The 57,671-nt window shown below is 64.8% G+C and carries 39 protein-coding genes and 1 rRNA gene (1 of these 40 running past the window's edge); 21 read left to right on the forward strand and 19 right to left on the reverse strand.

The window, feature by feature from the left end; genetic code table 11:
- Positions 1-15 precede the first annotated feature (15 nt).
- The 12 genes from rrf to B5F90_RS09065 all read left to right on the forward strand — a co-directional run bounded on the left by rrf (position 16) and on the right by B5F90_RS09065 (position 19,191).
- Positions 16-129, forward strand: a 5S ribosomal RNA gene (gene rrf, locus B5F90_RS09010).
- 395 nt (positions 130-524) lie between these two features.
- Positions 525-1,088 carry an RNA polymerase sigma-70 factor gene (locus tag B5F90_RS09015; protein ID WP_162607769.1) on the forward strand — a complete coding sequence of 188 codons (564 nt, stop codon included), beginning with the start codon at positions 525-527 and terminating at the stop codon, positions 1,086-1,088.
- A gap of 65 nt (positions 1,089-1,153) precedes the next feature.
- The gene (locus tag B5F90_RS09020; protein ID WP_087362477.1) at positions 1,154-2,209 is read left to right on the forward strand and encodes a FecR domain-containing protein; all 1,056 of its coding nucleotides are present in this window, start codon (positions 1,154-1,156) and stop codon (positions 2,207-2,209) included.
- A gap of 501 nt (positions 2,210-2,710) precedes the next feature.
- The gene (locus B5F90_RS09025) at positions 2,711-5,998 is read left to right on the forward strand and encodes a SusC/RagA family TonB-linked outer membrane protein (RefSeq protein ID WP_239307786.1); all 3,288 of its coding nucleotides are present in this window, start codon (positions 2,711-2,713) and stop codon (positions 5,996-5,998) included.
- Between the two features lie 12 nt (positions 5,999-6,010).
- Entirely contained in the window at positions 6,011-7,582 is a 1,572-nt protein-coding gene (locus B5F90_RS09030; protein ID WP_087362526.1) for a RagB/SusD family nutrient uptake outer membrane protein, read from the forward strand.
- A 21-nt stretch (positions 7,583-7,603) separates the two neighbouring features.
- Positions 7,604-8,644: a glycoside hydrolase family 18 gene (locus B5F90_RS09035; RefSeq protein ID WP_087362479.1), complete on the forward strand. Its 1,041-nt coding sequence runs from the start codon at positions 7,604-7,606 to the stop codon at positions 8,642-8,644.
- Positions 8,645-8,650: 6 nt separating this feature from the next.
- Positions 8,651-9,880 (forward strand): DUF1735 and LamG domain-containing protein, encoded by a 1,230-nt coding sequence (locus B5F90_RS09040; RefSeq protein WP_087362480.1) that lies wholly within the window; start codon positions 8,651-8,653, stop codon positions 9,878-9,880.
- A 30-nt stretch (positions 9,881-9,910) separates the two neighbouring features.
- Positions 9,911-11,311 carry a DUF1735 domain-containing protein gene (locus B5F90_RS09045; protein ID WP_087362481.1) on the forward strand — a complete coding sequence of 467 codons (1,401 nt, stop codon included), beginning with the start codon at positions 9,911-9,913 and terminating at the stop codon, positions 11,309-11,311.
- 79 nt (positions 11,312-11,390) lie between these two features.
- Positions 11,391-12,926: a BACON domain-containing protein gene (locus B5F90_RS09050; RefSeq protein WP_162607770.1), complete on the forward strand. Its 1,536-nt coding sequence runs from the start codon at positions 11,391-11,393 to the stop codon at positions 12,924-12,926.
- 275 nt (positions 12,927-13,201) lie between these two features.
- Positions 13,202-14,995 carry a glycoside hydrolase domain-containing protein gene (locus B5F90_RS09055; RefSeq protein WP_239307781.1) on the forward strand — a complete coding sequence of 598 codons (1,794 nt, stop codon included), beginning with the start codon at positions 13,202-13,204 and terminating at the stop codon, positions 14,993-14,995.
- A 216-nt stretch (positions 14,996-15,211) separates the two neighbouring features.
- Positions 15,212-17,887, forward strand: coding sequence for a TonB-dependent receptor (locus B5F90_RS09060; RefSeq protein ID WP_087362484.1), 2,676 nt, complete (start codon positions 15,212-15,214; stop codon positions 17,885-17,887).
- A gap of 68 nt (positions 17,888-17,955) precedes the next feature.
- Entirely contained in the window at positions 17,956-19,191 is a 1,236-nt protein-coding gene (locus B5F90_RS09065; protein ID WP_106634271.1) for a hypothetical protein, read from the forward strand.
- Positions 19,192-19,571: 380 nt separating this feature from the next.
- On the opposite strand, the gene B5F90_RS09070 is transcribed toward B5F90_RS09065, so the two are convergent.
- From B5F90_RS09070 to B5F90_RS09085, 4 genes are all read right to left on the reverse strand, one after another.
- On the reverse strand, positions 19,572-20,129 hold the full coding sequence (locus tag B5F90_RS09070; RefSeq protein WP_087362485.1) for a DUF4924 family protein: 558 nt from the start codon (positions 20,127-20,129) through the stop codon (positions 19,572-19,574).
- Between the two features lie 321 nt (positions 20,130-20,450).
- Positions 20,451-22,688: an inorganic phosphate transporter gene (locus B5F90_RS09075; RefSeq protein WP_087362486.1), complete on the reverse strand. Its 2,238-nt coding sequence runs from the start codon at positions 22,686-22,688 to the stop codon at positions 20,451-20,453.
- 168 nt (positions 22,689-22,856) lie between these two features.
- A complete protein-coding gene (locus B5F90_RS09080) occupies positions 22,857-25,013 on the reverse strand; it encodes an elongation factor G (protein WP_087362487.1) in 2,157 nt (718 codons plus the stop codon).
- Positions 25,014-25,484: 471 nt separating this feature from the next.
- Positions 25,485-26,351 carry an AraC family transcriptional regulator gene (locus B5F90_RS09085; RefSeq protein WP_087362488.1) on the reverse strand — a complete coding sequence of 289 codons (867 nt, stop codon included), beginning with the start codon at positions 26,349-26,351 and terminating at the stop codon, positions 25,485-25,487.
- Positions 26,352-26,511: 160 nt separating this feature from the next.
- Here B5F90_RS09085 and B5F90_RS09090 point away from each other — a divergent pair, with 160 nt between their 5' ends.
- Entirely contained in the window at positions 26,512-27,714 is a 1,203-nt protein-coding gene (locus tag B5F90_RS09090) for a multidrug effflux MFS transporter (RefSeq protein ID WP_087362489.1), read from the forward strand.
- A 246-nt stretch (positions 27,715-27,960) separates the two neighbouring features.
- On the opposite strand, the gene B5F90_RS09095 is transcribed toward B5F90_RS09090, so the two are convergent.
- The 6 genes from B5F90_RS09095 to B5F90_RS09120 form a co-directional block, all read right to left on the reverse strand.
- Entirely contained in the window at positions 27,961-28,665 is a 705-nt protein-coding gene (locus B5F90_RS09095; RefSeq protein ID WP_087362490.1) for a hypothetical protein, read from the reverse strand.
- 30 nt (positions 28,666-28,695) lie between these two features.
- A complete protein-coding gene (locus B5F90_RS09100; RefSeq protein WP_087362491.1) occupies positions 28,696-30,087 on the reverse strand; it encodes an aminopeptidase P family protein in 1,392 nt (463 codons plus the stop codon).
- Between the two features lie 167 nt (positions 30,088-30,254).
- On the reverse strand, positions 30,255-31,619 hold the full coding sequence (locus tag B5F90_RS09105) for an MFS transporter (RefSeq protein WP_087362528.1): 1,365 nt from the start codon (positions 31,617-31,619) through the stop codon (positions 30,255-30,257).
- An 851-nt stretch (positions 31,620-32,470) separates the two neighbouring features.
- Positions 32,471-32,668, reverse strand: a complete 198-nt coding sequence (locus tag B5F90_RS09110) for a hypothetical protein (RefSeq protein WP_087362492.1) — start codon at positions 32,666-32,668, stop codon at positions 32,471-32,473.
- 678 nt (positions 32,669-33,346) lie between these two features.
- A complete protein-coding gene (locus tag B5F90_RS09115) occupies positions 33,347-34,612 on the reverse strand; it encodes a peptidase U32 family protein (RefSeq protein WP_087362493.1) in 1,266 nt (421 codons plus the stop codon).
- Positions 34,613-34,845: 233 nt separating this feature from the next.
- Positions 34,846-35,817, reverse strand: a complete 972-nt coding sequence (locus B5F90_RS09120) for a polyprenyl synthetase family protein (RefSeq protein ID WP_087362494.1) — start codon at positions 35,815-35,817, stop codon at positions 34,846-34,848.
- A gap of 112 nt (positions 35,818-35,929) precedes the next feature.
- Between B5F90_RS09120 and B5F90_RS09125 the strand changes: the two genes are divergently transcribed.
- A complete protein-coding gene (locus tag B5F90_RS09125) occupies positions 35,930-36,934 on the forward strand; it encodes an ROK family protein (RefSeq protein ID WP_087362495.1) in 1,005 nt (334 codons plus the stop codon).
- A 390-nt stretch (positions 36,935-37,324) separates the two neighbouring features.
- Here B5F90_RS09125 and B5F90_RS09130 read toward each other — a convergent pair whose 3' ends face one another.
- The 4 genes from B5F90_RS09130 to B5F90_RS09145 form a co-directional block, all read right to left on the reverse strand.
- Positions 37,325-38,266, reverse strand: coding sequence for a hypothetical protein (locus B5F90_RS09130; RefSeq protein WP_087362496.1), 942 nt, complete (start codon positions 38,264-38,266; stop codon positions 37,325-37,327).
- Between the two features lie 78 nt (positions 38,267-38,344).
- Positions 38,345-39,148 (reverse strand): DUF3108 domain-containing protein, encoded by an 804-nt coding sequence (locus tag B5F90_RS09135; protein WP_087362529.1) that lies wholly within the window; start codon positions 39,146-39,148, stop codon positions 38,345-38,347.
- A 33-nt stretch (positions 39,149-39,181) separates the two neighbouring features.
- Entirely contained in the window at positions 39,182-41,290 is a 2,109-nt protein-coding gene (recG, locus tag B5F90_RS09140) for an ATP-dependent DNA helicase RecG (protein WP_087362497.1), read from the reverse strand.
- 485 nt (positions 41,291-41,775) lie between these two features.
- On the reverse strand, positions 41,776-42,195 hold the full coding sequence (locus B5F90_RS09145) for a radical SAM-associated putative lipoprotein (RefSeq protein WP_162607771.1): 420 nt from the start codon (positions 42,193-42,195) through the stop codon (positions 41,776-41,778).
- A gap of 163 nt (positions 42,196-42,358) precedes the next feature.
- On the opposite strand from B5F90_RS09145, the gene ispG reads away from it, so the two are divergent.
- Together ispG and B5F90_RS09155 are read left to right on the forward strand one after the other, a co-directional pair.
- The gene (gene ispG, locus B5F90_RS09150; protein ID WP_087362530.1) at positions 42,359-43,846 is read left to right on the forward strand and encodes a (E)-4-hydroxy-3-methylbut-2-enyl-diphosphate synthase; all 1,488 of its coding nucleotides are present in this window, start codon (positions 42,359-42,361) and stop codon (positions 43,844-43,846) included.
- A 354-nt stretch (positions 43,847-44,200) separates the two neighbouring features.
- Entirely contained in the window at positions 44,201-44,803 is a 603-nt protein-coding gene (locus B5F90_RS09155) for a WbqC family protein (RefSeq protein WP_199792092.1), read from the forward strand.
- Here the strand turns inward: B5F90_RS09155 and B5F90_RS09160 are convergent.
- Both B5F90_RS09160 and B5F90_RS09165 read right to left on the reverse strand, forming a co-directional pair.
- Entirely contained in the window at positions 44,739-46,760 is a 2,022-nt protein-coding gene (locus B5F90_RS09160) for a glycoside hydrolase family 2 TIM barrel-domain containing protein (RefSeq protein ID WP_087362499.1), read from the reverse strand. The two genes, B5F90_RS09155 and B5F90_RS09160, sit on opposite strands and share 65 nt — an antisense overlap.
- Before the next feature lie 208 nt (positions 46,761-46,968).
- Positions 46,969-50,004 (reverse strand): hypothetical protein, encoded by a 3,036-nt coding sequence (locus B5F90_RS09165; protein ID WP_143256151.1) that lies wholly within the window; start codon positions 50,002-50,004, stop codon positions 46,969-46,971.
- Positions 50,005-50,247: 243 nt separating this feature from the next.
- On the opposite strand from B5F90_RS09165, the gene B5F90_RS09170 reads away from it, so the two are divergent.
- The 5 genes from B5F90_RS09170 to B5F90_RS09190 all read left to right on the forward strand — a co-directional run bounded on the left by B5F90_RS09170 (position 50,248) and on the right by B5F90_RS09190 (position 54,187).
- Entirely contained in the window at positions 50,248-50,466 is a 219-nt protein-coding gene (locus B5F90_RS09170; protein ID WP_087362501.1) for a helix-turn-helix transcriptional regulator, read from the forward strand.
- Between the two features lie 415 nt (positions 50,467-50,881).
- Positions 50,882-51,406, forward strand: coding sequence for a CvpA family protein (locus B5F90_RS09175; protein ID WP_087362502.1), 525 nt, complete (start codon positions 50,882-50,884; stop codon positions 51,404-51,406).
- Positions 51,384-52,316, forward strand: coding sequence for a ribosome small subunit-dependent GTPase A (gene rsgA / locus B5F90_RS09180; RefSeq protein WP_239307783.1), 933 nt, complete (start codon positions 51,384-51,386; stop codon positions 52,314-52,316). Before B5F90_RS09175 ends, rsgA begins: the two co-directional genes overlap by 23 nt.
- Positions 52,297-52,983: an RNA methyltransferase gene (locus B5F90_RS09185; RefSeq protein ID WP_087362503.1), complete on the forward strand. Its 687-nt coding sequence runs from the start codon at positions 52,297-52,299 to the stop codon at positions 52,981-52,983. Before rsgA ends, B5F90_RS09185 begins: the two co-directional genes overlap by 20 nt.
- Before the next feature lie 4 nt (positions 52,984-52,987).
- Positions 52,988-54,187 carry an aspartate aminotransferase family protein gene (locus B5F90_RS09190; RefSeq protein WP_087362504.1) on the forward strand — a complete coding sequence of 400 codons (1,200 nt, stop codon included), beginning with the start codon at positions 52,988-52,990 and terminating at the stop codon, positions 54,185-54,187.
- A gap of 323 nt (positions 54,188-54,510) precedes the next feature.
- Here B5F90_RS09190 and B5F90_RS09195 read toward each other — a convergent pair whose 3' ends face one another.
- The 3 genes from B5F90_RS09195 to B5F90_RS09205 all read right to left on the reverse strand — a co-directional run.
- Positions 54,511-55,254 carry an MIP/aquaporin family protein gene (locus tag B5F90_RS09195; RefSeq protein WP_087362505.1) on the reverse strand — a complete coding sequence of 248 codons (744 nt, stop codon included), beginning with the start codon at positions 55,252-55,254 and terminating at the stop codon, positions 54,511-54,513.
- 3 nt (positions 55,255-55,257) lie between these two features.
- Positions 55,258-56,763 (reverse strand): glycerol kinase GlpK, encoded by a 1,506-nt coding sequence (gene glpK / locus B5F90_RS09200; RefSeq protein WP_087362506.1) that lies wholly within the window; start codon positions 56,761-56,763, stop codon positions 55,258-55,260.
- 307 nt (positions 56,764-57,070) lie between these two features.
- Positions 57,071-57,671, reverse strand: partial view of a DUF1349 domain-containing protein gene (locus B5F90_RS09205; protein WP_087362507.1) — the 3' portion only. Its footprint extends 53 nt past the window's final position; the window shows 601 of its 654 coding nt (coding positions 54-654); its start codon lies off the right edge, out of view; it ends in the stop codon at positions 57,071-57,073.

Consider the following 57,671-nt stretch of genomic DNA (forward strand, 5'->3'; position numbering starts at 1 on the left):
CGTAAAAACGTTCTTTTAGGTGGCTATAGCAGTGAGGTTCCACCTCTTCCCATTCCGAACAGAGAAGTTAAGCTCACTTACGCCGATGGTACTGCGGTTATCCCGTGGGAGAGTAGGTAGCCGCCTCTTCAAGGTCAGACTCACAAGGTCTGACCTTTTTTTGTGCCCGTATGCGAGCGGGGCGCGGCTCTGGGGAGCGAGCAGAAGGAGCGGAAGTACTGCGAAGCAACCGGATGATGGCTGCAGGTTGGCCGATGAGTGGATGAAAGGAGTGGAGGCATGTATTGGCTGGTTTCATTTGGGGCTGTCAGATGCCGAAAGTTGTGGCGGGACGGCCTGGAGCGGATGGTAGAGGGCCCTCGCGGGGCCGGAAGGCTTGCCGGTGCGGGGCGCTGCTCCGCCCGGGTTCCCGTCAAGTCGTGACCGAATCAGTTTCTTTTTCGTATCTTTTCACTATCTTTGTCTTTTGCCCCGTGTGCGTTTCTTTTCGGCATACGGTCGGCCCGGATGAAGGTATGACGACTTTGACTTCGCGAGAAACGAACGATTTCGACCGTTTCGACCGCATCTACAAGGAGTATGCGGCCCGGATGGTCGTTTTTGCCCGCCGTTTTGTCTCCGACGAGTTCGCCGAGGACATCGTCCAGGATGTCTTTGTCCGCATCTGGCAGCAGGAGCGCTTCCTCATGCCCACGTCCGAGCTCCGCTCCTACCTCTACCGCAGCGTGCTGAACGGCTGCCGCAATGCAATTCGCCACGAGATGGTGGCCGACCGCTTTGCCCGGAATTCGCTCGCCGAACTGCGGCTGGGCGAGGTGGAGTATGAGCTGCGCGTGCTCGACGAGCCGCGCGATGAGCGCACCGAGCGGCTGCTCCGCTCCATCGAGGAGCTGCCGGACCGCTGCCGCGAGGTCTTCCGCCTCTCGTGGTACGACGAACTGCGGAGCGACGAAATCGCCGCGCGCCTCGGCATCTCGCGCCGCACGGTCGACGCCCAGCTCTACAAGGCGCTCCGGTTCCTGCGCGAACGGATGCGCGTGCTGCTCCTTTCGGCCCTCGCCCTCTCCCTTTTCTGCACGTTTCGATGAATTTTTTGTTGCCGGCGTAGGTAATTCGGCCGCACGGAGTGTTCTATGGGTAAAAACTGCAACCGATGAAGGAACTCTCCCCCGAGCTGGAATCCGCTCTTGTCGCCTATCTTGAAGGCGATTGCACGCCGCATGAGGCCGACCTGCTGAAGGCATGGCTCGCCGAGGATGCGGCGCATGCCGAGTTCCTCTACGGTATGAAGCACCTCTACGCCGAACGCAGCGCCGCGTCGGAGGCCGCCCGCGTCGATGTCGACGCCCTGCGGCGCAGGCTGCTCGAGCGTCACGAATTTGCCGGTGCGACCGCTTCGGCTCCCTCCATTAAATCGATGAAAACCAATCGTCCGCGCAGAGTGTGGCTCCGCGCCGCAGGCTATGCCGCAGCCGCTGCGGCGATGCTGGTCGTGGGGCTGGTCGTCGGGCGCGGATTCGACGCGCAGCGTTCGGCCGACACCTACAACACCATCCGTGTCGATGCCGGCAGCAAGTCGCAGCTGGTGCTCGCCGACGGTACCCACGTGACGATGAAGGCCTCGTCGAGCCTGCGCTATCCCGCCTCGTTCGGCTCGGGTGCGCGCGAGGTGTGGCTCGACGGCGAGGCCTATTTCGACGTCGAACACGACGCCGAGCACCCCTTCATCGTCCACTCGCGCCGTCAGTCGGTGCGCGTCCTCGGCACCACCTTCAACGTGCAGGCCTACTCCAACGAGGAGGTCAACACCGTGACGCTGCTGAGCGGCTCGGTGGGGCTCGACCTGCTCGACAACGAGGGACGTCTGCTCCGCACGCTCCGCCTGCACCCCAACGAGCAGTGCAGCTACGACACGAACGACGGCACCTACCGCCTCACGCCGCTCGACGCCTACGAGCGCCAGTGCTCGTGGGAGGACGGCGTCTACCGCTTCCGCGACGAGAGCCTCGACCACATTGCCGCCCGCCTGCAGAACTACTACGGCGTGCGCATCATCCTGGAGGACGAGTCGCTGGGCGACATCCGCTATACGGGAACCTTCTCGCTCACGGAGCGCCTCGACGAGGTCTTCTCGATTCTCAACTACGACCACCGTCTGCACATCGTGCGCGAGGGGAATACCTTCCGCATCTCGGCGCGGCGCCGGTAGCCCGGCACCGAAGCCCGAAGACCCGAACAACCAGCCAATTGACCGATAGAACAACCGACCGATAGAACAATAGAACAATAGAACGACCAACCGATAGACGAACCGACCGACTTACCTGCAAACCAACCAATCGACCCCGGCCCGGCCAACCGACCGGCCCCGCACCGAAAACCGCACCGAAAACCGCATGCCGCGCCCGCCGCGCGGCGACTACGAATAACCGAAACCGAGACGTTGAACCTTAAACCTTTTCTGCCTATGCTCCATTGACGGACCATTCTCCCCTTTTCCCTATCCATAAAAAAAGAGACGGAGCCGGACATGCTGCGAACATTCCCCGGCTCCCGAATCACTCACAATTCGTCCACACCCGCAGGCGCCTCTTCGACGGTGTCTCGCGGCGTGCGGGTATAAACTACTCACTTAAGAGCTGTTAAATTTATGAAAAAAAATCTGAATCTTGTCGTCCTGACGCTGCTTTTCCTGCTCGTGGGCGGCAAAATGACGGTTTCGGCGCAGACCGACGCCCTCTCGCGGCGGGTCAGCGTCTCTGTGGACGGCGGTACGCTCGACGACGCCGTCGTACAGATTGAGAAACAGACGTCGCTGATGTTCTTCTACAAGACGCAGGACATCGACCCCGACCACCGCGTGACGCTCCACGCTCGTCAGGAGCCTCTGTCGACCGTGCTCGACCGTCTGGTCGAGGGGACGAAGCTCGGCTGGGAGCTCTCGGGCAACCACATCATGCTCACGCCCCGCAAGGTGGATGACCAGCCCCGCGTGGTGACGGGCCGCGTGACCGACAAGGCCGGCGTTCCGGTCATCGGCGCGACGGTCATCGTCAAGGGTACGACCGTCGGTGCCAGCACCGGGGCCGACGGCTCCTATACGCTCCATGTTCCCGCTCCGGCCTCCGGCGCCGTGCTGCTGGCCAGCTACCTGGGCTACAACGACGCCGAGGCTGCCGTGGGCTCCCGCACGACGATTGACATCACGCTGAGCGAGTCGTCGCTCAACATGGACGCCGTCGTGGTGACGGCCCTCGGCATCAAGCGCTCCGAGAAGGCCCTCTCCTACAACGTGCAGCAGATTTCGTCGGACGACATCATCGGCAACAAGGATGTCAACTTCGTCAATGCGCTCAACGGCAAGGTGGCCGGTGTGAACATCAACGCCTCGTCGTCGGGTGTCGGCGGCGCCTCGAAGGTGGTCATGCGCGGTACGAAGGGCATCGACCAGTCGTCGAACGCCCTTTACGTCATCGACGGCGTGCCGATGTACAACCTCAGCGGTGAGGGCGGCACGGAGTTCGACTCGGCCGGTACGTCGGAGGCCGTGGCCGACATCAACCCCGAGGACATCGAGTCGGTGTCGGTGCTGACGGGTGCCGCCGCAGCGGCCCTCTACGGCAGCTACGCCTCGAACGGCGCCATCGTCATCACCACGAAGAAGGGTATGGCCGGCCGCACGACCGTCACCGTGACGAGCAACACCGAGGTGCTCTCGCCCTTCGTGATGCCCCGCTTCCAGAACCGCTACGGCACGGGCAACCTCTACGCCTCGGAGGGTCAGACGCTCATGAGCTGGGGCAGCCGCCTCCAGCCGCAGGACCGCACGGGCTACTCCCCCGCCTCGGACTACCTCCAGACGGGCGTCGTCGGCACCGAGACCGTCTCGCTCTCGACCGGTACGGACCACAACCAGACCTACCTCTCGGCTTCGGCCGTCAACTCGCGCGGCATCGTCCCCAACAACGGCTACGACCGCTACAACTTCACGGCGCGCAACACCACCTCGCTGCTCAAGGACCGCATGACCATCGATCTGAGCGCCTCCTACATCATGCAGAGCGACTGCAACATGATTAACCAGGGTACCTACGCCAACCCGCTGGTCTCGGCCTACCTCTTCCCGCGCGGCAACGACTGGAACCGTGCGCGGATGTTCGAGCGCTACGACCCCGAACGCCGCATCTACGTCCAGGACTGGGACGAATGGATTGGTGCGGGCAACCTCACGATGCAGAACCCCTACTGGATTAACTACCGCAACCTGCGCGAGAACGACCGCCGCCGCTACATGCTCAGCGCCAACATCTCCTACAAGATTCTCGACTGGCTCTCGGTATCGGGCCGCATCCGCATCGACAACTCGGTGAACAACTACACCGAGAAGTTCTACGCCACCTCGAACTCGACGCTCATCGAGGGTTCGAGCAACGGTCTGTACGGCATCACCAAGACCGAGGACCAGCAGACCTACGGCGACGTGCTGCTCAACATCAACAAGACCTTCGGCGAGGACTGGTCGCTGCAGGCCAACGTCGGTGCCATCATCTCGGACATCCGTCAGGACTCCTTCAAGAACCGCGGCCCCATCATGGAGTCGGGCATCGCCAACCTCTTCAACGTCTTCCAGCTCGACGACACGCGCGTGCGCCGCGAGCAGGCCGGCTGGCGCGAGCAGTACCAGTCGCTCTTCGCCTCGGCCGAAATCGGCTACAAGGGGACCTATTACCTCACGCTGACGGGCCGCAACGACTGGCCCTCGCAGCTGGCGGGACCCCAGTCGGTCAAGTCGTCGTTCTTCTACCCCTCGATTGGCGCCTCGGTGGTCCTCTCGCAGCTGATTCCCAACATGCCCGAGGAGCTCTCCTACGTCAAGCTGCGCGGTTCATGGGCCTCGGTGGGTATGCCCTTCGCACGCTTCCTGGCCAACCCCATCTACGTGTGGGACGCCGACAACAAGGTCTGGAAGACCGAGACCAACTACCCGTTCTACGACCTGAAGCCCGAGCGTACCGACTCGTGGGAGGTGGGTCTGACGATGCGCTTCCTCAAGCACTTCAACCTCGACGTCTCGTACTACAACACGAAGACCTACAACCAGACCTTCGACCCGCAGATTTCCGTTTCGTCGGGCTACTCGACCCTCTACGTGCAGACGGGTTCGGTGCGTAACCGCGGTGTCGAGCTGGCGCTGGGCTACAGCAACAAGTGGGGCAAGTTCTCGTGGAGCTCGAACTTCACCTTCAGCGCCAACCAGAACCGCATCCTCGAACTGGTCGACAACTACCGCCACCCCGAAACGGGCCAGCTCATCACCAAGGACCGGCTCGACGTGGGCGGTCTGAACCAGGCCCACTTCATCCTCAAGAAAGGGGGCTCGCTGGGTGACCTCTACTCGATTATCGACCTCAAGCGCGACGCCAACGGCCACATCTACGTCGACGAGAACAACCAAATCTACACCGTCTCGGACAACCTCGACGACATCAAGCTGGGCTCGGTCTTCCCGAAGGCCAACATGGCATGGCGCAACGACTTCAGCGTCGGCAACTTCCGCTTCGGCTTCATGGTTTCGGCGCGCATCGGCGGCATCGTCTACTCGGCCACGCAGGCCCAGCTCGACTACTACGGCGTGTCGGAGGCCTCGGCTGCGGCGCGAGACGCGGGCGGCGTGCGCATCAACGGCGGCTCGATGCTCCCGGCCTACAACTGGTACGAGGTGGTGGGCGGCAAGAACATCCCGCAGTACTACACCTACTCGGCGACGAACGTCCGCCTGCAGGAGGCCTCCATCGGCTACACCATCCCGCGCAAGAAGCTGGGCGACGTCTGCGAAATCACCCTCTCGCTCGTGGGCCGCAACCTGTGGATGCTCTACTGCAAGGCTCCGTTCGACCCCGAATCGGTGGCCACGACGGGCAACTACTACCAGGGCATCGACTACTTCATGATGCCTTCGACGCGCAACATCGGTTTCAACCTCCGGCTTAAATTCTAAAACGTCATGAACATGAACAAGATATCCATCCGCAAGGTCCTCTGCCTGCTGGCCCTCGCTCCGGCGGCGCTGCTCGGCGCCTGCACGGGCAGCTTCGAAGATATCAACACCGACCCCTATGCCGCGGGCAAGGACGACATGAACAACGACAACTACATCGTCTCGTCGATTCTGACCGGCATGCAGGGTTGGGTCATTCCGCTCGATGTCAACACGCACCAGTTCACCGACATCGTGCTGGGCGGCGCCCTGGGCGGCTACACGGCCGACTCGAACCCGGGTCTGTCGACGCGTATCGCCATCTTCAACCCGACCAACGACTGGACGCGCGTGATGCTCATCCGCGTGATTCCCGAAATCTATACGGCCTACAACAAGCTGAAGGTCAACTCGGACGACGAGGTGGCCCTGGCGCTGGCCAGCGTCATCCGCGTCTCGGCCGTGCACCGCGTGACGGACACCTACGGCCCGATTCCCTACTCGCAGATTGGCGCCGATAACGCCCTCACCTCGCCCTACGACTCGCAGGAGCAGGTCTACGACCGCCTCTTTGCCGAGCTCGACGCGGCGCTCGAGGTGCTGCGCGCCCACTCGGCCGAGAGCATCAAGGCCACCTCGGACAAGGTCTATGCGGGCAACCTCGTCAAGTGGGTCCGCTACGCCAACTCGCTCAAGCTGCGCATGGCCATGCGCCTGAGCTACGTGGCTCCGGAGAAGGCCGAAGCGAAGGTGCGCGAGGCGCTGAGCGAGGAGGCCGGCGGGGTCATCACCTCCAATGCCGACAACGCCCAGATTCCGACCCAGAACAACCCCTTCCGCGTGGTCATGTACGACTACAACGGCGGTGACTCGCGCATCTCGGCCGACATCACCTCCTACATGAACGGCTACAAGGACCCACGCCGGGCGAAGTACTTCACCGTGTCGACCTTCACGGGCGGCATCCAGAACGGCTACATCGGCCTGCGCTCGGGCATCAGCATCCCCACGCAGTCGCTTCTCTACTCGAACATGGTGGTCGACTACACCACGCCGCTCATGTGGATGAACGCCGCCGAGGTGGCCTTCCTCAAGGCCGAGGCTGCGCTGCGCGGCTGGTACGGCTCGACGGCCGACGCGCGGACGCTCTACGAGGAGGGCGTGCGCCTCTCGTTCGAGCAGTGGGGTCTGTCGGGTGACTGCGAGGCCTACCTTGCCGACGCTACGTCGCTGCCCGCCTCCTACGTCGACCCGCTGGGCAAGGAGAGCAACACGGGCGAGACGGGTGCCATCACCGTCAAGTGGGACGAGCGCGGCGACTTCGAGACCAACCTCGAGCAGATTATCACCCAGAAGTGGCTGGCCATCTTCCCCTCGGGCTTCGAGGCGTGGTGCGAGTTCCGCCGTACGGGCTATCCGCGCCTGATGCCGGCGACGAACAACCGCAGCGGCGGCGTGATTCCCCAGGGGGGCTATGCCAACCGCATGCCCTATCCCGTCGAGGAGTACCAGGAGAACAATGCGCACATCAACGAAGCACTCACGCTGCTCGACGGTCCCGACAACATGGCGACCCGCCTGTGGTGGGACTGCAAGGTCAAATAACCCCTCATCCATAGTCAAGTCATGAAACGAACTATCAAACACATAATCTGCGGTGCCGCGCTGCTGGCGGGTGCGCTCTCGGGCGTCTCGTGCAGCGAGTGGACCGAGAATGAGAAAATCGCGGTCAAGGACCCGGTTTTCGGGGAGTCGAACCCCGAACTCTACGCCCGTTACGTGGCCGAGCTGCGCGCCTGGAAGCAGAGCGAGCATCAGCGGACCATCGTCTGGTTCGACAACAGCAACAAGCAGCCGGCCAGCCGCGGGGGCTTCTTCTCGGACGTGCCCGACAGCGTCGACATCGTGGCGCTCAAGGCCTCCGGCCGACTGACGGCGAGCGAACTGGAGCAGGTCGCCTCGCTGCACGAGAAGGGGACCCGCGTCATTGGGGCCTTCGACTGCACGGCGCTGCTCGCCTCCGGTGAGGAGGGCGACGGAGCCGGCGAGAGCGCGGAGGGAACCTCCGACGCCACAACGCGCCTGCGCACGGCCCTCGAGACGCGCATGGCCGAGGTGGAGGCCGATGCACTGGACGGCTTCACGCTCTGCTACGAGCCGACCGACATCACCTTCGCCACCGACGAGGAGCGCACGGCGCAGCTGGCGCTCGACGCCGTGGTGGCCGAGGCGCTCAAGGGGTGGCGCCAGCGTCATCCCGAGGCTCTGCTCCTCTTCGAGGGCACGCCCCAGTACTTCTCCGACGTGGAGGCTGCGGCGCTCTGCGACTATCTGGTGGTCCGCTGCCTCGACGCCGAGTCGGTCTACGACTTCGGCATGCGCGCCCGCCGCATGTGCGGTGTTGAGGGGCTCCCCACCGACCGCTTCGTATGGCTCGTCTCGGCCGTACCCCCCGCCTCGACCGACACGACGGGCTATCTGCTCGACGAGTCGGGTGCCTCGGTGCGCGCGCTGGGCGCTCTGGCCGAGTGGATGCTCCGTCCCGAGGAGTTCGGCAAGGCCGCCGTGGGCATCATGGACGTGCAGTACGACTACTACAACTCGACGATGATTTATCGCTACACGAAGGAGGCCATCGAGACGCTCAACCCCTCCCCTAAAAACTAAAAGGCCATGAAAAGATTCCATACAGCTCTTCTGGCAGCCTGCGCGGTGCTTCTCTCGCTGACGGGCTGCAACAAGAAACCGGCCCCCTTCGGGGATTTCGACAACAAGGTCTACATCGACCAGAATACGAGCGTGACCACGCTGCTGGTCAAGCCGTCGGCCACGACCGACGAGCGTTCGTTCCACGCGGCGACCCCCAAACCGGTCGAGCGTGAGGTGAAACTTCTCTTCGAAGCCAACGAGTCGCTCGTGGCGGAGTATAACCGCTTCTACGGCGAGCAGGCAGAGATGCTTCCCGCAACCTACTTCGAGGTGACGGGCGGCGAGACCTCGATAGCCGCCGGCTCGACGCGTTCGGCCGACGTGACGGTGCGCTTCCACGACCTGGGGCAGCTCGACACGCGTTCGCTCCACGTGCTGCCCGTCACGCTGCGTTCGGCCGAGGGCATCGCCGTGCTGGAGAGCGCCCGCACGCTCTACTACGTGCTGCGCGGCGCCGCCATCATCAACGTGGTGGCCGACCTCGAGGACAGCAACTACATCGCCTTCGACAAGGTGCTCGACGGACAGAGCGCATCGTCGAAGGTGCTCAACGGACTGAACACCCTGACGATGGAGGCGCTCGTCCGCTGCCACGACTACGTGCTCGAACCGGGCATCAAGACCGTGATGGGCATCGAGGGCCACTGCCTGATTCGTATCAGCGACAACGGCCTGGCCCCCAACCAGCTGCAGGTGGTCCTGCCGACCTCCTACGGCGGAGGCACCAACTTCACGGAGGCCTCGACCTGCCTCATCCCGGCCAACGAGTGGACCCACATCGCCGTGACGTGCGACGTGGCCGCCGGCCGCGTGGTGGTCTACATCAACGGCGAGGTGTCGCTCGACAAGAGCGGCAACTCCTTCTCGGCCATCAACCTGGGCCAGCCCAAGAACGATGCGCAGGGCAAGGCGCACTACTTCAACATCGGCTACTCCTACGCCTCGGGCCGCGAGCTCCACGGAGAAATCTGCGAGTGCCGCATCTGGAACGTGGTGCGCACGCAGGAGGAGATTGCCTCGCACGTCTACGAGGTCGACCCCGCCAGCGAGGGGCTGGTGGCCTACTGGAAATTCGACGAGGGTACGGGCGACACCATCCGCGACCAGACGGGCAACGGCAACAACGGTACGGCCGACAGCCCGCTGAAGTGGACCGAGGTATCGCTGCCCGAAACCGCCCCCGATGCCAACTAATCTACTGACTTACAAAAACTGGAATTCGTTATGAACCACATGAAGAATATGCGATGGGGAGTTCTGGCTGCCATCTGCGCCACGGCGCTGGTGTCGTGCGCCGAGGATGACATCATCCCCAACGGAATCGACGAGGGGCGCATCGACCCCGTCGGCGAGTGTCTGTGCACGGTCTACAACCCGCAGGGTGCCGCCGGCGCCACGCTGCAGCTCTACACCGAGCCGGTGTCGGGCGAGGTGCAGGTGGTGCTGAGCTCGGCCGCGGGCCGTGCCGTCGACCTCAAGTTCACCTACGACCCCACGGTGCTCGAGGCCTACAACGAGGCCCATGCCACCTCCTTCGAGGCGGTTCCGGCCCAGGCCGTCGAGCTCGAGGCCGACGGAGCGCTGCTCGTAGGCCCCAAGAGCACCCGTTCGGAGCTGCTGCGCGTGAGCGTGCGGCCCGACGAGGCGATGAGCGAGGGGAAGAGCTACGCCCTGCCGCTGCGTCTGAGCAGCCCGACCGAGGGGGTGACCGTCTCCTCGACGGAGGGCTCCTACATCTTCTGGGTGCAGGTGCGCGGCGAGCACCCCTCGACGCAGAAGAGCACGGGCTTCATCACCGTATGCTACGTCGAGGTCAACGAGAACAACCCGCTCAACGCCCTGGAGTGGAGCTGCAAGGCGAGCGGCAAACCGCTCTTCGACATCGTCAACATCTTTGCGGCCAACATCAACTGGCTCGAGGAGGAGAAGCGCGTGGGCGTGGTGCTCAACCCCAACGTGCGCCACATCCTCGACAACCGTGATATCTACATCAAGCCGCTGCAGGATGCCGGCATGCGCGTGAGCCTGACGATTCTGGGCAACGGCGACGGCTCGGGCGTGGCCAACCTCTCGGATGCCGCGGCGCACCAGTTCGCCCAGGAGCTGAAGTCGATTGTCGAGACCTACGGGCTCGACGGCGTCGACTTCGACGACGAGTACTCGCAGTACGAGGCGCACCTCTCGCAGCTCTGGCCCGGGTGCGTGACCTACGGGCCCGGCCCCTATGCGCGCCTGCTCTACGAGGTGAAGATGGCGATGCCCGACAAGCTGGTGCAGCTCTATCAGATTGGCCAGGCCAACTACGGCTTCAAGTCGGCCGTCGAGGGGGTTCGCCCGGGCGACTTCATCGACTACGCCTACTGCGACTACGACGTGCTGATGCCGCCGCCGCATCTGGGCCTCTCGCGCAGCCAGTGGGGCGAGGCGTCGCTCGACATGACCTACGGCTCGGAGTCGAACCCCGCCAACCTGCGGACCAACCGCAGCAGCGGCAACGGCGTGCAGATGGTCTACAACCTCAAGCCGGGCAACAGCCAGTTCACGCCGCTGAACGACGTGGCCAAGTACATCTACGACGACGAGGCCGTATGGTCGGGCGTGCGTCACGAGAAGGACTGGAAGTAGCCGTTAAGGCACGCTCCGCCGCGGAGGCGGAGCCGTGCCGCGCGGAAAAGCAGATTAACACGAAAAGAATCGCAACATGATGAAAAAGATATTTTGGATGTTCGCCGCCGCTCTGGCCTGGACCGGATGCAGCGACGACAACGGAGCCGAGGCTCCGGTTCCCTCCGATACGCTGACGCTGTCGGTCGAGACGCTTGCCTTCGACGCATCGGGCGCGGCGCTCGAGGGGACGAACGAAGTGACCGTAACGAGCAGCGGCGAGTGGCGTCTGGGCGGCCGCCAGCTGTGGTGCCGTCCCTCGAGCGAGGAGGGTGTGAGCGGCCAGGCGGTGAGCTTTACCGTCGAGCCCAACATCGAGCCCGAGGCGCGCGAGGTGCTCTTCACCTTCATCTGCGGCGGCGAGGAGCGCCGTCTGACGGTCACGCAGCAGGCCGCCTCGGAGTTCACGCTCAACGGCGACCGCTACACCTTCACCCCCGAGGGCGGCGAGTTCCGCCTGCGGCTCGAGTCGTCGAGCGAGACCTCGGTGCGCTTCGTGGAGGAGGTCGACTGGATTCACCAGGTCGAGACGCGCGGGTCGCTCTCGTTCTTCTACTTCGAGGTCGACGCCAATGCGACGGGCCGCAACCGCGACGCGCAGCTGGTGGTCTCCAACAAGGAAGGTGACGAGCGCACGGTGACCGTGCACCAGGAGCGCAACCTGCTGCTCGAGGTGACCGAGTCGTCGTTCGAGGTGCCGGTCGAGGGTGCCGAGCTGCGTCTGCACGTGCGGAGCAACCTGCCCTTCCGCGTCGAGCCTTCGGGCGAGTGGATTGTGCTCCAGTCGGAGCCCCTCCAGTCGGAGGAGCTGCAGGAGCAGGAGCTCGTATTCACGGTACAGCCTGCCGAGGAGCCCTTCCGTTCGGGCTTCATCTACCTGCGCACCGACGAGGCGTCGCTTGGGGCCGAGATTGCCGTCGTGCAGGGCGAGCGTCCCCAGGGCATCGAATTCCCCGACGACGCCTTCCGCCAGCTGCTCATCGATGCGGGCTACATCACGGTGCTCGACGGTACGGAGTGCCTGCTTACGGAGACGGGCGAGGCTGCAACCCAGCTGCCGGACCTCTACCGCAAGAACATCTCCTCGCTCAAGGGCATCGAGGCCTTCAAGAACCTGAAGACGCTGGCCCCCAGCGGCATCGGCATGAATCCCATCAAGGAGCTCGACCTGAGCGGCAACCCCAACCTGACCGACATCAACAGGTACAGTTCGTCCAGCGGCTGGCGCTCCTACATCACGCCGGCGCCGCTCGAGGTCATCAACATCGGTGACGCGCCGATTACCGACGGACGGCTCGTATTCGAGGGCCTCTACTGCATGCCCGTTTACGCCGCATCGCTCACCGTTTCGGGCGCTTCGGTCAAGATTATCGAGTTCTCGTCGAAGTACTCCTCCTACGACAAGGCCGAGTGGCTCGACGTCACGGGATGCCCCAACATCCAGAGCATCACGCTCAACAGCTACTACATCAAGACGCTCTACGTGACGGCCGAGCAGAAGAGCGCCATCGACGGAGGCCGTATCACCATTACGGACCAGAACTACTACCAGAACCTCAAGGTCGAGGTTCGGTAGCGCCGCCCGCGCGTGAAGGCGCCCGCCCCGGGCTTCGGCCTGGCGGAGGTCGCCTCCCGCAGCGGAGCACCCTTCGGCCGGGCAGCCGCCCGGCCGGGAGACAGAGCGGAGCAGCGATTCTGCGGAATCGCCGCTCCGCTCTTTTTGTGCCCGGTCTTTGTCGGAATCTGCCGGTTCCGAGCATCGGTTCCGCCGTTTTTTCGTATCTTTGGAGTGCGAAGCGGCAGCGTGCCGCCCCGACCGAACATCGAATACCCGACCAACCTTCATATTCCATGCCTTCGGAACTTCACATCCCTCTGCGGCCCTCACTGCGGCCGCTTCTGTACATGCTTCTGCTCACCCTTCTGCTCGCGGCTGCGGGCTGCTCCTCGCCCGGCGCGGTTGTCACCTTCCGCGAGGCCGACGACCCCACGGCCGACACGCTGGCCGACTGGACGGCCGTCACCCCGGGGCTCAACGTCTCGTGGTGCTCCGTCGACGAACGCTACCCCCGCTCGGTTGCGCCGCAGCTTGACTCCTCCCGCTGCCGCCTTACGGCGTGGCGCGGCGAGCGCTGCTCGGCCCAGCTGCTGCTCTGGTCGCCCGACAGCGTGGGCGCCGTGCGCTGCACCATCGGCCGCTTCCGCGGCCGGGGCACATCGCTCCCGGCCAACGTCGCGCGGCTGCGCTTCGTGCGCTACGTGCTGACCGACGAGTTCGGCCCCGGATGCGGCTACCGCAACGACGGCGACTTTGCCGCGTCGCTCTCGCCCGACCTGCTCGACACGCTCGACCGCTTCGACCTGGAGAGCTGCACGACACGCCCCGTCTGGGTGACGCTCGACATCCCGGCCGGCGCCGTTCCGGGACTCTACCGCACGACGCTCACCGTCGAGGGGCAGGGGGTTGCCCGCCGGCGCCTGGAGCTCGACCTTCAGGTGCTCGACCGGCAGCTGCCGCCGTCCGAGGCGTGGCGCTTCCACCTCGACCTGTGGCAGCATCCCGCCGCCGTGGCCCGCGTCGAGGGGGTGGAGCTCTGGAGCGACGCCCACTTCAAGGCGCTGCGTCCGCTGGTGCGGATGCTGGCCGACGCGGGGCAGAAGGTGGTGACGGCGACGCTCAACCGCGACCCCTGGAACCACCAGTGCTACGACGCCTACGACCCGATGATTCTCTGGAGCCGCCGCGCCGACGGAACGTGGCACTACGACTATACGCGCTTCGACCGCTGGGTCACCCTCTGCCGCGAGGAGGGCATCGTCGGGGCCATCAACTGCTACTCGCTGCTGCCGTGGAACAACCTGCTCGAGTACCGCGACGAGGCGAAGGGAGCGTTGTGCGAGGTCGAGGCCGACCCGGCGACGCCCCGCTTCGAGGAGTACTGGACCCCCTTCCTCCACGACTTTACGGCCCATCTCGACGAGCGGGGATGGCTGGGACTCTGCAACGTGGCCATGGACGAACGCGACCCCGAGACCATGGAGCGGGCCGTGGCGCTGCTGCGCCGCGAAGCCCCCGAGCTGGGCATCGCCCTGGCCGACAACCACGCCAGCTACCGCCGCTATGAGGATTTGGAGGATGTCTGCGTGCAGATTGACTGCCGCGTGGAAGCGTCGGAGCTCGCCCGCCGCCGGAGCGAGGGGCTGGTGACCACCTTCTACGTCTGCTGCTCGTCGGCCTTCCCCAACACCTTCACCTTCTCCCGGCCGTGGGAGGCGCTCTACATGGGGTGGTTCGCCGCGGCGGCGGGCTACGACGGCATGCTGCGCTGGGCCTACAACTCGTGGCCGGCCGACCCGCAGCGCGATTCGCGCTTCACGGCCTGGCCTGCGGGCGACACCTTCATCGTCTACCCCGGGGCGCGCTCCTCGGTGCGTTTCGAGCAGCTGCGCGAGGGGATTGAGGACTACGAGAAAATCGACCTGCTGCGCCGCGAGCTGATGGCCGACCCCTCGGCCGAGGCCGCCGCATGCCTCGACGAGCTCAACCGCACGGTGGCGCAGTTCGCCGAGCCCGACCCCGCGCGCCCGTGGCCCGAGCTGCTCGCCCGGGCCCGAGCTCTGCTCGACAGCCTCGCCGCGCGGTAGCGGAGCCGGGGCCCTCTTCCCTTATGCGGACGCATGCCTCCCGAAAAGGCATGCGTCCGCTTTTTTGCGCCCGTCGGGGGATAAAAAACACCCTTTTCCAATAAATATAGGTGCCCCGATGTCCCCGTGCGGCGTGTAAACGGATTGTCACACGTTTCACATGCCGCTGCAACAAACTCTTCGGACTTTTGCATCCGGAAAAGAACTACTATGAGGATGCAGAAGAAAACCGCTATCGTACTTACCTTTGTCGCCCTGTTTTTCGCGGCCGTCCTCCAGGCTGCGCCGCTCCGGGGCCGCGTCATCGACCGCACGACCCGCGAACCGCTCATCGGAGCCACCATCCTGCTGAGCGGCACCACGCGCGGCACCACCTCCGACGCTTCGGGCGAATTCCAGCTCGAACTGCCCCGCGGCGAACACAGCCTCGAGATTTCCTACGTCTCCTACCTCCCCCAGCAGCTCGCCGTGCGCATTCCGGCGGGCGACGGGGTGCTGCTCGTCGAGCTCGAGCCCGATGCGCAGACCCTCACGGCCGTGACGGTGACCGCCCGCAAGAACCTCGAGTCGGAGCGCAGCCTCCAGACCGAGCGCATCGCCTCGAACGTCGCCATCGAGAACATGGGCGCCCGCGAGATGGAGCTCAAGGGTCTGGCCAACGTCAAGGAGGGCGTCAAGAAGATTTCGGGCATCTCCATCGCCTCGGCCGGACAGCTCATCGTCCGCGGCCTGGGCGACCGCTACAGCATCACCACGCTCAACGGCCAGCCCATCGCCTCGCCCAACCCCGACAACAAGCTCATTCCGCTCGACATATTCCCCGCCTCGGCCGTCCGCAACATCACCGTGAGCAAGGTCTACGAGGTGACCTCCTACGCCGACTACTCGGGTGCCCACATCGACATCGGGACGAAGGACCAGAACGGCGAGAACTTCTTCACGGCGGGCTTCTCGGTCGGCGGACGCTTCAACACGCTGGGACGCTCCTTCTACCGCATGGACCACCGCTCGCTCTTCACGCGCCCCGGGGTCGACGCGCGGGCGATGAGCTGCAGCCTTTCGGAGTACCGCGACTACGTCCGCACGAAGAACATCTTCGACACCGACTTCTCGGTTTCGCGCTCCACCTCGCTCCCCTCCTTCGGCGGCAACATCGCCTGGGGCCACAACTTCAAGGTGGGACGCCAGACGCTGAGCATCCTCGCCTCGGGCGGCATCGACAACGGCGCGCAGCGCATGGACGACGCCCAGACGCGTATCCTCGAGGGTACGGGCACCGTGACCGACGAGTATACCTACGACAGCTTCGCCTCGGAGCTCAAGATGGCGGCGCTGGCCAACGTGGGGATGACCCTGCGCGAGAGCGACCGCGTGGGCTACACCTTCTTCTATGCCCGCAACGCCGTCGACACCTACATGAGCCGCGAGGGTTTCGACGCCGAGGGGCACAACCTCGTGGGCAGCAACGACGTGCTCCACATCTACAAGCTGATGACCCATCAGCTCAACGGCCAGCACGACTTCGGCGAGCGGTGGCAGCTGCGCTGGAGCGGCTCCTACTCCTCGACCTCCTCGGACGAGCCCGACCGGCGCCAGGTGATGTTCCGCCGCCGCGACGACGGCTCGCTCACCCTCTTCAAGCTCAACCAGCAGGAGACGATGCGCTACTTCGGCGAGCTCGGCGAGCATGAGTGGAACGGCCACGTGGCGGCAGACTACCGCTTCGGCGCCCACAAGCTGACGGCCGGCGTCGCCTACAAGGACAAGTCGCGCGACTACCGCGGCACGCGCTTCTACTACGACCTCTCGGCGCTCGACCCCGAAATCGACGACATCTACGATACGAACGGCTACCTCTCGTTCGAGAATGTCCAGAACGGCTCGCTCACCATCAACCGCCAGCAGCAGCCCAAGGACAGCTACGAGGCGGGCAACCGGATTCTGGCCGGCTACCTCTCGCTGGACCTTCAGGCCACCGAGGCGCTGCTCATCAACGCCGGCGTGCGCTACGAGGTATCGAAACAGTGGGTCCGCTACTACGACGACCAGAGTCTGGCCAAGCGGCGCGACCTGGACAAGAACGACCTCTTCCCGGCGCTCAACCTCAAATATTCGCTCGGCGAGCGGCAGCAGCTGCGCCTCTCGCTCTCGCGGACCGTCACCCGCCCCTCGTTCATCGAGATGGCCCCGTTCCTCTACCAGGAGTCCTACGGCTCGATGCAGCTGCGCGGTAACGAGGCGCTGCAGAACGGCTACAACTACAACGTCGACCTGCGCTACGAGCTCTTCAACCGCGGGGGCGACATGCTCTCGGTGACGGGCTACTACAAGTTTCTCGACCAGCCCATCGAGCGGGTGCAGATGCTCTCGGGCGGCGCCGCGGTCCACACCTTCCGCAACGCCGACAACGGCATGGCGGCCGGCATCGAGGTCGAAATCCGCAAGGCGCTTCTGCCCGACCTGCGCATCGGCGTCAACGGCTCCTACATGTACACCAACGTCAAGCTGCCCGAAGGGGGCGCCTATACCAACAAGGAGCGCGCGCTGCAGGGCGCCTCGCCCTACCTCTTCAACGCCGACCTGACCTATGCCCCCGCGCTGAGCGGCGAGCGGCGCCTCTCGCTGGCCCTACTCTACAACCTGCTGGGGCCCCGCATCCATGCGGTCGGCATCTCGGGCCTTGGCGACGTTAAGCAGCGGACGATGCACACGCTCGACTTCGCCGCCTCGTACCGCTTCAACCGCCTCTTCGAGGTGAAGCTCCAGCTGGAGAACCTGCTCGACCAGTCCTACGTCTTCGACCAGGAGGTTCCCCAGGCCGGCACGACGGTCGAGGTGGAGCGCTACCGGCCGGGTCCGGGCTTCAAGGTGGGGCTCAGCATCCGCTTCTGAGCCTTCACGCCACACCACACGCAACAAACCACAGGGTATTATAAAATCACTAAAAACTTTTCGACAAGATGAAAACGAACTGGAAGATGATGAGCGCGGTCCTCGCGGCCGGTGCGATGCTCCTTGCAACCTCCTGCTCCGAGAGCAGCTCGGACGACGCAACGCCGGCACTCGGCGGTGAAATCGCCTCGGGGCAGACGCTCGTGGGCAACGTCACCTCGGATGCCTACCTGCTCAAGGACGGAACCTATAAACTGAGCGGCGGCCTGCACGTCAAGTCGGGCGCAACGCTCCACATCGCCGAAGGGGTCACCATCGAGGCCATCGACGATGCCGTGGTGGACTACATCCTCGTGGAGCAGGGCGGCAAAATCGACGCCCAGGGTACGGCTTCCAAGCCGATTGTGATGACCAGCGAGCTGAAGAAGCCCGGCGCCTGGGGCGGCATCCACATCTGCGGCCGCGCCCACACGAATGCCGGTGCCGGCGTCCTCTCGGAAATCGGCAACGCCCCCTACGGTGGCTCGGACGACGCCGACAATTCGGGTACGCTGCGCTACATCCGGCTCGAATATACCGGCTTCGCCTTCGACGAGGAGCATGAGGCCAACGGCGTCTCCTTCTACGGCGTGGGCAACGGCACGACGGTCGAGTACCTGCAGGCCTACAAGGGCTCGGACGACGGCTTCGAGTTCTTCGGCGGCTCGGTCGACGTGAAGCACATGGTATCGACCAGCTGCTCGGACGACTCGTTCGACTGGACCGAGGGATGGAACGGCCGCGGCCAGTTCCTGGTGGCCTATCAGGAGGGCGAGTCGACGCTCGGCTACGAGTGCGACTGCCTGATGGAGTGCGACAACAACGGCACGAACTTCAGCGCCACGCCGGTGGCACACCCCGTGCTGGCCAACCTGACGCTCGTGGGCAACGGCTCGACGGAGAGCACGCACGGCATTCGTCTGCGCGCCGGTACGCAGGTCGAGCTCTGCAATGCCCTCATCACGGGCAAGCCGGGCTGCATCACGCTCGAGACCACCGAGACCGAGCAGGCACTCAAGGAGGGAACTTCGAAGCTCACCCACATCGCCATGAGCTCGGAGCTGGTATCCGAGAAGGGCATCTATACCAACAGCGACTTCGAGGCCGCAACGGACAACAGCACCGACTACACCCCGGCGCTGACCAACCACTACGTGGGTACGGTGGCCGGCGGCGAGGCTCCGTCGGAGAGCTTCTTCACGGCAGCCAACTACAAGGGCGCCGTACCGGCCGACAACGACTGGACGGCCGGCTGGACCCTCTGAGCGGACCGACCCCCTTCGGCCGGGGCTCGTCTGCGGCGATGAATGCGGACGGCGCCTCTGCCGGAACGGAAAAACCGGAACTTCCCCTGCGGAAGTTCCGGTTTTCTCGTTTTGTTGTGCCGGAGCGCGGCGGTCGGCGGCGCCTTTTCGGTGCGGGCGGTCGAAGTGACGGCGGTCGGAGCGTCGAAGTGGCTTTCGGTGCTTTCGGCTCGGGCGGCCCTGTTGCCCGGTTTTTGTGTCGGTGTGATTCGGCCCGGAGGAGGGGGCCGCTTCCGGTCGGGGAGTGCTTCGTGCGCGGCTCAGTTGCCCGGTTTTTGTGTCGGTGTGGTTCAGCCCGGAGGAGGGGGCCGTTTCCGGTCGGGGAGCGCTTCGAGCGCGGCTCAGTCGTTCTTGAAGAGGTCCACCTCGCCGGTTTCGACCTTGCGGTACATGTCGGCCAGCTCGGCGATGACGGGCGAGACGAATTCGAGCGTGTCGGTGACGGCCGACTTGCCCCCCTCGCCCTTGATGCGGTAGAGCATGGCGGCGTAGAGGGCGCGGAAGCAGAGCTCCGTGTCGCTCATGCCGGGGTTCCCTATAATCTGGCGCAGCCGCGGCAGTTCGGGCTCGAGCCGTGCGAAGGTGGTGCGGTAGTGGGCCCCCACGGGGAGCTTGAGCAGCTGGAGGTGGAGGTTGTGCATGTCGGCGATGAGGTGGAGCGTATGCTCCAGGTGGCCCTTTTCGTCCTTGCCCTCCTGGTGGAGCAGGTTGACGATGTCCATGTACCAGAGCAGGAAGAGGTGCTTCTTCTCCTCGGGGATGTCCTTGCGCGGCTCGACGAGCTGCGAGAAGATGGCCTCGGGGCTGAACTGCAGCGCGCGCAGCAGGTCCTCGAGCTGCCACAGATAGAGGATGTATTCGGCGATGTTTTCGCGCCGTTTGGCTTGTGCTATATCCATTGTTCCACTTTTTTCAACCGTCCCGGCGGCCCGGTCCGTTCCCCGGCGGCCCGGTTTGTTTCTCCGGCTGCCTGGTCCGTTCCCCGGCTGCCCGGCTCGTTTTTCGGTCGCAGGTCTGTTTCCCCGGCTGCCCGGTTTGTTTCCCGACGGTGAGACGTTCTCCGGCCGCCCGGTTTGTTTCTCCGGCTGCCCGGTCCGTTCTCCGGCTGCCCGGCTCGTTTTTCGGTCGCAGGTCTGTTTCCCCGGCTGCCCGGTCCGTTTTCTGACCGTCCGGCTCCCCGGTCCTCCGGCTCCCCGGCCCTTCAGCCTCCCCCTGGTAGGTTACTTTTTCGAACTGACAATCCAGGTCGTGGGACCCGTGCGGTGCTTGAGGAAGTACTCCTGCGACTTGAGCAGGTTGCGCGACTGGAGCACCATGTTCTTCGTCTCGTTGAGAATCGTCAGATAGAGCATTGAGGCCTTGGTGTTCACCTTGGCTTCGTTGATGCGGCAGAGCTCCGACTTGATGGCCTCGGCGATGGACTCGAAGAGCTGGTCACGCAGCGTGAGCACCTCCTCGATATCCGAGAAGTCGCCCTCGCGCAGCATCTGGTTGATGCGGCGGTAGATTGACTCCACGTCGTCGTTGATGGACATCAGGTCCTTGGCCTGCGCCTTCGAGAGCCCCTCGTGGTTGTTGTCGATGTGCTCGAATGCCGGGCGCGTGATGTGCATCAGCGCCTTGGTCATCTCGTTGAGGTAGTCGACCACCTGGACGTAGTAGTGGGCCGTATTGACGTCGCCGCTCTGCAGCTGCTTGAGCGTGGGCAGCAGCGTGTACTTGCGTTCGCGCGACTGGTAGAAGAGGTCGTTCGACTCCTTGACCATGTTGCGCAGCTCCTTGCGGTTCTCCATCATCACGGCGATGAGCGTGCGGTCGTAGATTTTCGTGGCGCTCTCCATCGTGGTGCAGACCTCTTCGCGCAGGCTGTGGATGATGTCCTCGTTGGTGGTCTCCTTCCTGCTCTGCGTGGCGGTCTGCTTCTCCTTCTTGCGGAAGTTGCTGTGGTAGAGCATGTAGCCGCACAGCAGCGTGATGACCACGAAGGCCGTCGTGCCGCCGTAGACGAGCGCCAGCCCGACGATGAAGGCGATGAGGAATCCGCCGAGCGCCGTGACGAACCATCCAGCGACGACGGTCATCACGCCCGAGATGCGGTATACGGCACTCTCGCGGCCCCAGGCGCGGTCGGCCAGCGACGTTCCCATTGCCACCATGAAGCAGACGTAGGTGGTCGAGAGGGGGAGCTTGAGCGAGGTGGCCATGGCGATGAGCAGCGACGAGGTGGTGAGGTTCACCGTGGCGCGAATCATGTCGTAGGGGGCGCCGCTGTGTTCGACGTCCTCGTATTCGAAGCGGCGCGAGATGGCGTCGCGGACGCGCTGCGGAATGACGCGCGCGATGCCGGCGTTGATGTTGAGCGCCGCGCGGACAATCGTGCGCGAGAAGAGCGACGAGCCGTACTGCTCGGAGCCCTCGTCGCCCTGTGCCGAGAGCGAGATTTCGGTCTCGGTGACGTGCATCGACTTCTTCGAGGTCCAGAGCGTGAGAATCATGATGGCGCCCGCGGCGAGCAGCACCAGGAAGTTGGCCGGGACGTTCTCGTTGAGCGCACCCATGAGCATCTGGCTGTCGCCGGCGTGGCGGGCGATGCTGTAGGCGTCGAATCCGGCCACGGGCACGCCGATGAAGTTGACCAGGTCGTTGCCGGCGAAGGCGAGCGCCAGCGAGAAGGTGCCGGCCAGAATCGTGATGCGCAGGATGTTGATTTTGAGCCGCTGGATGAAGAAGAGCAGCAGCGAGCAGCCCACCCAGCAGATAAACAGCGAGAGGAGCAGGTGCTGGTCGATGAAGCGGATGAAGGCGAGGCCTGCGAGCACCGTCTTGAGCCCCTTGAAGAGGGCGAAGTAGACGATGGCCGTCAGCGAGGCGCCGCACCAGAGCGAGCCGTAGCGGCGGAAGAGCGCCGTGTAGCGGAACGAGAAGATGGTGCGCGAGATGTACATCACCACCGTGCCGCAGGTGAAGGCGATGACCACCGAGAGCAGAATCGCCGAGACGATACCCATGGCCCGCGACGTGTTGATGAATTCGCCCAGTGCGGAGGTCCCCAGCGCCGGGTCGTTCGAGATTTTGTAGATGGAGACGGCGATGGCCGAGCCCAGCAGACAGAAAATCAGCGAAACGGTGGTCGAGGTGGGCAGACCCCACGAGTTGTAGAGGTCGAGCAGGATGACGTTGGCGAACATGACGCCCAGATAGAGGGTCATCACCTCCTGGAAGGTGAATCGTCCGGGGTCGAACATGCCGCTGCGGGCCACCTCCATCATGCCGCTCGAGGTGAGGACTCCGATGATGATGCCGACGGAGGCCACCGTGAGAATCGTTTTCATCGAGGCGGCTTTCGACCCGATGGCGGAGTTGAGGAAGTTGACGGCGTCGTTCGTCACGCCGACAAAGAGGCCGGAGACAGCGAGAATCCCGAGAATGACGATGATGACGGTGTAGATTTCGCTCATGAGAGGTCCTTGATTGTTTGGACAAAATTACGCCAAATTTTTCGCCGAAACGACCTCTTCATGGATTGTTAACGTTAACTTAACGCTCGGCCGGCTCAACGAAAAGAGCCGCGACGCTGGTGCATCGCGGCTCTTCGTTGCAGAGGCGGAGCAGGCTCCGCCGCAGGGTCAATCCTCGTCGGTGTCGGTGTAGGCCTTCAGCAGCTTCTCCTGCACGTCGGCGGGCACCTGTTCGTAGGAGGCGAACTTCATCGAGTAGGTTGCCGAACCCGACGTGAGCGACGAGAGCGAGGTCGAGTAGCGGTAGAGCTCGGCCAGAGGCACCGATGCGTTCAGGCGGTCGAAGCCCTTGTCGGACTCCATGCCCAGAATCATGGCACGGCGGTTCTGCAGGTCGCTCATCACGGCGCCCATGTATTCGCTCGGCACGAGAATCTCGACGTTGTAGATGGGCTCCATGATTTTGGGCCCGGCGTTGCGGAAGGCCTCCTTGAAGGCGTTGCGCGCCGCCAGCTTGAACGAGATTTCGTTTGAGTCCACCGGGTGCATCTTGCCGTCGTAGATGACCACGCGGATGTCGCGGGCGTAGGAGCCCGTCAGCGGGCCCTCGTCCATCTTCTCCATGATACCCTTCAGGATGGCGGGCATGAAGCGCGCGTCGATGGCGCCGCCGACGATGGCCGAGTAGAACTGCAGCTTGCCGCCCCACGGGAGATCGTACTCCTCCTTGGTCTTGACGTTGACGGTCATCTCGCCCTTGCCGGGAATCTTGTAGTTCTTCGGTTCGGGCATCCCCTCGTAGTAGGGTTCGATAATCATGTGCACCTCGCCGAACTGGCCCGCGCCGCCCGACTGCTTCTTGTGGCGGTAGTCGGCCTGGGCGACCTTGGTGATGGTCTCGCGGTAGGGGATGCGCGGCGCGATGTAGTCGTAGGCAATCTTGTTGTCGGCGGCGATGCGCGTGCGCAGGATGTTCAGATGGTGCTCGCCCTGACCCTGGACGATGGTCTGCTTGAGCTCCTTGGAGTACTCGACCAGGATGGTGGGGTCCTCGTACTTGGCGTCGGCGAGCAGCTTGCCGAGCTTCTCCTCGTCGGCCTGCTCCTTGCACTTCACGGCGGCGCGGTAGCGCGGCTCGGGGAAGACAATCGGCTCGACGGTGACGGGTGCGGCGGCTGCCGCGAGGGTGTCGTTCGTGCGCGTGCCCTTGAGCTTGACCGTGCAGCCGATGTCGCCGGCCGAGAGCTCGGTCACCTTGATGCGGTTCTTGCCCGCCACGGCGAAGAGTTGCGAGAGCTTCTCCTTGTTGCCCGTGCGGGTGTTGACGAGCTCGCACCCCTCGGTGAGCTTGCCGCGGATGACGCGGAAGTAGCTGATTTCACCGATGTGCTGCTCAATCTGGCTCTTGAAGACGAAGGCCACGGCGGGCTGCGTCTCGTCGGCGGCGAGCTCCTCGCCCTCGGTCGTGAGGAACTTGGGGGCCTTGAGCGGGCCGGGGGCCACGTTGATGATGAACTCCATCAGACGCTTCGTGCCGATGTCGTAGCGGCCCGAGGTGCAGAAGATGGGCATCACCTCGCGGCGGGCCAGACCAATCTTCAAACCCGAGCGGATGTCGTCCTGCGTGAGCGTACCCTTGTCGAAGTAGAGCTCCATGAGCGCCTCGTCGTGCTCGGCGGCCATCTCGACGAGCTCCTTGTTGAGCATCTGAGCCTTTTCGAGCTCCTCGGCCGGGATTTCGAGCTCCTCGCGGTGTCCGTCGTGGTCCTTGAAGCGGTACATCTTCATCAGCAGCACGTCGATGAAGGCGTTGAACTCGGGACCCTGGTTCACGGGATACTGTACGATGACGGGTTTCACGCGCGAGGCGGCCTTGATGGATTCGTAGGCGGCTTCGAAGTTGGCCTTGTCGGCATCGAGCTGGTTGATGACGCCGATGACGGGCTTCTTGAGGATGCGGGCGTAGCGGGCCTGGATTTCGCTGCCGACCTCCCAGCCGTTCTGGGCATTGAAGAGGAATACGCCGACGTCGCCCACCTTGAAGGCCGAAAAGAGGCTGCCGCAGAAGTCGTCCGACCCGGGGCAGTCGATGATGTTGAGCTTGCGCTCCATGAATTCCGTAAAGAGGATGGTGGAGTAAATCGAGCGTTTGTATTCGTGCTCGATGTCCGTATTGTCCGAGAGCGTGTTGTTCGTCTCGATACTACCCCTGCGGTCGATGACCTTACCCTCATAAGCCATCGCTTCGGCAAGGGTAGTTTTACCCGAGCCGGGCGCGCCGATGAGAACGATGTTCTTGATTTCCTTTGCTGAATAGTTTTTCATATCCCGTGAAAGTTTTAAGGTTGTTTTCGGTTGCTGCCGCGCCGTCGTGCGCCGGTCCTCGGGTGAAGGCTTCCGTGCGTATCGCTGCCCTCGGTTTCGCTGCCGTGCGATGCGGTCCGGGCGGAGGCGGTGCGGGGCTTCGGCGACCGGGAATGTCGTTTTAGCCGACTATAAATATACAAAAAAATCGGGATAACCAAATACCGTCGGCGAAAAAAGGGGCTCCGCGACGCCGGAAAAGCCCCGGAAAAGCGCCGGAAAAGGGGTGGATGCGGGCCGAATACGGGGTCGAAGGAGGCGGAACGGGCCGCGGGCCGCGTGGCGGCGGGCGGAGAGGGCGAAGGGGCGGAGCGGAGTCGCGAAGGGTCGGGAGGAGGCGGAACACGGTCGGGACGGGGAGCGGGAGCGATGGGGGGCGAATGGGAACAGTGCGGGGCAGAGCGGGTCGTGGCCGCCTCGGCGCCCTCTCCGCTATTCCCCTTTTCTTCCGGTGCGGCGCACCGAGAGCGGCGCCGAGCCCGTCATGCGGCGGAAGAAGCGGGCGAAGAGCGATGGGGAGCCGAAGCCCAGCAGTTCGGCAATCTCCGTCACGCTCAGGTCGGTCGAGCGCAGCAGCACGTTGGCCTCGCGCAGGCGGAAGTTCGCAATCCAGTATCCGGGCGTGTGCTCCGTGGCGCGCGAGATGGCGCGGATGAGGTACTTCTCGGTGATGCAGAGCTCGGCGGCGTAGAACTTCGGGCTGTGCTGCTGGCGGAAGTTGCGGTGGAGCAGCGCAAAGAAGCCGTCGGCAATCTGCTCGCAGCGGGCGCCGCGCCGGCGCAGGGGCCGGTCGGCATAGAGGTGCGAGGTCTCGGCGACGAGGACGAACAGCAGCGCCTCGACCACCTCGCGGCGCGAGGGGAAGCCGTCGCGGGCAAGCTGCATGCGCAGGAAGTCGAAGAGCTCGCTCAGGCTCCGCCACGCCTGACGGTCGGGCGCGATGCAGGGGCTCTGCTCCATCGCCTCGCTGACCGAGGCCCGGAGCAGGAAGGGCTGCCCGGCCAGAAAGTCGAACGAGAAGCTGAGCATCCGCAGCCGGAGCTCCGCCGTGTGCGACTCCACGCGGATGCGGCGCGAAGGGGTGAGGCAGAGCAGCTGACCGCGCTCCAGCTCGTGGCCGATGCCGTCCACCTCGATGCGCATCGCGCCCTCCGTACAGAGCGCGATACGCAGCCCGTCGAAGCTGTCGCGCACGGTGCGTCCGCACGGAAAGAGCGCCTCGAAGGCGGCGGTCTCCTCCATGAGCGAACATTCGGCCGGCAGAATGGCGTTGCCGGGCTCTCTTTGTCTCTCGTTCATCGTCGCAGCGAGGGGGCATACTCCCCCTTTCGAGGACAAAGATAGCGAAAATCGGCCTCGAATGGCGAATAAAGGTGCGGAAAAAGTGAACCGATGCACGGCAACAAGCACCAATGCGCGGGAACTTTGCGCCGTCGAAAATGAATCATAACGCGAATCGATGAAACAGAACGCTACCGCACCCACACTTCCCGGACCCGCCGTGCGCAACTCCGAGGCCTACCTGCTGGTGGTCATCGGGGTGGTATCGGCCTTCGGCCCCTTTCTGACGGACTTCTATCTTCCGGCGCTTCCGGCGCTGGCCCGCTGGTTCGAGGCTCCGGCCTCGCTCGTGCAGCTGAGCCTCACGGTGAGCATGGTGGGGCTGGCCGTCGGTCAGCTCCTCTTCGGCCCCCTGAGCGACAAGTACGGCCGCAAGGCGCCGCTGCTGGGTTCGATGGTGCTCTTCGTAGCCGCCACGGTGGCCTGCATCCTCTCGCGCCGCATCGAGACCTTCCTCCTCTTCCGTCTGGTGCAGGGATTCGCCGGTGCGGGGGGCGTGGTCATCTCCAAGTCGGTGGCTTCGGACCTCTACGAGGGGCCGGCACTGACGCGCTTCTTCGTGATGCTGGCCTCGGTCCAGGGGCTGGCGCCCATCCTGGCGCCGGTGCTGGGCGGCCTGCTGCTCGAATATACCGACTGGCGGGGCATCTTCGGCGTGCTGACGGGGCTGGGCGTGGCCGTCTGCCTTGCACTGGCCGCCTTCCATGAGTCGCTGCCCGCCGCCCGCCGCTCGACGGACGGCATCGTGGCCACCTTCGGCCACTACCGCCCCGTGCTGCGCAACCGACCCTTCCTTTCGTGCGTCGCCGTGCAGGCGCTGGCCATGGGGGTGATGTTCACCTACATCTCCTCGTCGCCCTTCCTCTTCCAGCAGCATTACGGCGTCTCGTCGCTCTCCTACAGCCTGCTCTTCGGCGCCAACGCCTTTGCCATCATGCTGGGCAGCTTTGCGGTGACCCGCTTCAGCGGAGCCCGGCGGGCGATGGTGGCCGGTGCGCGCGCCTTCGTGGCGCTCGGCGTGGTGACGGGCGCCGTGCTGGCAGCCGATGCGCCGGTGTGGTGCGTCGAGGCAGCCTTCTTCGCGCTGCTCTTCTGCATGGGGCTGGTGTTGCCCACCTCCACGTCGCTCGCGCTGGAGTTCGAACGGGCCAACTCGGGCATTGCCTCGGCGCTGATTGGCTGCTCGATGTTCCTCGTCGGCGGCATCGTCTCGCCGCTGACGGGCTTCGGACCGATGCAGTGGACCACGGCGCTGCTCATCGTGCTCTGCGCCGCCGGCACGCTGCTCTGCGCCCGCCGCGTCCCCGAGAGCCGCGCCTGATTGCGGAGCCGGCTGCCGGCAGTCGGCTCCGGCAGCTTTGGCCGCCCGTCGGCCCGGAATCGAAAAAACGCCTGCAAATCCTTGCGAGGGTCTGCAGGCGTTCTGCTTTTCTTCTGTCCTCTGCGGTCGCACCGCTCCGGTATCGGGGCCTCCCGTCGGGCGGCGCTCCGAGGCGCAGGGGCTGCCTCCGCTTTGGCTGTTCAGGACAGCCGCTCCCGGTCTGTATTGCTCCGGAGCCTTCCGGGGCTAAGCCTCGGGCGAAGGGGCCTCGGCGGACGTCTGTTCGCCGAAGAGGCGCTGCAGCGTCCGGGCCAGCTGCTGCCCGGCCAGTTGCCGCTCCTGCTCGGTCGAGGTGCCGTCGCCCCGCTCGCCGACGATGACCCGAAGCTCCGACGCCTCGATGTCGAACGCCTCGGCCAGCGCGAAAAGGAGCGCTCCTTCGCGGCTTCCGACCTTGGGCAGCGGCTCCGCGTCGTCCGTGTCGTCCGGCTCCTCGGTGCCATCTGTCTCGTCCTCCTCGTCCGCAACCTCGGTGCCGGCCGCCTTGTCCGGTCCGTTCGGCTCCCCGGCTGCCTCCGCTTCGAAAGCCTCGGGTGCCGCCTCCTCGGCTCCGTATCCCTCCGTCGCCGCCTCTTCCGGTCCGGGCACCACACCGTCAGCCAGCGGCAGCCCCAGGTCGGGCCCCGTGGTCTGGTAGAGGTGCTCCTCGCAGCCCGTGCGGTCGCGGGCGGTGACCACCTCGACCACCGTTTCGGGGCTCAGCGTCCCGTCGTGGAGCTGTGCGAAGCCCGCCAGCACCAGGTGGTGGGGCCGTTTGGCGCGCACGGCGCGGACGATGCAGGCGGCCGTCTCGGCGGCCGAACCGCCGGCCACGAAGACCGGAGCCTTCGTGCCGGTGAGGATGAAGGCCTTGGCCTCCTCGATGGTGGGGAAGATGAAGATGCGTCTCATGGCCTGAGGGTGCTGCGGCTGTGCGGCGGATTATTGGCCGACCACGGCCTCGAGCTCCTCGACCGTGATGGGAATCTTGCGGTCGCCCAGGATGCGGCTGCCGGTCTCGGTGACCAGAATGTCGTCCTCGATGCGGATGCCGCCGAAGTCGCGGTAGTCGTCAAGCGCCTCGTAGTTGACGATGCCGCGGTAGAGCCCCTCGGCGCGGCACTTGTCGATGAGCGCCGGGATGAAGTAGAGCCCCGGCTCGTCGGTCATCACCGTACCCGGCTCGATTCGCCACGCCGCACGGTAGATGCAGGTGGCCGACTTGGCGGCGCGCTCGGCAATCGACGAGAAGTCGAACGAACGCTCGCCCATCGCCTCGCAGTCGTGCACGTCCATGCCCAGACCGTGCCCCAGTCCGTGGGGCATGAACATCGTCATGGCACCCGAATCCAGCGCATCGGAGACCGTGCCGCGCAGCAGCCCGAGCCCCATGAGCCCCTCGGCCAGCACGGTGTAGGCGGCCTTGTGCACCTCGGTGTACATCATGTGGGGCTTGACGATGCGGGCCACGTGGTCGTGGGCCGCCAGCACGATGTTGTAGATGTCGCGCTGGCGCGGCGTGAAGCGTCCGCTGACGGGGTAGGTGCGCGTGTGGTCCGAGCAGTAGTTGTTGACCGTCTCGGCTCCGGCGTCGCAGAGCAGCAGGCGCCCCTCCTCCAGCACGCCGTCGGCGTTGAGGTTGTGGAGCGTCTCGCCGTGCTGCGAGACAATCGAGGGGAACGAGACGCCCGAGCCGTAGGACTTGGCCACCCCTTCGATGGCGCCGGCGATTTCGCGCTCGACCACACCCGGACGGCACATCTTCATGGCCAGCGTGTGCATGCGGTAGCCAATCTGGAAGGCGCGCTCCATCTCCTCAATCTCCTCGGCGCTCTTCTTCTCGCGCATTTCGGCGACGGCCATCATCAGCTCGACCGACTTGTAGTCGTGCAGCAGTTCGGGCTTGATGCCCAGCAGCGCCGAGAGCTGGAGCTTCGTCTCGCCGCGGTAGGGGGGCAGGTAGTGGACCCGGCGCCCCAGCGCGATGGCCTTGCGCAGCCGCGCCTCGAGCTCGGCCAGCGGATGGGTCTCGGTGATGCCCACGCGGGCCCCCAGCTCGTGCAGCGAGGGCTGCGGACCGGTCCAGATGATGTCCTCGACCGTGAAGTCGTCGCCGTAGAGCGCCTCGTCGCCCGAGTCGACGTCGATGATGCCGATGAGCGACGGCGTGTTGAGGCCGAAGAAGTAGAGGAACGACGAGTCCTGGCGGAAGTAGTATGCGTTGTTCGGATAGTTGTTCGGCGCGAGGGTGTTGCCCGGGAGCACGATGAGTCCCTGGCCGATTTTCTTGCGCAGCGTCAGACGGCGTGCGGCATAGGTCTTGGCTGAAAACATGGCTATTTGATGATTTATTCGTTGTGCGGGGTTCGGTTGCCCGCGCGGAGCGCGTCGGCTCCGGGGCGAACCCCACAAATGTACTAAAAATCCCGCGAGAATCCGCCTGCGGAGCTCTTTTTTTGCGGCAGCGGCCGCCGGACGGTTTTCGGGGGGGTGGGGCTGAGCTACCGCTTCCGCTTGCGGGCGAGCCCTTCGGGGAGCGGCAGGCGGATGCGCGAGAAGCTGACGACGGCGCCGGCCAGGGCGAAGCAGGCCGAGAGGAGCAGCGCCGTGTGGGTGCTGTTGCCGGGCACCAGGTGGAAGAGCAGCGCCATGAGCGCCGCGCCGGTGGTCTGGCCCACGAGGCGCGCTGTGGCGAGCATGCCGCTGGCGCTGCCGCTCCGCTGGGGCGGCGCCGAGGCGATGAGGATGCTGTTGTTGGGCGACTGGAAGAGGGCGAAGCCCGCGCCGCAGAGCATCAGCCGCCAGATAATCTCGCCCTGGGGCGGATTGTCGGGCAGGAAGGCGAGCAGCAGCAGTCCGGCGCACATGGCCGTGAGGCCCATGCCGCCGAGCAGCCCGGCGTGGATGCGCTCGACCAGATAGCCCGCCACGGGGGCCACGACCATGATGATGGCGGGCCAGGCGGTCATGAGCAGTCCCGTCTCCACCTCGTCGTAGCCGCAGGCGTGCTGCAGGTAGAAGGGGAGCGCCACCAGGGCGAGCATCTGGGCGATGAACGAGCAGATGGAGGTGAGCACCGAGACCGTGAAGATGGGGATGCGCAGCAGGTCGAAGGGGAGGATGGGGTAGGGCTCGCGCAGCTGCCGGCGGACGAAGAAGAAGCCGATGAGCAGCAGGGCGGCCACGCCGAAGGCAATCAGCCGCGGGTCGAGGCCGTGGGAGAATCCCTCGATGGAGGCGATGAGCAGTCCGAAGGTGAGGGCGTTGAGCACGCCGTCGCGCCAGTCGAAGCGGTGGTCGCGCACCAGCACGGGGTTCTGGGGCAGGTAGCGGCGGCTCAGCACGAAGGCGGTGACCCCCACCGGGATGTTGACGGCAAAGAGCCACGGCCACGAGGCGACCGAGAGAATCGCGGCGGCGAGCGTCGGTCCGGCGACGGCCGAGACGGCGACCACCGTGGCGTTGATGCCCATGCCGCGTCCGAGCTGGGCGCGGGGGTAGATGTTGCGGATGAGGGTGGTGTTGACCGAGGTGACGGCGGCGGCGCCGAAGCCCTGCAGCACGCGCGTCAGGACGAGCGTGGCGAAGGAGTAGGAGCAGGCGCAGCCCACCGAGGCGAGCGTGAAGAGGGCCAGACCGCCGAGGTAGATTTTGCGGTATCCGACCACGTCGCCCAGCGCCGAGAAGGAGAGCAGCGAGACCATGATGGCCAGCTGGTAGGCGTTGACAATCCAGATGGAGTCGGCCTCCGAGATGCCCAGCTCGCGGCCGATGGTGGGGAGTGCGACGTTGGCGATGGCGCCGTCGATGACCGAGAGCGAGACGCCGAAGGCGACGGCGACGATGGCCCACAGGCGGCGGGGCATCGGCAGCCCGTCCCACGCGGGGGCGGCGGAGGTTTTCAGGGGCGGAGTGTGCGTCATAGCAAAGACAAAGATACGAAAAGCGGGCGTACGTTCAAGCGAAAAAGGGGGGGGCGGGGTTGCAAATGCGCCAAAAGGGAAAATGCTGTCGGCGCAAATGGAGGGTGGAAAGAGGCGGGGATGGAGCGTGGAAAGGCGAGAAGGATGGAGCGGCGGCGCATGCAAAACGGGGAGGGTGGATGCGGAATGGAAGTATGGCGGGCGCAAAAACGGGGAGGAGGCACAGAATGGAGAGAAGGCGAGCGCAAAAACGGGAAGGGTGACAGGCCGAAAATGGAGGGGAGGGAGGCGTGAAAATGGAAGAGCGGACGCAAAAATGCGGGGCCGCGGCACGGGCGGGCGTGGGGCACAAAAAATGGAAGGGCCCGACCGCCGTCGGACCCTTCCGGTGAACTTTTATTAGGTATGGTTAGAAAAAACAGGTTGTTACTCGATTTGCCCCTCCCCAGTTTGCCCCCGTGTCGCTTATTCCCCGGGTGCCGCCCCTTTCCCGGTTTTGTACAGGCTCTTTTCTTGGGTTACTCCTGTGCCTCCCGGATTTCCCTTTGGCTCTTTCCGGATTCCCTTCGTGGCCTTCGGGGTATTCTCTGGCTCTTTCCCGCGTTTTTCCGGCTTCCGGGACCTGCGGGCCCCATCGACCCTCACTTTCACCAACCGGGCCCCCTTCGACCCTCATTCTCACAAACCCTTTCCGGGTTGGCGGCCTCCGGGCGGTCTTCTTCGGACGGCGGCTTCCGGTGCGGCCTTCTTCGGGCCGTCTCCTTCGGACTGCGTCGGTCCCCGGTGCGGTGGGGCTATTGCCAGTCGTTCCCGGCCCGGCGTCGTGAGCCTCGGTCCGAGATGGCATTTCCTGCGGCCAGCATGCAGAGCACGATGATGGAGAGGGTGTGGTTCGGCGCTTCGGGGAACATCAGCCGCGTGGCCACGTGGATGGCAAAGGCGGCAATGAGCAGGAAGAGCGAAACGATGCGGATTACTTTTTCGGGTTCCATGGTGTCGTGTCTGCTTTTGACATGACAAAGATACAAAGGAAATTCGAAAAACAAATAAAATTTATTGTTTTTCGATAATTTTTTTTCGAAAAGCCCGCTGCTCCTCCCTTTTGACGGAGGCCGGGGTGTGGGCAGCGGCGGTCCTGGTTGCGACGAAGGCGTGCGGCCGGGGAGGCTTTTGCGGCCGGATGGAAAGAGCAAGTGGCCGGGGGTGGCAGATGTTTGTGGTGGTTGCGGGTGGTTGCGGCTGGTGTGCCGGTCGCTGTGTCGAGAGATTGCAGCTGCTGTGTCGGAAGGTCGAAGCTTCCCCTGAGACGCGTCTCCCGGCCCACTTTACGGAGGTCCGAAAGGGTAGCCGGGGGCAGGTAGGCAATGCGGAAGATGGCCGGGGAGTTTGTCTGCCTCTGCCGGCCGGGAAAAAGCGAAGCGGCTCCGAGGGTCGCTTCACGTTCTGTTGTGTGGATTGTTGGTCGGATTTTCCTGCCGGGGTGTATGGGACCTCCTTCGCAGCGGAACGTCTGCTTCCGGGTGTTGGCATCGGGTGTCAATTCCGGAACCCGTCCCGGAACCGGCGGTTTCGCGGCTGGGTGGCGGCTTAGAGTGTTTACCTGGGGCCAGCTCCTTCCCGGTCGGGGCGTCCTCTGCTGCCCGTTTGCCGCCCCGGCTCCCCCCGGCCGCTTAGTTTGCCGCCTCGGCGGACTGCTCCGCGGGGACGAACTTGTAGAGCTGGTCGCCGCGGTGGATGAGCTCCCCGGTCTTGATGGAGCAGAGTTCGCCCTGTCGGACCGACTCGGCGGGCTTGCCGTCGCGGTCGTGCAGCTCGTCGAGCCGCTGCTCGGCCACCCCCGTGGTGGCCCCCATGAAGAAAATCTCCTCGCCGCGGGCCAGCGGAGCCGCCTCGACCAGCACCTCGGCCACCGAAATCTTCTTGTAGAAGTTGACCACCTTGCCCACGTAGACCTTGCGCCGCGTGGCCGACGAGCCGTAGTTGCGGCTGTGCTCGGCGATGGGACGCCCGGCGTAGTAGCCCTCCCAGAAGCCGCGGTTGAAGACCGTGGCGAGCCGCTCCTTGAGCGAGGCGGCCAGCTCGGGGGTGTACTCGCCCGCCTCCATGGCGCGCAGCGCCCGGTCGTAGCACTCCACCACGCGCTTGACATACTCGGCGCCGCGGGCGCGCCCCTCAATCTTGAGCACCCGCACGCCGGCCCCGACCATGCGGTCGAGGAAGTCAATCGTGCAGAGGTCCTTGGGCGAGAGGATGTAGCGGCCGTCGATGTCGAGCGCCTGGCCCGTCTCCCGGTCGGTGATGGTGTACTTGCGGCGGCAAATCTGGCGGCAGGCCCCCCGGTTGGCCGAGCACGAGGTCTCGTGCAGGCTCAGGTAGCACTTGCCCGAGATGGCCATGCAGAGGGCTCCGTGGGCGAACATCTCGATTTCGACCAGCTCGCCCTTCGGGCCGCGGATGTCGTTCTCGACGATTTGGCGGTGGATGGCGGCCACCTGTTCGAGCGAGAGCTCGCGGGCCAGCACCACCGTGTCGGCCCACTGGGCGAAGAAGCGGACCGCCTCGGAGTTCGAGATGTTGCTCTGGGTCGAGATGTGGACCTCGACCCCCACGCGCCGTGCGTAGAGGATTGCGGCGAAGTCGGTGGCGATGATGGCGTCGACCCCCTCGGCGCGGGCGCGGTCGATGACGGCGTGCACGTCGGCCATCTCATCCTCGTAGACCACCGTGTTGACCGTCAGGTAGGTCTTCACGCCGTGCTCGTGGGCCGTTTTGACGATGCGCCCCAGGTCGTCGAGCGTGAAGTTGGCTGCCGAGGCGGAGCGCATGTTGAGTTTTCCCACGCCGAAGTAGACCGAATCGGCCCCGGCGTGGATGGCGGCCATCAGCGACTCGTAGGAGCCGACCGGGGCCATGATTTCTATTTCGGAACGTTTCATCGTGTTGCTGTCGTTGTGTTTGGTTCGGGGAGCTTCCGGTTCGGGACGCCCCGACGCGGACTCCTGTTGTTCGGAGCGTGCCTCCGTGCCATCCCTGGCACCTTTCCGGCCCTCTCCGGCCCTCTTCGGCTGGGCTCGCTCGGACCTCTCCCCGGTTCTTCCCCGGCTGGCCTCTCCGGCCGGGTCCGCTCGAACCTCTCTCCGGTTCTCTCGGCCCTCCCCTCTTCGGCCGGCTACTTCTTGCGGCCCATCAGGCTCTCGGCGAATTCGCGCATGCGCTGTGTGCGTGAGGCGTCGACCGAAAGGGTGTCGAGCAGCGCGAGCGCCCGCTCGAACTTGAGCGAAATCTGCTGCTCGGTCAGCCGCGGCACGTCGAGCCGGTCGTAGACCTCCTTGACGCGGGCAATCTTCTCGGCATCGCTCAGCGAGGGGTCCTTGTAGGTCCGGCGGAGCGTCTCGCGCGTGGGCTCGTCGGCACGGCTCATCGCCGTAATCATCAGATAGGTCTGCTTCCCCTCGAGGATGTCGCCGCCGATGGCCTTGCCCAGCCGCTCGTCGCCGTAGCTGTCCAGCAGGTCGTCCTGCAGCTGGAAGGCGAGTCCCAGCTCGATGGCGAAGCGGTAGAGCGTGCGGCAGTCCTCCTTCGGTGCGCCGCCGAGGATGGCTCCGATGGTGACGGCACCGGCCAGCAGCACCGAGGTCTTGAGTTCAATCATGTGCATGTACTCCACCACCGAGACCTTCTGCTTCTGCTCGAAGTCCATGTCGTACTGCTGCCCCTCGCAGACCTGGAGCGCCATGGTGTTGAAGACCTTCAGAATGCGGGGCAGCAGCTCCGCGGGGCACTGCGCCAGCATGCGGTAGGCGCAGATAATCATCGCGTCGCCCGAGAGGATGGCCACGTTCTGTCCCCACTTGGCGTAGACCGAGGGCTTGCCGCGCCGGACGGGGGCGTTGTCCATGATGTCGTCGTGCAGCAGCGTGAAGTTGTGGAAAATCTCGACGGCGGCCGCAGCCGGAAGCGCCTGCGCCGTTTCGGAGGAGAACATGCCGCAGGCGAGCATCAGCAGCATCGGGCGGAGCCGTTTGCCGCCGCCCGCCAGCGAGTAGCCGATGGGGGCGTAGAGTTTTTCGGGCTCGGAGGCGAAATCGGTCTGAGCCAGATAGTTTTCGATGGTCGAAAGCAGCTGTTCGTTCGCAAGCATGGGAGTAAGACTTTAGGATACAAAATTACCCCAAAAGTAGGAAAAAACTTTGGAGTGGGCGAATTTTATTTTAACTTTGACCTAATAAAAATTCATTAAAAAAGGTCAATCCATGAAAAAGTTAGTAATCGGTGTAGATATCGGCGGAATCAATACGGCATTCGGACTGGTGGACGAAAACGGCGACCTCTACGCCGAATCGGTCATCTCAACCAAGAAGTACCCCTATTTCGACGACTACAAGGCCTACGTGGCCGACCTGTGCGACGCCATGCACGCCATGGCCGACAGCCTCTCGTTCGACTACGAGCTGGCGGGTATCGGCATCGGCGCCCCCAACGCCAACTACCACAAGGGGACCATCGAGACGCCGGCCAACCTCTGGAAGTTCCGCGAGGATGAGCCCAATCCCGACGAGTCGCGCCGCATCTTCCCGCTTGTCGAGGACATCGCGCGCTGCTTCGGCGGCGTGAAGACGCTCATGACCAACGACGCCAACGCGGCGACCATCGGCGAGATGGTCTACGGCAACGCCAAGGGGATGCGCGATTTCATCATGGTGACGCTGGGCACGGGTCTGGGTTCGGGTTTCGTGGCCAACGGCGAGATGATTTACGGCAGCGACGGCTTTGCGGGCGAGTTCGGCCACATCATCGTCGAGCGCAACGGCCGCCAGTGCGGCTGCGGACGTCGGGGCTGTCTGGAGACCTACGTCTCGGCCACGGGCATCAAGCGCACGGCCTTCGAGCTGATGGCGACGATGACCGCACCGAGCAAGCTGCGCGACATCGCCTTTGCCGATTTCGACGCCTCGATGATTTCGGCCGCCGCCGCGCAGGGTGACCCCGTGGCGCTCGAGGCCTTCCGCGTGACGGGCGAGATGCTGGGCCGGGCGCTGGCCGACATTGTGGCCATCACCTCTCCCGAGGCCATCTTCCTCTTCGGCGGACTGTCGAAGGCGGGCAAACTGCTCTTCGAGCCGACGCAGTGGTACATGGAGGAGAACATGCTCTCGATGTTCAAGAACAAGGTGAAGCTGCTGCCCAGCGGCATCCAGGGCAAGAACGCCGCCATCCTCGGCTCCTCGGCTCTGATTTGGCAGAGCATGCAGCAGTGAGGCAGATACGCTCTGTTGAAGCGCACCTCCGTGCGGAACAGGCCGCGCGGAGGTGTGCTTTGCGTTGAGGCCCGTCTGGCGTTGAGGTGCGTCCCGCGTTGAGGCTCGCCCCTCCCAAGGCGGGCTCTACGTTGAGAGCCTCCCCCGAGCTGCGGGTCGAACGAACCGAAGAGAGCAGTCGGAGCAAACCGGGAACCACGAAAAGAGCGGACCCGCCCCCATCGGGCGGGTCCGCTCTTTTTCTTTCCGTTGTGCCGGCCTCTATCGGCTTTCGGCTCGTTGTGTCGGCTGCATTGCCACTTGGGGCTTCATTGCCGGTGTATTCTTCCGGTCTTTGAGCCCTCCGGCTTGCGGCTGCCTTCCCGGCTGCCTTCCCGCCGGAGCGGGGGATTAGCGCATGGCGATTTCGGCCGAGCCAATCATGTAGCCGTCGCAGTAGAGCTGCACGAGGTAGGTGCCCGCCGCGAAGCCCGAACTGTCGAAGTAGATGCCCACCTCGAGGTCCTGGTTCTGGTAGTCGACCTCACGCATGGCCGAGTAGCTCAGCCGCTCGCCCTCGTACTCGAAGGTCGGCATCGCCTCGGTGGTCAGCACATAGCCGTCGGGCGAGGTGAGGCGCATGTAGACGGCCTTGTTGCCGGGTGTGGTCAGCTCGTTGGCCGTCAGCACGAAGTCCACGCGCACGCGCTCGGCGTTGCGGATGCGCGAAACCTCCTTGTTGCGGGCGTTGAGCCCCGTGAGGCGGATGCCGCGCGCCTTGATGACGGCACCGGCGCGCACCTTGTTGTCGAGCTCGGCGGCCTTCTCCTCGGCCATCTCGGCCCGCAGCGTGGCCGACGAAATCTCCTTGCGGTAGGAGATGTTCTCGGTGATGAGCTTCTGGTTGAGCGAGTTGAGCGAGTCTATCTGGTGCAGGTAGCCGCGCATGACCGTACGCAGCGTCCCCACCTCCTTCTCATACTGCTTGATTTTGGCCAGGCTCCAGCGGCGCTCCTTGCGCAGCTGGTTCATCAGCGAATCGGCGCGGCCCCGCTCGATGTCGAGGCTGGCCGAGATGGAGTCGTTGGCCACGTGCAGGTTGTCGTAATCCTCCATCAGACGGCCCAGGTCGTTCTGAATCGAGTCGCGGTCGGCGCGCAGCAGCTCGTTGTCGAGCATCTGCTGGCGGTGGATGCCGAAGTAGAGCGCCGAGATGGCGACCAGAATCACCGAGAGGATGATGATGACAATCCGATAGCCGCGGATGGACTTTCCGGAGTCGGGCCGGGGCGTGTAGTCCTCCTCGAACTCCGTGTTGTCGTAGTTATCGTACTCCTGTCTGTTCTCTTCCATGGTGTTGGTGTGTGGGTTTGATTTTTCTGCAAAGATACGTTTTTTGGCGAATTATCCTAACGCCGAATCTGCGGCCCGCTATTTTATCCGGCTTTTGAGCGGATATTTGAGCCCCTTGTAGCCCGAAAGGTAGGCGTTGATGCTGCCGATGCGCACGGGCGACTCGAGGTAGAGCGGGATTTTGTTCTCGTCGTCCGAAATCCAGATGGTGAAGACCGTGCCGTCGGTGAACGAGAACCCCTCGGAGGTGCCCAGCTGGCAGTCGAACTTCAGCGTGCGAAAGCGCCCCAGGTTGCGGATTTTCTTCTCCTCGCGCCCCAGGAAGCGGAAGTGGAGGTGGCGGACGGTGTCCTGCAGCACCATCTGCAGCGTGCGGGGCTCCCCGGCTCGGAACTGTTCGGCCTCGGCCGAGCGGAGGCTGAAGAAGAGCGAGATGGCATCCATGCTCTCGCGCGTGAGCGGGAGCACCTTTTCGCGAATGGGGCGCTGGCGGCTCTGCCAGCGGGTGTGGACGCGCATCTGCTCCCAGTCGTAGCGGTAGGTGCTGCGGAAGGTGTAGTCGCCCTCGTGCAGGTCGCTGCGGAAGTGTACCGGGCGCAGCGAGTCGGGGTCGACGTGGACCGTGTAGATGTCGACCAGATTGAAGAACCACCGGTAAGTGGGCAGCGTGCGCCCCTCGCCGATGACCTTGTAGCAGGGCTTCCCTTCGAACTCCTCCTCGGAGGTGGCAATCTGCACGGCGCCGATTTCGGTGTTGGGGAACATCTTGGCGCGGTAGCTGACGCGGTAGTCGAGCACCTCGCCGGGGTGGTAGAGCTGGGCGGCAAGGGGCGCGGCAAGCAGCAGCAGGAGCGCCGTGAGCAGCGTTTTGGTACGGGTCATCATGATGAGAAAACGGTTCTTGGTGGTAAATTATTACGAAATTCGTGAAAAATCAATCTCTTCGCGCCCCGAGTAGCGCTCCTTCAGGCGGCGCAGCCCCTCGTGGCCGGGGGCCGCGAGCGCGGGGTCGGATGCGAGCACCTCGCCGGCGGCGTCGCGCGAGCGGGTGAGTATCTGCACGTCGAGCGTCGGGTTGGCAATCTTCAGGTCAAAGGCCATGCCGCTCTGCTGCGTGCCGTTGATGTCGCCCGCGCCGCGCAGCTTGAGGTCGAGCTCCGCCAGACGGAATCCGTCGTTGGTCTGGCACATGGCGTCGAGCCGCGCCTGCGACTCGCGCGAGAGCTTGTCGCCCGACATGAGGATGCAGTAGGACTGCTCGCCGCCGCGCCCCACGCGGCCGCGCAGCTGGTGCAGCTGCGAGAGGCCGAAGCGCTCGGCCGACTCGATGACCATGACCGTGGCGTTGGGGACGTCGACCCCCACCTCGATGACCGACGTGGCCACCAGAATCTGCGCCTCGCCCTCCTTGAACTGGCGCATCGACTCCTCCTTGTCGGCGGGCTTCATCCGCCCGTGGCAGATGGCCGTGACGTACTGCGGCAGCGGGAAGTCGCGCGAGATGGCCTCGTAGCCGTCCGTGAGGTCCTTGTAGTCCATCGCCTCGGACTCCTTGATGAGGGGATAGACGACGTAGACCTGGCGCCCCTTGGCGATTTCGCGGCGCATGAAGCCGAAGAGCTTGAGCCGTGCGGCGTCGGTGTAGTGGAAGGTCTTGATGGGGCGGCGGCCCGGCGGCAGCTCGTCGATGACCGAGACGTCGAGGTCGCCGTAGAGGGTCATGGCCAGCGTGCGGGGGATGGGCGTGGCGGTCATCACCAGCACGTGGGGCGGCTGCGCGTTCTTGGTCCAGAGCCGTGCGCGCTGCTCGACGCCGAAGCGGTGCTGCTCGTCGATGACCACGAAGCCCAGGTTGGCGAAGCGCACCCGCTCCTCGATGAGGGCATGGGTGCCGATGAGGATGTGGACCTCGCCCGAGGCGATGCCCTCGAGCGCCTCGCGCCGTTCGCGGGCCTTCGAGGCGCCGGTGAGGATGGCCACCCGCACGCCGAGCCCCTCGACCATGCGGCCGATGGTGGCCGCGTGCTGGCGGGCCAGAATCTCGGTGGGGGCCATCATGCAGGCTTGGTAGCCGTTGTCGACGGCCAGCAGCATCGACATGAGCGCCACGAGCGTCTTGCCGCTCCCCACGTCGCCCTGCAGCAGGCGGTTCATCTGGAATCCGGTGGCCGTGTCCTGGCGGATTTCGCGGATGACGCGCTTCTGGGCGCCGGTGAGCGGGAAGGGGAGCTTCTCGCGGTAGAAGCGGTTGAAGGCGTCGCCCACCCGCGTGAAGAGGAAGCCGTTGTTGCGAGCGAGCCGCTCGCTGCGGCGCGCCAGGACGTTGAGCTGCACGCCCAGCAGCTCCTCAAACTTGAGGCGGTACTGCGCCTGGCGCAGCAGCTCGGGCGACTGCGGGAAGTGGATGTTGTAGTAGGCCTCGCGCAGCGGGATGAGGCCGTAGCGCGTGCGCAGCTCCTCGGGCAGCGTCTCCTCGATGTGGTCGGCGGCGCGCTCCCACGTGCTGCGCATGATGCGGTAGAGCCCCTTGGTCCCCACGGCGCCCTGCAGCCGCTCGGTGGTGGAGTAGATGCCCTGCATGCCGCTCTCGGGCTTGCGCGAGAGGGCCTGCTCCATCGTCTCGAGTTCGGGGTGAACCATCGAAAGTTCGTTGTGGTAGAAGCTCGGGCGGCCGAATACGAGGTATTCGCGCCCCACCTCGATGCGCTTTTCGACCCACTTGATGCCGGCGAACCAGACCAGCTCGGCCGACCCCGTGGGGTCCGAGACCGAGACCGTGAAGCGGCGCTTGCGCCCCTGTCCGGCGTAGCCGATGCCCGTCACGCGGGCGCGGAACTGCACGAGCGAGGGGCCCCCTTCGGTGATTTCACCGATGCGGTAGATGCGCGTGCGGTCGATGTAGCGGAAGGGGAAGTGGTTGAGCATGTCGCCCAGCGTGCGGATGCCGAGCTCCTTGTCGAGCAGCCGCGCGCGCGCCTCCCCCACGCCGGGGACGAATTTTATGTCGTTGTCCAGATAGTTCACTCCGCAAATATAATGCATGCCCCGTGCAAAAGCAAGACCGGAACGCCCCGTGTGCGGAGCGGCTCCGCGTGTGGGGTGTTCCGGTTGTCGGTCCGGCGGGGCGTCTGCCGGGGGATGACGGCCCGACCGTGTTTGTTTGGGAACGGTCCGGCTGCCGATTTGGCCGGCAGCTCCGGTTGGGTTCGTCGGTTGGGTTCGTCGTTGGGGCGGTTGTCGGTCCGGCGGGATGTCCGGCGGGGCGGCCGGTTGCCCGGTCGTGTCTGTTTTGGGGCGGCCCGGCCGGCACACAGCAAGAAACGGCCGGCGGTTTGGCCGGCCCTTGTTGGAAAAGGGTTTGGCTGTCGGTTCCGTGTTTGGCGCTCGGTTCCGTGTTTGGCGCTCGGTTCCGTGTTTGGCGCTCGGTCCCGTGTTTGGCGCTTGTCGGGAGCGGCCGGCGCTTCGGGGGGCGTTCGTCCCGGTGCCTGCGTCCGGCTGCCCGGGCGGGGCTATTGCTCCTCCTCGGTCATCGAGACGTTGACGTGCTCCTTGACAAAGAGCCCGGCATCCTCCGATGCAGCGTCACGCGGCACGAACTCCTCGTCGGTGAAGCCCATCCGGTACTCCCGTGCCTTGTACGAGCCGTTCTGGGGGCCGTCGATGTCGGTGAAGTTCAGCGTCAGGTTGTCCTTCTGACCGTTGTCGCGAAGGTCGAAGCTGCCGTCGGTGCCGCTCAGCACGCTCTTCAGCCCGTCCTTTCCCCGCACCTCGATGCCCTCGATGGGGTTGCCCTCGAGGTCGGTCACCCGGCCCTGGACGCGGTAGTCGACGTTGGGTGTTCCGTACATCGCAAGAATCTGTTCGTCCTCGTTGCAGGCCGTTCCGAATCCCAAAAGGGCCAGAGCGGCAAGTGCCCAGCTTCGTTTCATGGTCATACAGGTTTGGTTCCTTTCCAAAAGTAGTGAATAATAGAGGTTTTCGCAACTTTTGCTCCGATTTTCTTCCGCCGGCGGCGCCGCACTGTGCGGACGGTGTGGAAATCGGCCGAAAAAACGCTATCTTTGTCTTCGGAAAAAAAGAGGCGCAGCCATGATGAATCTTTCGGAATACCGGCGCCGTCCGACCTGCGAGGTGCGCATCGGACGGGTTGCCATCGGCGGCGGAAACCCCGTTGCCGTGCAGTCGATGACCAATACCGACACCAACGACACGCCGGCGAGCGTGGCCCAGATTGAGCGGATTGACCGCGCGGGCGGCAAGATTGTCCGTCTGACGGCCCAGGGGCGCCGCGAGGCGGAGAACCTGGGTGCCATCGCCGCGCAGCTGCGCGCCGACGGCTACGACACGGCGCTGGTGGCCGACGTCCACTTCGTTCCCGAGGTGGCCGCCATTGCGGCCCGCTACGTCGACAAGGTGCGCATCAACCCGGGCAACTACCGCTCGGAGCACGGCGAGTTCGAGGCGCTCATCGAGCAGTGCCGCCAGCGCGGCGTGGCGCTGCGCATCGGCGTCAACCACGGCTCGCTCGCCCGCCGCGTCTTCGACCGGTGGGGCGACACGCCGCAGGGGATGGTCGTCTCGGCGATGGAGCTCCTGCGCGTCTGCCGCGAGCGCAATTTCGACCAGGTGGTCGTCTCGATGAAGTCGAGCAACACGCGCGTGATGGTCCACGCCTACCGGCTGTTGGTCGAGGCGATGGATGCCGAGGGGATGCACTATCCGATTCATCTGGGTGTGACGGAGGCGGGCAACGGCCTCGAGGGGCGCATCAAGAGCGCCGTGGGCATCGGTGCACTGCTGGCCGACGGCATCGGCGACACGATTCGCGTCTCGCTGACCGAGGCCCCCGAGCACGAAATCCCCGTGGCGCAGCAGCTCGTCGAGCAGTTCGCCGCGCGTCCGGGCCGCTTCGAGGTGCTCCACCCCGAGCGCTATTCGCCCACCGAGTTCCGCCGCCGCAGCCGGGTGCAGGTGCCCGTCGTGCGGGGCGAGTCGATGGAGGGGTTCCGCATCCTCGAGTCGACCTCGGAAAACCCCACGGCCGAGCTCCGCGCGGCGATTCTCAACCTCGAGGAGGATTGCCCGGTGGTGCTCCGGCGGCACTACGACGAACCCACGCTCGAGCGGCTGGCCGTGCGTGCGGCGGCCGACCTGGGACCGCTCTTCCTCGACGGCCTGGCCGACGGCATCTGGCTCGACGCCCCGCGCTACACGGAGGAGGAGCTCCGCCGCGTCGAGCTGATGATTCTCCAGGCGGCGCGCCTCCGCTTCTCGCATACCGAATACATCGCCTGCCCCTCGTGCGGACGCACGCTCTACGACATCGAGCAGACGCTGGCCGCCATCAAGGCGCGCACGTCGCACCTGAAGAACCTCCGCATCGGGGTCATGGGGTGCATCGTCAACGGCCCGGGCGAGATGGCCGATGCCGACTACGGCTACGTGGGGGCCGCCCCGGGACGCATCACCCTCTACAAGGGGCGCACGGTCGTCGAGCGCAACATCCCGCAGGAGGAGGCGCTCGACCGTCTGGTGGCCCTTATCCGCGAAAACGGCGACTGGCGCGAGCCGGGCGAGTAACCCCGGCCACCCGGCCACCCGGGCTCTTGGGCCGCTGTTGCCGCCGGGTCCGACCGGCTGAAGCCCCGGCCCGCCGCTCCGCCCCGCCGAGGCCCCGCCTCCGGTTCCTGACCTGTTGAGGCCCCGGCCGCTCCGGCCGCTGTTGCCGCCGGGTCCAACCCGTTGAGGTTCCTGCCGCTCCCGGCCGCAGTTGCCGTCGGGCCCGACCCGCCGGGCTCCTGCCGCCGACCGCCGACCGCCGACCGCCGCCCCTCCGGTTCTGCCGCCGAGTTCTGCGGACCGCCGACCACTCGGCCCGGTCCCCGCCTCCAACCCCTTCCTTATCCTGTAAAATCCTGTAAAAATGTTTGACCGATGACCATTCTTCCTCTGGCCTATCTTCCCTCGGTGGAGTACATCGCGCATCTGCTGCGCGAGGAGTGCGTCATCGACCTGGGCGAACACTTCATCAAGCGCTCGGAGCGCAACCGCACGCGGATTCTGGCCACGGGGGGGCCCATGGAGCTCACCGTCCACGTCCGCAACGCCGACCGCCCGCGCCAGCCCATGCGCGAGGTGCGGCTCGACTACTCGAAGCGCTGGCCCCACCAGCACTGGCTCTCGCTCGTCTCGGCCTACCGCAGCTCGCCCTACTTCGACCACTACGCCGAGCGCTTCGAACCCCTCTACCGCGCGCCGGGCGACCTGCTTGCGGAGTTCAACCTTGCGCTGCTGCGCACGCTGCTCGAGGCGGCCAAGGCCCCCTGCCGGCTCCGCCTCTCGGAGCACTACGTCGAGGCGCAGCCGGGCGATGTCGACCTGAGGCCCAAACACAGAGAGGGCCCGGCCTTCGAGGCCGAGCCCTACATTCAGGTCTTTTCCGACCGGATGCCCTTCGTCGCCAACCTGTCGTTCATCGACCTGTTGTTTGCCGAAGGACCCCAAGCAGCGGCTGTTGCGGCGCGCAGTCGATTCTGAAGCGCAGCGAGTCGCTTTGTCCTCCCAGTGAAGCCTTCAGCCACACGGTTCCCTGGAGCGTCATCGTGTCGGTGACGTACTGACAGTCGGCATAGCGGCGCAGCGCCACCGTGTCGCCGTTGATGCGCAGCTGCGGCCTGCCCGCCGAGGAGTAGACCTTGAAGGCCTGCCGCTCGGTGTCGCGCAGCCGGTGGCGCTTGTCGGCCAGGTGGAGCGTCGTGTCGCGCTTGTTCCACATCGCACGGTAGAGGTAGTAGACATCCTTGCGCTCGCGGCGGTCCTGCGTCATCAGCCCCGAGCCGTTGACCCCGTAGGGGCGGCGCGCCGAGCCGTAGTCGAAGAGGTTGTTGACCCACACGCCCCAGAAGAGCGAATCCTGCTCCAGATTCTTGGCATAGGCCTCGTGGAAGCGGCTCTGCCGCTGCTCGGGTATCCAGTTCGTGCGCGATACGGGCGGCACGGCGTTGTACTGGTGTGCCGGGAAGCCCGGCTCGCCGTAGCAGACACCCGACGCGAGGTGCGACCAGTTGCGGCGCAGCAGGTCGCGCCATACGGCCACATCGTCGGGCGAACCCTTCTCCCAGCCAACCTCCTGCTGCCAGACAATCAGGTCGGTGATGAAGTTGAGGCTGCCGTCCTGGTTGCTGCAGGCCACCGTCGGACGGGTGGGGTCCATGCGGTGCGCCGCGTCGTTCAGACGGCGGATGTAGGGCGAGGGGTCATCCCCCTTGGCCTGTAACAGCGAGAAAATGCCCCACATGACCACCGAGGGGTGGTTGTAGTTCTGGGCGATAATCTCCTGCAGCTGCTGGAGGCCGTTCTCCTCGAACTGCGGGGTGGGGAAGTAGCCCATGTCGCCCAGGAAGGGGGCCCTCTGGAAGGGGATTTCGGCCCAGACCAGGATGCCGCGCTCGTCGCAGAGGTCGTAGAAGTACTGCGCGTGGGGCATCACCGCCGAGCGTACGGCGTTGGCCCCCAGGTCGCGGATGCAGGCCATGTCGGCGTCGTAGTCGGCGTCGGTCAGGGCGCCCCCCTCAAGCGCATTGTCGTGGTAGAGCGTCACGCCGTGGATGGCGCAGAAGCTGCCGTTGAGGGTGAAGCGCTCCTCGGGGGTGAAGCGCACCGAGCGGAAGCCCGTGCGGACGCTCACCTCGTCGAGCACCTGCTGCTCGCCCAGCCGCACGGTGAAGCGGTAGAGTGCCGCATGGTCGGGGCTCCACAGCTCGGGGTCGTCGACCGAGAAGGGTACCGATGCCGGGCGCCCGTCGAGGCGCACGCGCTGGCGGCGCGTGTAGACGCGCGTGCCGTCGGGAGCGGTGATGTCGAGCGTGAGCAGGCAGTTGGCCTCGCCCGACGAGGAGGTGAGGTGGATTTCGGCCTCGCCCTCGACCCGCTCGGGGGTCACCGACGTGGGCTTGACCAGCACGCCGTCCGAACCGAAGTAGAGGGGCGAGACGGCCGTGCGGTCGGTGACGATGAGCTCGGCGCCGCGGTAGATGCCGCCGTAGAGGTTGGCGTCGGTCGAGACGGGCAGCACGTCCGAGCGGCTGTTGTTGCTCACGATGACCAGCAGCGCGTTCTTGTCTCCGCAGCGCAGCTTGTCGGTGATTTCGAAGGTGAAGGCCGCCGCCCCGCCGCGGTGTTCGCCCACGTAGTTGCCGTTGACGAAGAGCGTGGCGACGTTCTGCACGCCGTAGAACTTCACGAAGACGCGCTTGCCGCGCCATTCGGCGGGGATGCGCACCTCGTTCTGGTAGTTGGCCGTGGTTTCGAGGAAGAGGCCGACGGCTTCGGTGTCGGTGTTCCAGGTATGGGGCAGTGTGACGTAGCGGGCGTTGTCGCTCGTGTTCTCCGACTTGAAGAAGAAGCGCCACCCCTCGTTCAGCGGGTAGACTTTACGGGCCTGCGCCGTGATGCAGAGCAGCACGAGCAGCAGGGTTGCTGCGACTCTTTTCATGGTTTCTCGAAGGCTGTTTGGCGCAAATATACGAAATTTCGGCAAAAGTTGTCCCGGCGTTTTCCTCGGGGGCGGAATGCAGAGAGGCCCGGACCGTTGCGGTCCGGGCCTCTCGGGTCGGTAAAAAGACAGGAGACTCGAATTGGATGAAGATAACGATGTGTTTGTGGCGTATTCGTTTTGTGAGATGAGTCTCCTGTCAGGGGGGCTACTTCTGGGCGACAGCTACCTTGACGGTACCCGTGCGCTTCTCGCCGTAGGCGTAGGTGAAGGTGACGTCAATCGAGACGGTCTCGGTGACGGCCATCGACGTGTCGGTCGAACCCTTGACCGTCAGCAGGCCCGTTGCCGGGTCGAACGAGATGCGGTTCGTGTAGATGATGTCGGGGGTCGAGTAGCTTACCTCGGCGCCCAGCGGCGTCTTGATGTTCGTCAGAAGGCCCTTCGCGTCGGTCGTTCCGTCGTCGGTCTTCGGTGCGGCGAAGACGTTGGCGTTGTTCATATCCTTGAGCGTGAGCAGCGTCGAGATGTAGAGCGTCTGGTCGGTGGTCGTAGCTCCGATGGAACCGTCCTTGGCGGTGATGGCCTGGTCCTTAATCGGGTCGGCGATGTAGGCCGTGAACTTCTGCAGGTCGAATACCACGCCGTTGTTGTCCTCGAGCGTGACGACAATCGGCAGCTCAAGGCCCTTGTACGAGCCCCACGAGAGCTTCGTGCCGCTTACGCCGGCCGTGCCGTAGTCGGCCTCCTCGTCGCTCCGGTCGATGGCGAACTTGACGCTCACGCCTGCAACGTCACCGTCGTAGAAGTAGGTGTTGACCAGGTCCTTGTTGTCTACCGAGAAGACACCGCCCTCGAGCGTCGTGGCAATCAGCACGCGGTTGTCGGCCGGCAGGTCGGAGCCGCGCTGCAGCAGGACGCCCTGCGGCTTGTTGAGCGTGAAGGTGCCGCCGAAGACAACCTCGAGGCCCCACGTGGTGGTCAGCTTGCCCGAAAGCTCGTAGGGAGTCTCGGTCTTGGCGAAGCTTACGGCGATGTTGTCCGAGCCAATCAGAATCTGCGAACCGTCCTCGGCGCGGAGCGTGTTCTCCTCCTCGGAGGTCGATACGAACTGCTTGCCGTTCAGCGCGCTCTTGAAGGTTGCGTAGTCGGCGAAGTACTTCTCGGCAGCCTCACCCCACGTGTCCCAGATAATCTGGGCGAAGTCGAGGAATACCTTGTACTGGCGCGTGTTGGGCTCGTAGGCAATCTCCTTGGTGATGAGCTGGTCGGCAACGGCGGGCAGACCCTCGACCGTGAGCGGGAACTTGACGGTAACGGTCGTACCGGCTGCGCTCTCCTCGTAGAGGGCTACGACGGTGTAGTTTCCACCTGCGATGAAGTGGTTCTGTGCATCGGTCAGCTTGAGCGTCATGCGCTGTACGTCACCCTCGACCGACGGCTGCGAGTAGCTCTCGGCGGCAACCTGGATGTCGCTCACGGTAGCACCCTTGGCATCGGTTACGGTGAAGGTCGGCATCAGCGACTTGAGGGCGTTGAAGCGCTCGACATCGAGCTTGTTGGTGAACTCGTACTGTGCGGTGTACTCCTGCGAGCCCGAAGCGGCGGCGTAGTTCCATACGACGGGGGCGTCGAGCTGTGCGGTCTCGACCTCGGTGTCTACCGAGATGATGTTGAGCTTGGCAACGGCCTGCGTGTTGACATCGGCGTAGTTGCCGTTCTGGTCCTTCAGACGGAAGGTGAAGGCGCCCGACGTGATGACGTCACCTACCAGCTCGGGAGCCGGGGTTACGATGGCGGCCGAGGTCTCGGTCAGCTCGTAGTTCTCCTCGTGGCCGTTGGTTACCGTGGCGGCATCCTCCGGTGCAACCAGCTCGAACTGGGGAACGTTCTCCCATACGCTGTTCAGCGCCATGAGCTCCCCGTCCTGCTTCAGCACGACGGAGTAGCCCTCGAAGAAGTTGCGGACGTTCTTGTCGGTGAACTCGACGTCGGAGGCGTACTCGTTGTTCTTGAGCTCCACGTACTTGTCACCCTCGAGGCGGGCAACCGTCAGCAGGTTGTTGACTGCGAAGGTCTGTCCTCCCTCGGTGGGGATGAACTCCGAGGTGTACTCGATGCCCTGCAGGGGGTTCTCCTCGGTCGAAGCGGCGTTGTCGATGGCGACGTGGAGGGCGATTGCGAGCGTCTTGGGCTGCTCCTCAAGTCTTGCCTCGAAGTAGTCGTAGTCGGTCGAAACGACCACCACGAACTCACCCTTGGCGGCGTTCCACTCCTTCACTTCGTCGATGGTGAAGGCGGCACCCTCGGCACGGGTCATCACCTCCTCGGTCACGATGCTCAGCGTCTCGGCGTTGAGCTTCGACTCTACGGCCAGCGACGCGGGCGTTACGCGGAACTTCAGCTCGGCCTGCTGCTTCTCGGCAGCACCCAGCGAGAAGTAGGAGGTCTCACCCTCCCCGTTGGTCATCTGGATGGCGTACGATGCGGGGAATACCACCTTGCCGTCGGCATAGGCCGGAACATAGACCAGCGACTGGATGCGGTTCTCGAGGTCGGCCACGCGCTGCTCGAGCTCCTCAATCTTCTCGAGGTAGGCCTTCAGCTCGTCGCTGAGCATCTCCTTCGAGACGGTCAGACCATCGGCGCTGCCGATGAGTGCCAGGATGGCCTCCTTGTACTCCTCGTTCTGGCCCTTGATTTGCTCGAGCACGGCGTCGGCAGCACCCTCGGCGTTGACGTAGTCGTAGTCGAACTTGTAGTTGGCGATGTACTCGTTCATCTGCTCGCCCAGCCAGGAGTCCTTCTTGAACTCCTCGATGGCGGCGTTGATGAGCCCCTGCACGTCGACACCCTCGAGCTGCTCGAGGCGCGAGATGAGCTCGTTGAGGGCCGACTTGGTGGCGAATTCGTTGCGCAGCGTCTGCTCCGAATCCTTCACGGCGTTGTCGACGTAGCTCTTCAGCGTGTTTTCCAAATCACGCAGCTTCTGGGCAACGTCACCCATTCCCTCGACCGTGCCTTCGAGGGTGGAGAGGCGCGAGGAGAGGTCTTCGATGACCTCGACGGAGCTCTTCACACCGTCAATCTGGCTCTGGAGGTCCTTGATGGTGACCGTCTCCAGTTCGTCGAGTTTCTTGTTTATCGAATCGATGTCGTCGTCGTAGCTCTTGCAACCGACACCGGCCAGCATTGTTCCCGTCAGGAACAACGCAAGAAACTTTTTGAAGAATTGTTTTTTCATAGTTGATGATAATTGAGTTGTGTTGAATTGTTGTGGTTTGTCCTCTGTTGCCCTGTGGAGTTCCGCATGCGGAGCTCTGTTGTTTTTAAAAATTTAAGTTATTGTCCGTTAGTTGTTTATCTCTTTTTATGAACGTTTTCGGCGGGTGCGGTTCGCAATTTGTTGGTATCATATATGATACGCGTGGTGCAAATATAATATATAAATTTTGCACAACAAAACTTTTTATCCGATTTTTTGAAAATGACACTCGACTATCAGGAGGAAATTGCATATATCTCTTCGAGAATCAGGCAATTACGCAAGGAACGGCACCTCACCGTACAGGAACTTGCGTACCGGTGTGACATGGAGCGCTCGAACATGAGCCGCATTGAGGCGGGGAGGACCAACCTGACCGTAAAGACGATGTGTATCATCTGTAACGCACTGTGCGTGAGTCTTCGGGATTTAATCCGGTAAGCGATATACCTATAATATAAAAGAGGTCCCCGCGGGAGGGGACGCAACAAAGGGTCAAACTTGCCGGGGCTGCCACGAAAGGCCCCTTTTTTGTGCCCTTTCCGCGAGCGGAGGCGGCTGCCGTCTCCCGAAGACCGGGAGCAGGCACACTCCCTCGTGGCCGCCCCGACCGGAAGCCGGTGCCCCGTTATACTGCCGCCCTGCAACGCGTGCGCACCCCTTCGCAGCCGCTCCTGCCGGGTGAGGGGGCCGCTCCCTTGCGGCCCCATCCCGCCCCCCCCCAAGCCCGGAAGTGGCCCCCCTCCATCGCCCCGGCCGTAAGTGGAAGCCCCTTGCTGCGGCCCCTTTTCGGTCCGGAATTTGGCGCTTCGCGCGGCAAACGTTATCTTTGTCGGAGAATCGAAACGATTGACCGATGAATGCAATAGACCTGGTGGTATGCCTGCTGCTGCTTCTGGCCCTCTGGCACGGCTGGAAGCAGGGCTTCATCGTGCAGGTATGCTCGCTGGCCGGCATCCTGGCCGGCATCTGGCTCGCCTCGCGCTACGGTGCGGTGGTGGGCGGCTGGCTCCGCCTCGACGAGCAGTTCGCCGCCGCGGGGGGCTTCATCGCCCTCTTCGTGGTGGTCCTCATCGTGGTGGCCATCCTGGCACGGCTGCTGCGCCGCCTCTTCCGCTTTGCCGGACTGGGGGCGGCCGACGTGCTGCTGGGGGTGGTGGTCTCGCTGGCCAAGTGCCTGCTGGCGCTGGGCGTTCTCTTCGCCGCCTTCGACCGCCTCAACGGGCAGTACGACCTGGTCGAGGAGCGCACCCTCGAGCAATCCATCAGTTACCAACCCGTCATGCACCTCAGCGAATCGCTCCTCCCCTTCGTGGAGCGGGCCTTCGGCGAGGGCGCGACCCCAAGCGACGCCGACCATGGAGACGATGCAACCCACTGAGGCCTCGGGCCTTGTCGTGCGTGCCACGGGCAGCTGGTACGAGGTGGCGAGCGGCGGCCGCACGCTCCGCTGCCGCATCCGCGGACGGCTGCGCCTGAAGGGTATCCGCTCGACCAACCCCGTGGTGGTGGGCGACGTGGTGCGCTTCGAGGAGGGCGAGGAGGGCGAAGGGAGCATCTTCGCCGTCGAACCCCGCCGCAACTACATCATCCGCCGCGCCTCGAACCTCTCGAAGGAGTCGCACATCATCGCGGCGAACGTCGACCAGGCGCTGCTGCTGGTGACGCTCTCGGAGCCGGTGACGGCCCCCGAGTTCGTCGACCGCTTCCTGGTGACGTGCGAGGCCTACAAGGTGCCCGTCACGCTGGTGCTGGCCAAACGCGACCTGCAGTCGGACGAGGCGGTGGCGGCCTTCCGCGCCGTCTACGAGGCGGCGGGCTACCCCGTGCTGGAGGTTGCGGCGCTCGAAGGGCGGGGCGTGGAGGAGGTCCGCGCGCTGCTGGCCGGCCGCACGACCCTCTTTTCGGGCAACTCGGGGGTGGGCAAGTCGACCCTCGTGCAGGCCATCGACCCCTCGCTCGACATCCGCACGGGCGAAATCTCCGAGAGCCACCACAAGGGGCGCCATACGACCACCTTCTCGACGATGTATCCGCTCGGCGACGGGGGCTGGCTCATCGACACGCCGGGCATCAAGGGCTTCGGCCTCATCGACATCGACGACGCCGAGCTGTGGCACTACTTTCCCGAGATGATGCGCCTGGCGACCGGCTGCCGATTCTACAACTGCACCCACACCCACGAACCGGGATGCGCCGTCGTGGCGGCCGTCGAGCGGGGCGAGGTGGCGTGGTCGCGATACGAAAGTTACCTGAAAATCCTCGACGAAGATGACAAGTACCGCAAATAGGGACGTGGCGTGGTACCGCGAGCGGATAGCCCTCCTCTCCGGCTTCATGCTCCCCGCACGCTACGACGTGCTGCGGCGGACGGTCGCCATGCGTACGCGCTACATGACCATCCTGGCCGAGAATACCTTCCATCCGCAGAATGCCGCGGCGCTCATCCGCCACTGCGAGGCCTTCGGCCTGCAGCAGATGCACACGGTCGAGACCTTCTGCCGCTTCAACCCCAGCGCCGCCATCGTGCGGGGCACCGACCGCTGGGTCGACATCCGCCGCCACGGGTCGACGGCCGAGGCGCTCGCGGCGCTGCGTGCCGAGGGGTACCGCATCGTGGCGACGACGCCCCACCGCGAGGATACGACCCCCGAGTCGTTCGACGTCGGACGCGGGCGCTTCGCGCTGGTCTTCGGCACGGAGCATGCCGGCATCTCGGAGGAGGTGCTCGCGTCGGCCGACGAGTTCCTGCGCATCCCCATGTGCGGCATGGTCGAGAGCCTCAACGTCTCGGCCTCGGCCGCCATCCTCATCTACATGCTCTCGGAGCGGATGCACCGCCAGGTCGAGGGGTGGAACATGACCGCTGCGGAGCAGGCCGCGACGCTCTACGGCTGGATGTGCCGCAGCGTCAAGGACTCGGAGGAGATACTCAAACGAACATTCGGAGAAGAATAACACCATGAATACGATTCTGCGCAAACAGTTTCTGGCCCACGTGGGCCAGACTTCGCCTTCGCCCATGCTGGTGGAGGTCGAACGGGCCGAGGGGAGTTTCTTCTACACGCCCGAGGGGCGCCGCTACTACGACCTGGTGGCGGGCGTCTCGGTGAGCAACGTCGGCCATGCCAACCGCGAGGTGGTGCGCGCCGTCCAGGAGCAGGCGGCCCGCTACATGCATGTGATGGTCTACGGCGAGCTGGTCGAGGCGCCGCAGGTACGCTACGCCGCGCGCATCGCCTCGCTGCTGCCCGGGGGACTCGAGAGCGTCTACTTCGTCAACTCGGGCGCGGAGGCGGTCGAGGGGGCCCTCAAGCTGGCCAAGCGCTTCACGGGCCGCACCGAGCTCATCTCGATGCGGCGCGCCTACCACGGCTCGACCCACGGCTCGATGAGCATGATGGGTGCCCCCGAGGGGGAGGAGTGGAAGGGTGCCTTCCGCCCGCTGCTGCCCGACGTGCAGGCCATCGAGTTCAACGACCCGGCGCAGCTCGAGCGCATCACGCGCCGCACGGCCTGCGTGCTGGTCGAGCCCGTGCAGGGCGAGGCCGGCGTGCGGGTGCCCCGGCCGGGCTACCTTGAGGCGCTGCGCCGCCGCTGCGACGAGGTGGGGGCGCTGCTCGTTTTCGACGAAATCCAGACGGGGCTGGGCCGCACGGGCGAGCTCTTCGCCATGCAGAAGTACGGCGTGGTGCCCGACATCGTCTGCCTGGCCAAAGCTTTCGGCGGGGGCATGCCGCTGGGGGCCTTCATCGCGCGCCACGAAATCATGGACACGCTGCAGTCGAACCCCACGCTGGGCCACATCACCACCTTCGGCGGCCATCCGGTCTGCTGTGCGGCGGGCCTTGCGGCGCTGGAGTATCTGCTCGACCATCACATCGTCGAGCAGGTCGAGGCGAAGGGGGCTCTCTACGAGGAGCTGCTGCAGGGCCATCCGGCCGTGCGCGAAATCCGCCGCAGCGGCCTGCTGCTGGCCGTCGAGCTGGGCTCCTCGGAGCGGTTGTACCGCATCATGGAGCTCTTCAAGCAGGCGGGCATCATGAGCGACTGGTTCCTCTTCTGCGATACGGCCTTCCGCATCTCGCCGCCGCTGACCATCTCCGAAGAGGAGGTGCGCGACAGCGCGCGCATCATCCTCGAGTGCCTCGACCGGCTCTGACCGCCGGGCCCGCAAGAGCGACGGCCGGCTCCGGACGGTAGACCGGCATGGACGACGATGGGCTCTGAGTGCCGGGCCCGCGTGGGCGATAATGGGCTCTGAGCGCCGGGCGGGCTTGAGCAACGATGGGCTCTGAGCGCCGACCGGCCTCGTATTACCACCCACCGGCCCCGCATCACCGCCGACCGGCCCTGCATCACCGCCGACCGGCCCTGCATCACCGCCGACCGGCCCTGCATCTCCGCGGACCGAAGAGAGCAAAAGCCGCATCCCCAGCAACGCAGGGGATGCGGCTTTCTTATGTGTGCGGATGGCCGGCCGGCTCAGCCGCAGATGTAGACGCAGTTGTAGAGCAGCGCGGCGGCGAGTGCTCCCAGCAGCGGCCCCAGCACGGGGACCCAGCTGTAGCTCCAGCCGCTCGGCCCCTTGCCGCGAATCGGCAGCAGGACGTGGGCCAGACGCGGCGGCAGGTCGCGCGCCGGATTGATGGCGTAGCCCGTCGTGCCTCCGAGCGACATGCCGATGGCCATGATGAGCATCGTTACGGGCAGCGCCCCGAGGCTTCCCATGCCGATTTCGGGGGTGTTGGCCTCGTTGCCGATGGCCAGGATGACGAAGACCAGCAGGAAGGTGCCGACAAACTCGCAGAAGAGGTTGCGCGGCGGATTCGCGATGGCGGGCATCGTGCAGAAGACGCCGAGCTTCGTCGCAGGGTCGTCCGTGGCGTCGAAGTGGTCCTTGTAGAAGGCGTAGACGAGCACCGCGCCGCAGAAGCCGCCCAGGAGCTGCGCCACGACGTAGCCCGTCACGTGGCCCCACGGGAAGAGCCCCGCCACGGCCATGCCGACCGTCACGGCGGGGTTGAGGTGGGCCCCCGAGTAGGGGCCGGCAATCAGCACGCCGCACATCACGGCCAGGCCCCAGGCCAGCGTGACGACCACCCAGCCGCCGCCCTGGCCTTTCGAGCGGTTCAGCCCGGTTGAGGCGACTACGCCGTCGCCCAGCAGCACCAGCACCAGCGTGCCGATGAATTCGAAGATGCATTGGGTCAGAAAGTCGGGTGTCATGGCTTAATGTCGTTTGGGGGGGTCGTAATCGTGCAGCACGCGCCCCACGGCGTCGTGCCACCCTTCGAGAGCGCGGCCGACGGGCTCGCGCTCGGTGGTGGGGACGAACACCCGTTCGGCCTCCCACTGGCTGCGGATTTCGTCGAGGTCCTGCCAGTAGCCGACGGCCAGACCGGCCAGATAGGCCGCGCCGAGGGCCGTGGTCTCGGTCACGCGGGGGCGGATGACCCGCTCGCCGAGCAGGTCGGCCTGGAACTGCATGAGGAGGTTGTTGCGGGCGGCGCCGCCGTCGACCTTCAGCTCGCGCAGCGTGATGCCGGCGTCGCGCTGCATGGCGTCGACGATGTCGTAGGTCTGGTAGGCGATGCCCTCAAGCGCCGCGCGGGCGATGTGGGCCGCCGTCGTGCCGCGGCTGATGCCGCTCACCGCGCCCCGGGCGTACTGGTCCCAGTAGGGGGCCGCCAGACCCGTCAGCGCCGGCACGAAGTAGACGCCTCCCGAGTCGGGCACCGATGCGGCGAGCTCCTCTACTTCGGACGAGGAGCGGATGATGCCCAGCCCGTCGCGCAACCACTGCACCACCGAGCCGCCCACGAAGATGCTCCCCTCGAGGGCGTAGGTGACGCGCTCGCCGATTTTCCAGGCGATGGTCGTCAGCAGGTTGTTGGCCGAGACGATGGGCTTTTCGCCGCTGTTCATCAGGAGGAAGCAGCCCGTGCCGTAGGTGTTCTTGACCGAGCCGGGCTCGACGCAGAGCTGGCCGAAGAGGGCCGCCTGCTGGTCGCCCGCGATGCCGGCGATGGGGACCTTGTGGGCGAAGATGGTGGTCTTCGTGGCGCCGTAGACCTCGCTCGACGAGCGGACGGAGGGCATCATCGAGCGCGGAATGTCGAAGAGCGCCAGCAACTCGTCGTCCCAGTCGAGCGTGTGGATGTTGAAGAGCATCGTGCGCGAGGCGTTGCTCACGTCGGTGACGTGCAGCTCGCCGCGCGTCAGACGCCAGATGAGCCACGTGTCGACCGTGCCGAACATCAGCTTGCCCTTCTCGGCGCGGGCGCGGGCCCCCGGCACGTTGTCGAGAATCCACTTGATTTTCGTGGCGCTGAAGTAGGCGTCGACAATCAGGCCGGTCCGCTCGCGGATGAACTCGGTGCGCCCCTCGGCCTTCAGTTGGTCGCAGTACTCCGAGGTGCGTCGGTCCTGCCAGACGATGGCGTTGTAGACGGGCTCCTCGCTCTCGGAGTCCCAGACGATGGTCGTCTCGCGCTGGTTGGTGATGCCGATGCCGGCGATGTTGAGTCCGTTGATGCCGATGGCGGCGATGGCTTCGGCGATGACCGAGGCCTGCGACGACCAGATTTCATGGGGATTGTGTTCGACCCATCCCGGTTTGGGGAAGTACTGGGGGAATTCGCGCTGGGCCATCGAGCGGATTTGCCCCTTGCGGTCGAAGACGATGGCGCGTGAGCTGCTCGTCCCCTGGTCGAGCGACAGAATGTATTGTTCCATAAGGCGTAGGTTGTGGTTTGTCGGTTGTCGGTCTTCGCTCCGGCGGCTCCGTCTTCGGGGCGTCGCCGGAGGATGCCCTACAAATATAGTGAAAATTCGGCAATTCGAAACGAAAGTCTTCAACTTTTTATTCGAAACAATATCCGGGGCGTTTCGAAATGAAAACGAAATGCCCCGCAACCGTTGGCTGCGGGGCAATTTTCGGGCCGGAGGGCGCTCCGGCAGAGCTTCGGAGGAGCGCCTTTGGCAGGCGCTCCGGCGGGGTGTGTGGCAGGTCCCTCGGCAGAGTCGGTCGGGGCAGGGGGGGCTACTCGGCGGCGTTGCGCTTGAGCCACTCCGTGCGGCGCAGGTCGGGCAGGTGGGTTACCTTGAACTGCTCGAAGCGGACGCGGAAGCCGTCACCGTCGGGGCTGGCGGCCATCGGGCCCACCATCACCGGCGTGTTGTCCTGCAGCGGGGCGTTGCGCATGAGCGTGTAGGTGCGGTCGTCGAACGAGTAGAAGATTTCGACGGCGTCGAGCCGACGCACGGCCTTGAGCCAGATGAAGGGGACGGGACGCTCGAGCTCGATGACGCTCCAGTCGCTGGTCGTGTGGGTCACCACGGCGCTGAGGTTGTACTTGCCGTCGACGAACTCGATGCCGGCCTTGATGTAGTTCTTGTGGTCGATGCGCAGCATGAGCCCCGCCTGGTCGAAGCGTGCGACGTAGTCGCCCGAGATTTTGATTTTGGCCTCGAACTCGCCGCCGTAGGTCGCATAGTAGAAGGGGGCGTCGTCGACCGTGAAGCCGTAGTGCGAAATGCGCCAGTAGTCGGTGTGCGGCGTGACGCGGAAGGTGAGGACGTCACCCTTGATGGACCACTCCTCGGGTTCGTTGAACCACTGCATCTTCTCCAGCGTCTGGGAG

It is taken from the genome of Alistipes sp. An31A, assembly GCF_002159425.1.
In the GTDB taxonomy this organism is placed as follows: Bacteria; Bacteroidota; Bacteroidia; order Bacteroidales; family Rikenellaceae; genus Alistipes; species Alistipes excrementigallinarum.

What these genes read in the sequence shown, in the direction of transcription:
- B5F90_RS09020 (WP_087362477.1), top strand. Translation starts at nt 1,154, where the DNA reads ATGAAGGAACTCTCCCCCGAGCTGGAATCCGCTCTTGTCGCCTATCTT.
- B5F90_RS09025 (WP_239307786.1), top strand. Translation starts at nt 2,711, where the DNA reads ATGACGGTTTCGGCGCAGACCGACGCCCTCTCGCGGCGGGTCAGCGTC.
- B5F90_RS09030 (WP_087362526.1), top strand. Translation starts at nt 6,011, where the DNA reads ATGAACAAGATATCCATCCGCAAGGTCCTCTGCCTGCTGGCCCTCGCT.
- B5F90_RS09035 (WP_087362479.1), top strand. Translation starts at nt 7,604, where the DNA reads ATGAAACGAACTATCAAACACATAATCTGCGGTGCCGCGCTGCTGGCG.
- B5F90_RS09040 (WP_087362480.1), top strand. Translation starts at nt 8,651, where the DNA reads ATGAAAAGATTCCATACAGCTCTTCTGGCAGCCTGCGCGGTGCTTCTC.
- B5F90_RS09045 (WP_087362481.1), top strand. Translation starts at nt 9,911, where the DNA reads ATGAACCACATGAAGAATATGCGATGGGGAGTTCTGGCTGCCATCTGC.
- B5F90_RS09050 (WP_162607770.1), top strand. Translation starts at nt 11,391, where the DNA reads ATGAAAAAGATATTTTGGATGTTCGCCGCCGCTCTGGCCTGGACCGGA.
- B5F90_RS09055 (WP_239307781.1), top strand. Translation starts at nt 13,202, where the DNA reads ATGCCTTCGGAACTTCACATCCCTCTGCGGCCCTCACTGCGGCCGCTT.
- B5F90_RS09060 (WP_087362484.1), top strand. Translation starts at nt 15,212, where the DNA reads ATGCAGAAGAAAACCGCTATCGTACTTACCTTTGTCGCCCTGTTTTTC.
- B5F90_RS09065 (WP_106634271.1), top strand. Translation starts at nt 17,956, where the DNA reads ATGAAAACGAACTGGAAGATGATGAGCGCGGTCCTCGCGGCCGGTGCG.
- B5F90_RS09070 (WP_087362485.1), bottom strand. Translation starts at nt 20,129, where the DNA reads ATGGATATAGCACAAGCCAAACGGCGCGAAAACATCGCCGAATACATC.
- B5F90_RS09075 (WP_087362486.1), bottom strand. Translation starts at nt 22,688, where the DNA reads ATGAGCGAAATCTACACCGTCATCATCGTCATTCTCGGGATTCTCGCT.
- B5F90_RS09080 (WP_087362487.1), bottom strand. Translation starts at nt 25,013, where the DNA reads ATGAAAAACTATTCAGCAAAGGAAATCAAGAACATCGTTCTCATCGGC.
- B5F90_RS09085 (WP_087362488.1), bottom strand. Translation starts at nt 26,351, where the DNA reads ATGAACGAGAGACAAAGAGAGCCCGGCAACGCCATTCTGCCGGCCGAA.
- B5F90_RS09090 (WP_087362489.1), top strand. Translation starts at nt 26,512, where the DNA reads ATGAAACAGAACGCTACCGCACCCACACTTCCCGGACCCGCCGTGCGC.
- B5F90_RS09095 (WP_087362490.1), bottom strand. Translation starts at nt 28,665, where the DNA reads ATGAGACGCATCTTCATCTTCCCCACCATCGAGGAGGCCAAGGCCTTC.
- B5F90_RS09100 (WP_087362491.1), bottom strand. Translation starts at nt 30,087, where the DNA reads ATGTTTTCAGCCAAGACCTATGCCGCACGCCGTCTGACGCTGCGCAAG.
- B5F90_RS09105 (WP_087362528.1), bottom strand. Translation starts at nt 31,619, where the DNA reads ATGCCCCGCCGCCTGTGGGCCATCGTCGCCGTCGCCTTCGGCGTCTCG.
- B5F90_RS09110 (WP_087362492.1), bottom strand. Translation starts at nt 32,668, where the DNA reads ATGGAACCCGAAAAAGTAATCCGCATCGTTTCGCTCTTCCTGCTCATT.
- B5F90_RS09115 (WP_087362493.1), bottom strand. Translation starts at nt 34,612, where the DNA reads ATGAAACGTTCCGAAATAGAAATCATGGCCCCGGTCGGCTCCTACGAG.
- B5F90_RS09120 (WP_087362494.1), bottom strand. Translation starts at nt 35,817, where the DNA reads ATGCTTGCGAACGAACAGCTGCTTTCGACCATCGAAAACTATCTGGCT.
- B5F90_RS09125 (WP_087362495.1), top strand. Translation starts at nt 35,930, where the DNA reads ATGAAAAAGTTAGTAATCGGTGTAGATATCGGCGGAATCAATACGGCA.
- B5F90_RS09130 (WP_087362496.1), bottom strand. Translation starts at nt 38,266, where the DNA reads ATGGAAGAGAACAGACAGGAGTACGATAACTACGACAACACGGAGTTC.
- B5F90_RS09135 (WP_087362529.1), bottom strand. Translation starts at nt 39,148, where the DNA reads ATGACCCGTACCAAAACGCTGCTCACGGCGCTCCTGCTGCTGCTTGCC.
- B5F90_RS09145 (WP_162607771.1), bottom strand. Translation starts at nt 42,195, where the DNA reads ATGAAACGAAGCTGGGCACTTGCCGCTCTGGCCCTTTTGGGATTCGGA.
- ispG (WP_087362530.1), top strand. Translation starts at nt 42,359, where the DNA reads ATGAATCTTTCGGAATACCGGCGCCGTCCGACCTGCGAGGTGCGCATC.
- B5F90_RS09155 (WP_199792092.1), top strand. Translation starts at nt 44,201, where the DNA reads ATGACCATTCTTCCTCTGGCCTATCTTCCCTCGGTGGAGTACATCGCG.
- B5F90_RS09160 (WP_087362499.1), bottom strand. Translation starts at nt 46,760, where the DNA reads ATGAAAAGAGTCGCAGCAACCCTGCTGCTCGTGCTGCTCTGCATCACG.
- B5F90_RS09165 (WP_143256151.1), bottom strand. Translation starts at nt 50,004, where the DNA reads ATGAAAAAACAATTCTTCAAAAAGTTTCTTGCGTTGTTCCTGACGGGA.
- B5F90_RS09170 (WP_087362501.1), top strand. Translation starts at nt 50,248, where the DNA reads ATGACACTCGACTATCAGGAGGAAATTGCATATATCTCTTCGAGAATC.
- B5F90_RS09175 (WP_087362502.1), top strand. Translation starts at nt 50,882, where the DNA reads ATGAATGCAATAGACCTGGTGGTATGCCTGCTGCTGCTTCTGGCCCTC.
- rsgA (WP_239307783.1), top strand. Translation starts at nt 51,384, where the DNA reads ATGGAGACGATGCAACCCACTGAGGCCTCGGGCCTTGTCGTGCGTGCC.
- B5F90_RS09185 (WP_087362503.1), top strand. Translation starts at nt 52,297, where the DNA reads ATGACAAGTACCGCAAATAGGGACGTGGCGTGGTACCGCGAGCGGATA.
- B5F90_RS09190 (WP_087362504.1), top strand. Translation starts at nt 52,988, where the DNA reads ATGAATACGATTCTGCGCAAACAGTTTCTGGCCCACGTGGGCCAGACT.
- B5F90_RS09195 (WP_087362505.1), bottom strand. Translation starts at nt 55,254, where the DNA reads ATGACACCCGACTTTCTGACCCAATGCATCTTCGAATTCATCGGCACG.
- glpK (WP_087362506.1), bottom strand. Translation starts at nt 56,763, where the DNA reads ATGGAACAATACATTCTGTCGCTCGACCAGGGGACGAGCAGCTCACGC.